Annotated in this window: 7 protein-coding genes (2 of these 7 only partly in view); all 7 read right to left on the bottom strand. The window is 73.8% G+C overall.

Annotated elements, in window-relative coordinates:
• Positions 1-14979: the 5' portion of a type I polyketide synthase gene (locus ACZ7OH_RS21345; RefSeq protein WP_470282597.1), read on the bottom strand. It extends 9447 nt beyond the left edge of the window; only the first 14979 of its 24426 coding nucleotides appear in the window; the start codon lies at positions 14977-14979; the stop codon falls past the left edge of the window.
• Between the two features lie 45 nt (positions 14980-15024).
• Positions 15025-28296 carry a type I polyketide synthase gene (locus ACZ7OH_RS21340; RefSeq protein ID WP_470282352.1) on the bottom strand — a complete coding sequence of 4424 codons (13272 nt, stop codon included), beginning with the start codon at positions 28294-28296 and terminating at the stop codon, positions 15025-15027.
• 827 nt (positions 28297-29123) lie between these two features.
• The gene (locus ACZ7OH_RS21335; RefSeq protein ID WP_470282351.1) at positions 29124-43337 is read right to left on the bottom strand and encodes a type I polyketide synthase; all 14214 of its coding nucleotides are present in this window, start codon (positions 43335-43337) and stop codon (positions 29124-29126) included.
• Position 43338: 1 nt separating this feature from the next.
• Positions 43339-55071, bottom strand: a complete 11733-nt coding sequence (locus tag ACZ7OH_RS21330; RefSeq protein WP_470282350.1) for a type I polyketide synthase — start codon at positions 55069-55071, stop codon at positions 43339-43341.
• Positions 55072-55192: 121 nt separating this feature from the next.
• Positions 55193-56392, bottom strand: a complete 1200-nt coding sequence (locus ACZ7OH_RS21325; protein ID WP_470282349.1) for a cytochrome P450 — start codon at positions 56390-56392, stop codon at positions 55193-55195.
• The gene (locus ACZ7OH_RS21320) at positions 56392-57585 is read right to left on the bottom strand and encodes a macrolide family glycosyltransferase (protein ID WP_470282348.1); all 1194 of its coding nucleotides are present in this window, start codon (positions 57583-57585) and stop codon (positions 56392-56394) included. The genes ACZ7OH_RS21325 and ACZ7OH_RS21320 overlap by 1 nt, the downstream gene beginning before the upstream one ends.
• A 9-nt stretch (positions 57586-57594) precedes the next feature.
• Positions 57595-57671 carry the final stretch of a cation:proton antiporter domain-containing protein gene (locus tag ACZ7OH_RS21315; RefSeq protein ID WP_470282347.1) on the bottom strand. 1330 nt of this gene lie beyond the right edge of the window, so only the last 77 of its 1407 coding nucleotides appear in the window; its start codon lies beyond the right edge, outside the window; the stop codon is at positions 57595-57597.

Here is a 57671-nt window from a genome sequence, read left to right as displayed (position 1 = left end):
CGCGTTCGTGCCGCTCATGCCGAACGACGAAACCCCGGCTCGGCGCGGGCCGTCGGCGAGCCACGGCCGGCTCTCGGTGAGCAGGCTGACGTCGCCCGCGTCCCACTCGACGTGCGGGGACGGGACCTCCGCGTGCAGTGTCTTCGGCAGCACGCCGTGCCGGATGGCCTGGACCATCTTGATCACGCCGCCGACGCCCGAAGCCGCCTGCGCGTGCCCGACGTTGGACTTGAACGACCCCAGGTACACCGGCCGGTCCGCGGGCCGCTCGCGGCCGTAGGTGGCGATGATGGCCTGCGCCTCGATCGGGTCGCCCAGCTTGGTGCCGGTGCCGTGCGCCTCGACGACGTCCACTTCGGACGGTGTCAACCGCGCGTTGGCCAGCGCCCGCCGGATCACCCGCTGCTGCGACGGTCCGTTCGGGGCGGTGAGGCCGTTGGACGCGCCGTCGGAGTTGATCGCGGAGCCCTTGATCACCGCGAGGACGCGGTGGCCGTTGCGCTCGGCGTCGGAAAGCCGTTCCAGCATCAGCATCCCGGCGCCTTCGGCCCAGCTGGCGCCGTCGGCGTCGGCCGAGAACGGCTTGCTGCGCCCGTCCGCGGCGAGCGCGCGCTGGCGGCTGAACTCGACCAGGGAGACCGGGGTGGACATGACCGTGACGCCGCCGGCGAGGGCCAGCGTGCAGTCGCCGTCACGCAGGGACTGGCAGGCCCAGTGGATCGCGACCAGCGAGGACGAGCACGCGGTGTCGATCGAGACCGCGGGCCCTTCCAGGCCGAAGGTGTAGGCGACGCGGCCGGAGAGCACGCTCGGTGAGTTGCCGGTGCCGAGGAAGCCTTCGAAGCTGTCGGTCGCGGCGCCGAGCAGACCGCCGTAGTCCTGGTAGGTGATGCCGGCGAAGACGCCGGTGCGGCTGCCCCGCAACGTGGCCGGGTCGATCCCGGCGCGTTCCATCGACTCCCAGGACACTTCGAGGAGCAGGCGGTGCTGCGGGTCCATCGCGACCGCCTCGCGCGGGCTGATCCCGAAGAAGCCGGGGTCGAACGCGCTCGCGTCGTGCAGGAAGCCGCCTTCGCGGGCGTAGCAGGTGCCCGGTGCGTCGGGGTCGGTGTCGTAGAGGGCTTCGAGGTCCCAGCCGCGGTCGGTGGGGAACGGCGAGATCGCGTCGCCGCCCTCGGCGACCAGCCGCCAGAGGTCGTCGGGGTCGGCGATGCCGCCGGGGTAGCGGCAGGCCATGCCGACGATCGCGATCGGCTCGTCGACCCGGGTGCCGGCCTCGGTGTGCTCTTCCTCCGCGCCGAACAGCTCGGCGTGCAGGGCCTTCGCCAGCGCCGTGGGCGTCGGGTGGTCGAAGACCGACGTCGCGGGCAGGCGCAGGCCGGTCGCCGTGTTCAGCGCGGTCCGCAGCTGGACGGCGGTCAGCGAGTCGACGCCGAGTTCCTTGAACGCGCGGTCGGCGCCGACCGCCTCGGGTCCGGCGTGGCCGAGGACGAGCGCGGCCTCGGTGCGGACGATGGCGAGCAGCGCCCGGTGCCGGTCGGTCTCGGGCAGCCGGGCGAGCCGCTGGTGCAGCGCGTTGCCCGCGTCGGCCACCTGGGTGACCACCCGGCGGGTCTTGGGCTTCGCCGGGGCGTGCTCGACGGTGCGGAGCGCGCCCCTCGTGCCCAGCAGGTCGAACGTCTCACCGGGACGGCAAGCGAGCGCACTGTGCGCGAGGGCTTCGAGCACCGCGGTCTGCGCCGCGACCAGGCCGTCGCCGCCGGCGGCGGTCAGCACGACGAGGTCGACGTCCAGCTCGGCGAGGTTGAAGGCGATGTCGGCGCGGTCGCGCAGGTCGGCCGGGCTCTCGGCGAGTCCGATGTGGACAGCGGTGGTGACGTCCGGGATGTCCCGGAGCGCCCGCGCCAGCTCGTGCCGATCGGCGGGATCGCAGACGACGGCCTCCGGCAGGTCCGCGTCCCCGAGCACGACGAGCCGCTGGACGCCCCGGTCCTCGACGAGGTGCCGCGCGACGGCGGCGCCCAGTTCGCCGGACGCGCCGGTGAGCAGCACGGTCCCCTCGGGCTTCCAGGCGTCCGGCGTGACCGCGGCGGCGCGGGGTTCGTAGCCGACGCCACCGCGGATCACGAGCCGGTCCGCGATCGGCTCGACCGGGGTGCCGTCCACGAGGGCGAACCGGCCGGGGTGCCGCGCCAGCACCGGCTCGACGGCGCCCCAGACGGCGGCTTCCACCACGTCCGGCACCTCGCCGGCGCCGACGGCGACCGCGCCACGGGTGACGAAGACGAGCCGCGAGCCGGCGAACCGCGGGTCGGCCAGCCAGGCCGTGACCAGCGCCAATGCCCGCTGCGCCGACGCCCAGACCGCCCAGGTGAGGTCCTCGGTGTCGTCGGGCCGGCAGGAGGCGAACACGACTTCCGGCACCGCCCCGGCGGCGGTCAGGTCGGCGAACTCCTGGTAGGAGGGCAAGTCCTCCAGCCCAAGGTCACCGAGCACCGCGGCCGAACCCGGGTTGGAGCCCTGTTTCTCACTCACGACCCACTCGACGCGGTGGTGTGTGACGGCCGGGACCGGCTTGGTCGCCGGGCGCAGGACCACCGACTCGGCGACGGCCACGACCTGGCCCGTCGAGTCGGCCAGGGTCAGCTGGACGGCGCTTCCCGTCCGGCGCAACCGGACCCGCAGCTCGGTCGCGCCCGTCGCGTGCAGGCTGACGCCCGACCACGAGAACGGCAGCACGTCCGTCAGGTCGGCGAACGCCAGCGCGTGCAGGGCCGCGTCCAGCAGCGCCGGGTGCAGGCCCCACTCTTCGGTGGTGGTTCCGGCGGGCAGGGCCACCTCGGCGAACACGTCGTCGCCGGAGCGGTACGCGGCGCGCAGGCCCTGGAACGTCGGCCCGTAGCCGAACCCGGCTGCCGCGCGTTGGGAGTAGAAGTCGTCGATCGGCAGCGCGCCCGGCGGCGGCCACTGCGTCAGATCGTCCGAAGTGGACAAACCATCGGCCAGGAAACCACTGGCGTGCCGGATCCAGCCGTCACCGCGGGTGTAGATGCCGAACGCGCGCCGGGTGCCGTCCGCGGCTTCGACGCGGACCTGGACCGGTACCCCGCCGTGCTCCGGCAGCACCAGCGGGGCCTCCAGGACCAGCTCCTCGACCTGGTCGCAGCCCACCTCGTCGGCCGCGCGCAGGGCCAGCTCGACGAACCCGGCGCCGGGGAACAGGATCTCGCCGTGGACCCGGTGCTCGCCCAGCCACGGCGCGGCATCGACCGACAACAACCCGGTGAGCACGACGCCGTCGGCGCCGGCCAGCTCCACGGCCGCACCCAGCAGGCCGTGCGACGCGCCGGACTGGCCGAGCGACACCGGGTCGCCGTCGACGTCCGGCACCTCCAGCCAGTACCGCTCGCGCTGGAACGCGTAGGTGGGCAGCTCGACGCGCGAGCCATCGCCGACGACCCGGGCCCAGTCGACGTCGCCGCCGTCGACCTGCAGTTCGGCCAGCGCCGAGAGCAGCGTGCGGGCTTCGGGACGGTCGGCTCGCAGCGCCGGTACAGCGATCCCGTCCACGGACTCCGCGACCATCGCGGACAGGACGCCCGCCGGGCCCAGCTCGAGGAACCGCGTCACCCCGCGGGCGGCGAGCGTGCGGACGCCGTCGGCGAACCGGACCGTGGCGCGGACCTGCCGGACCCAGTACTCCGGGTCGCCCAGGTCGGTGGCGATCTCGCCGGTGACGTTCGACAGCACCGGCACGGCAGGCTCGTGGTAGGTCAGCCCGGCCGCCACCGCGCGGAAGTCGGCGAGCATGCCGTCCATCCGGGCCGAGTGGAACGCGTGGCTCACCCGCAGCCGCCGGGTCTTCCCGAACTTCGCGGCGACCGCCAGCACGGCGTCTTCGTCACCGGACAGCACGACCGACGACGGCCCGTTGACCGCGGCCAGCGACACGCGGTCGGTCAGCAGCGGCGTGACCTCGTCCTCGGTGGCCGCGACGGCCACCATCGCCCCTCCGCCCTTGCCCCCACCGCCACCCTCAACGGAGTCGCTTCGCGACGCTGCGTCGTTCGCGGGCAGGGCCTGCATGAGCCGCGCGCGGGCCGCGACGAGCGTGCACGCGTCCTCGAGGGACAGCACGCCGGCGACGTGCGCCGCAGCGAGTTCGCCGATCGAGTGGCCGCCGACGAAGTCGGGCCGCACACCCCAGGACTCGAGCAGCCGGAACAGTGCGACCTCGACCGCGAACAGCGCGGGCTGAGTGTAAGCCGTCTCGTCGAGCCGCTCCCCCGAGGCGATCGCCGTCCGCAGCGAACCGTCGAAGTGCGCGCACACCGCGTCGAAAGCCGCAGCGAAGGCCGGGAACTCGCGGTACAGCTCGCCACCCATGCCGGCCCGCTGCGCGCCCTGGCCGGTGAACAGGAACGCCGTCCGGCCCTGCGTCGCCGTCCCGCGCACCACGCCGGCGGACTTGGTGCCCTCGGCCAGCGCGGCTAGCCCGGCCCGGAGTTCGGCGGCGTCTTCGGCCGGCACGACGGCGCGGTGCTCGAACGCCGACCGGGTCGTGGCCAACGACCAGGCCAGGTCGCCGAGGTCACCGTCCGCACGATCGAGCAGCCGCGCGGCCTGCGAGCGCAACGCCGCCTCCGACCGGCCCGACAGCGCCACCGGCACGAGCCCGGTCCGGCGCGGCCGCGGCAGCTCCGGTTCGGCCGCGGGCGCCTCTTCGAGGATGACGTGCGCGTTGGTGCCGCTCACGCCGAACGCGGATACGCCCGCCCGGCGCGGCTGCCCGTCGGCCGGCCAGGGCATCGGCTCGGCGAGGAGGGAGACGCTGCCCGTCGTCCAGTCCACTTCGGACGACGGCTGCCCGGCATACAGGGTCTTCGGGAGCAATTCGCGTTGGAGGGCGAGCACCATCTTGATCACCCCGGCGACGCCGGCCGCGGCCTGCGTGTGCCCGAGGTTGGACTTCAGCGAACCGAGCCACAACGGCCGGTCGCGGTCGCGGCCGTAGGTGGCCAGCAGGGCGTGCGCCTCGATCGGGTCGCCGAGCCGGGTGCCGGTGCCGTGGCCTTCGACGGCGTCCACATCGGACGGCCGGAGACCGGCGTCGGCGAGCGCGGCCCGGATCACCCGCTGCTGTGACGGGCCGTTCGGGGCGGTCAGGCCGTTGGACGCGCCATCGGAGTTCACCGCGGAGCCGCGCACCACCGCCAGCACGGGGTGCCCGAGCCGCTGGGCGTCGGAAAGCCTTTCCAGCACGAGCATTCCGGCGCCTTCGGACCAGCCGGTGCCGTCGGCGGCGTCGGAATACGCCTTGCAGCGGCCGTCGGGCGCGAGGCCGCGCTGCCGGCTGAACTCGACGAACGCGGCGGGGTTGGCCATCACCGCGACCCCGCCGGCCAGGGCCAGGGAGCACTCGTCCGACCGCAGGGACCGGGCCGCGAGGTGCAGCGCGACCAGTGAGGACGAGCACGCGGTGTCCAGCGTGACGGCCGGGCCCTCGACGCCGAGGTGGTAGGCGATCCGTCCGGAAAGGACACTGCCCGCGTTGCCGGTGAGCAGGTGACCGCCGAGGCCTTCGGGGGCTTCGCGCAGGCCCGCGGCGTAGCCGGAGACGCCCGCGCCGACGAACACGCCGGAGCTGGTCCCGGCGAGGGACCGCGGGTCGATGCCCGCGCGTTCCAAGGCTTCCCAGGAGCTTTCGAGCAGCAGCCGCTGCTGCGGGTCGGTGGCGAGGGCCTCGCGCGGGCTCATCTCGAAGAAGGCGGCGTCGAACTCGCCGGCGCCGGTGAGGAAGCCGCCGTCGCGGGAGTAGCTCTTGCCCTCGGCGTCCGGGTCGGGGTCGTAGAGGCCCTCGACGTCCCAGCCGCGGTCGGCAGGCCAGGCCGAGATGGCGTCGCCGCCGTCGGCCAGCAGCCGCCACAGGTCCTCCGGCGAGTCGATGCCGCCGGGTAGGCGGCAGCTCATGCCGACGATCGCGATCGGTTCGTCGACCTCCTCGACCCGCTGGACCGGGATTTCCTCGTCGCCGCCGGACAGCTCGGCGACGAGGAAGGCCGCGAGGACGGTGGCCGACGGGTGGTCGAAGACCAGCGTCGACGGCAGTTTCAGGCCGGTGACCGTGCTCAGACGGTTGCGCAGCTCGACGGCGGTCAGGGAGTCGAAGCCGAGGTCGCGGAACGGCCGGTCCACGGCGACGGACGCCGGATCGGCGTGCCCGAGCGCGGCCGCGGCCTCGCGCTGGACGAGGTCCAGCAGCTCGTCGGCGGACAGTTCGCGGCGCGGGGTTTCCTCGACCGCGACGTCGAGGGCGTCGCGGACCTCGGGCAGGTCGCCGAGCAGGGCGCTGGCACGGACCGCGTTGAAGCCGGGCGCGAACCGCGTCCAGTCGACGTCGGCCACGGTCACGGCGATGTCGTCGGCACCGAGGGCTTGGCGCAGTGCGGCGATCGCCAGGTCCGGGGCCAGGGGCCGGAGGCCGCGGCGGCGCAGGTGGTCTTCGGCGCCTTCGTCGGCGAGCATGCCGCCGCCGGCCCAGGGGCCCCAGGCCACCGAGGTCGCGGCCAGGCCCGCCGCGCGGCGCCGGTGGGCGACGCCGTCGAGGTAGGCGTTCGCGGCGGCGTAGGCGCTCTGGCCACCGCTGCCCCAGACGCCCGCGATGGAGGAGAACAGCACGAACGCGTCGAGCTCGCGGTCGCCGAGGACGGCGTCCAGGTTCTCGGCACCGGCGAGCTTGGCGGCGGTGAACCGGGCGAATTCAGCGGGAGTGAGATCGGCGAGAGGCGCGGACTGGGCAACCCCGGCGGCGTGCACGACGGCCCGCAGCCCGTCGAGACCGTCGATCAGCTCGGCGACGGCTCCGCGACCGGTGACGTCGCAGGCCGCGACGGTCACGGTGACGCCGAGAGCTGTCAGCTCGTCACGTAGTTCCGGCGCGCCGGGGGCGTCGAGGCCGCGGCGGGAGGTCAGGACAAGGTGATCGGCGCCGGCGTGGGCCAACCAGCGGGCGACCTCGGCGCCGAGCGCCCCGGTCCCGCCGGTGATCAGCACGGTCCCGCGTGGGCGCCACGCAGGTGCTCGGTCCGGCCGCGAGGCAGGGTCGGGGGCGTCGGTCCGATCCTCCATCCCACTCGACTGCCACGGACCGGCCGCACGTGCAGCGGCGGCGTCGGCGCTCTGGTCGTCGACGCCACTTGATTGCCACGAACCACCCGCGCGAGCGGCGGCGCCGGGGCCGGCGTTCTGAACTTCGACCCCACTCGACCGCCAGGAACCACCCGCGCGAGCGGGCGCGCGGTCCAGGCGTGCGCCGAAAACCGCGGCGTCGCGGACTGCGACCTGATCCTCGGTGCCGGTGAGCACGCCCGCAAGCCGGGCTACCGCGCGGTCGTCCAGGACGGCCGGTAGATCGACCAAACCGCCCCAACGGTCGGCGTGTTCGAGGGCGGCGGTGCGGCCGAAGCCCCAGAGCGCCGCCTGGGTCGCGCTGCGGACCGGGTCGGCGCCGCCGACCGAGACCGCGCCCGACGTCGCGCACCACAGCGGCGCCGTGCCATCGAGTGCCTGGACGAGTTCCAGGGTCGCCGCGAGCCCCGCCGAGATCGCGGGCGCGTCCGGTGCCGGGCGCTCGTCGAAGGCGAGCAGCGACAGCACCCCCGCGAAGTCGCCGTCAGGCAGTTCGGCCAGGCGTGCGGGAACGCAGTCGAGGCCCGAGGTCAGCGTCTCGAGGAAGTCCGGCTCGACACCGTGCTCCGGAAGCACCAGCAGCCAAGTGCCCGGCACTCCTCCTTCGGACCCGGACAGCGGCCGCCAGTTCACGGCGTACCGCCACTTGTCCACAGTGGACGACTCGCTGTGCCATCGGGCGAGCAGCGGCAACGCCGTTTCCAGGATGGCCAGTTCAGTGGCGTCCAGAGTGGACGAAAGGTCGGCGTGCTCGATCGCCGTCCAGAATTCGGTATCCGGTGCGGTCTCGTTGATGCGGGGCCAGAACCGCTCGCGCTGGAACGGGTAAGTCGGCAGCACGACGAACCTCGCCGGGGGCACCACCGCGGTCCAGTCCGGACCGCGGCCGGCGACGTGGAGGTGGCCCAACGCGGTGAGCAGCGTGCGCTCCTCGGGCCGGTCCTTGCGCAGCGTCGCCGTCGCGGGCAGGGTTTCCTGCGCCAGCGCGGCGAGCACGCCGTCCGGGCCCAGCTCGACGCAGCCGGTCACGCCGAGCCCGGCCAACGCGCCGACGGCGTCCGCGAACCGCACCGGCTCACGGACCTGACGCACCCAGTACACCGGCGTCAGGATCTCGTCGCCGGCCAGGCGACCGGACACTGTGGACACCAGCGGGATCTTCGGCGCATGGAAGGTCAGGTCGTCGGCGACCGCCGCGAACGCGTCCAGCATCGGGTCCATCAGCGCCGAGTGGAACGCATGCGACACCGGGAGCCGTCGGACCTTGCGGCCCAGCCCGGCGAAGTGCCGTTCGATCGACTCGACCGCGTCGACTTCGCCCGAGACCACCGTCGCTTGTGGACCGTTGAGAGCGGCGAGACTCGCGCCGTCACAAAGAACCGCGGCAACCTCGTCCTCGGTGGCCTGGACGGCCAGCATCGCGCCACCCGTCGGCAGGGCCTGCATCAGGCTTGCCCGGGCCACCACCAATCGGCACGCGTCCTCAAGGGACAGCACCCCGGCGACGTGCGCGGCCGCCAGCTCACCGATCGAATGACCCGCAACGTAGTCCGGCCGGACGCCCCACGACTCCAGCAGCCGGAACAACGCCACCTCGACCGCGAACAGCGCGGGCTGCGTGTACCCGGTCTCATCCAGGAGCGACGCGTCGCCGAAGACGACCTCGCGCAGCGGGCGGTCCAACGCCGAGTCCACCAGGGCGCAGATCGCGTCGAACGCGTCCGCGAACACCGGGAACCGCGCGTACAGCTCCGCGCCCATCCCGACGCGCTGCGAACCCTGGCCCGAGAACAGGAACGCCGACTTGCCGGCCGACGACACGCCGTGGACCAGGTTCGCCGCCGTCGCCCCCGCCACGAGGGCTTCCAGGCCGGTCGCCAGCTCGGCGAAGTCCGCGCCGAACACGACGGCCCGGTGTTCGAACGCGGCGCGTCCGGCCAGGCCGGCGGCCACGTCGGCGACGTCGGCGTCCGGCAGTCGCAGCAGGTCACGGGCGGCGTCCCGCAGCGCGGCTTCGGACCGGCCGGACAGCACCCACGGCACGAGACCACCCGGAGCCGCCGGAGACTCGGCCGCGGGCACGCCTTCGAGGATCACGTGGGCGTTCGTGCCGCTGACGCCGAACGACGACACGCCCGCGCGCCGCGGACCCGCGTCCTCCGGCCACGCCTGCGCTTCGGTCAGCAACGCCACCGCGCCGCTGTCCCAGTCGACGTGCCGCGACGGCCGGTCGACGTGCAGCGTCTTCGGCAGCAGGCCGTGGCCCAGCGCGAGGACCATCTTGATGATCCCGGCGACGCCCGCCGCCGCCTGCGTGTGCCCGATGTTGGACTTCAGCGAACCGAGCCACAGCGGCCGCTCGCGGTCCTGGCCGTAGGCGGCGATGAGCGCCTGCGCCTCGATCGGGTCACCCAGGGTCGTCCCGGTGCCGTGCGCCTCGACCGCGTCCACATCGGACGGTTGGAGTCCCGCGCTCGCCAGCGCCGCGCGGATCACGCGTTGCTGCGAAGGTCCGTTGGGAGCGGTCAAACCGTTCGACGCGCCGTCCTGGTTGACCGCCGAGCCGCGCACCAGCGCGAGCACCGGGTGGCCGTTGCGGCGGGCGTCGGACAAGCGCTCGACGAGGATGAGCCCGACGCCTTCGCCCCAGCCCGTGCCGTCCGCGCCGTCGGCGAACGCCTTGCAGCGGCCGTCTTCGGCCAAGCCGCCCTGCTTGCTGAACTCGAGGAACGCGCCCGGCGTCGTCATCACCGTGACGCCGCCCACGAGCGCCATCGACGACTCGCCCGAGCGCAGCGACTGCGCCGCCCAGTGCAGCGCCACCAGCGACGACGAACACGCCGTGTCGACGGTGACGGCGGGGCCTTCCAGGCCCAGCACGTAGGAGATCCGGCCGGAGACGACCGAGCCGGCGTTCCCGGTCCCGGCATGGCCTTCCGAACCGCCTTCGCCGGCCTCGCGCAGCAAAGCCGCGTAGTCCTGGCCGTTGGTTCCGATGTAGACACCCACCTGGGAACCGCGCAGCGACAAGGGATCGATGCCCGCGCGCTCGAAAGTTTCCCACGACGTCTCCAGCAGCAGCCGCTGCTGCGGGTCCATCGCCAGCGCTTCACGCGGCGAAATCCCGAAGAAGCCGGGATCGAAGTCGGCCACGCCGTCGAGGAAGCCGCCGTGGCGCGTGTAGCTGGTGCCCTCGTGGCCGCGGTCCGGGTGGTACAGGTCGGCCAGGGGCCAGCCGCGATCGTCCGGGAAGGTGGTGACGGCGTCGCGGCCGCCGGCCAGGAGGTCCCACAGGTCTTCGGGCGAACGGACCCCGCCGGGCAGGCGGCAGGCCATGGACACGATGGCGAGCGGCTCGTCCTCGACGACGGCGGACCGCGTGACGGCCGGGGCCACGGCGGTTCCGGCCAGCTCTTCGCGCAGGTAGGTGGCGACGGCGGCCGGGGTCGGGTAGTCGAACACCAGCGTCGCGGGCAGCGGGCGCCCGGTCGCGGCGCCGAGGCCGTTGCGCAGCTCGACGGCGGTCAGCGAGTCGACGCCGAGGTCCTTGAACGCCCGGTCGGGCTCGACCGCCTCCGGTCCGGGATGGCCGAGCACGGCGGCGGCCTGCGCGCGGACGACGTCCAGCAGGAGCGCGTGCTGGTCCTCTGTGGACAGATCGGCCAGCCGCGCGAGAAGGGGCTGCTCGTCGGGGGTGGTCATCGCGTCCCGCGCTTCGGGCAGGTCGCCGAGCAGCGGGCTGGGGCGGGTGGTGGTGAAGCCGGGCACGAACTTCGCCCAGTCGACGTCCGCGACGATCGGGTTCGGCTCCCCGCCGGCGATCGCGCGGCGCAACGCGGCCACGGCCAGGCGCGGCGCCATCGGCGGCACGCCGCCCCGGCGCATCCGGTCGGCGACCAGGTCGTCGGCCGCCATGCCGCTGCCGCCCCACGGGCCCCAGGCCACGGCGGTGGCGGGCAGCCCGGCGGCGCGGCGCTGCTCGGCCAGCGCGTCGAGGCCGGCGTTCGCGGCGGCGTAGGCGGCCTGCCCGACCGCGCCGAGGCTGCCCGCGAACGACGAGAACAGGACGAACGCGGACAGCTCGCGGTCGCAGGTCAGCTCGTCGAGGTGCCGGGCGGCGTCGAGCTTGGGCCGGAACACGGTGCCGAGCTGGTCGGCGGTAACGCCGTCGAGCACGGCGTCGTCGAGGACCCCGGCGGTGTGGATGACGGCGTCGAGGTCGGGCAGCGTGGCCAGGAGGCCGGCGACGGCGTCCCGGTCGCCGACGTCGCAGGCGGCAACGGTGACCTGGGTGCCGAGCGCGGCCAGCTCGTCCCGCAGCGCCGTCGCGCCCGGGGCGTCGAGGCCACGGCGGCCGGCCAGCACGAGGTGGTCGGCGCCGCCCTCGGCGAGCGTGCGCGCGACGACCGCGCCCAGCGCGCCGGTACCTCCGGTGATCAGCACGGTCCCGGCGGGCGACCACGGCTCGGCGGCCGGGCCGGTGGTCCGCCGCAATCGGCGACCGAAGACACCCGAGGCACGCAGCGCCACCTGGTCTTCGCCCGAGGTCAGGACGGCCGCCAGCCGGTCGAGGGCGCGGTCGTCCAGGTCGGCGGGCAGGTCGACCAGGCCGCCCCAGCGCTGCGGGTACTCCAGCGCGGCTACCCGGCCGAGGCCCCACAGCGGCGCCTGCTCGGGGGCGCGCAGCGGGTCGGACTGCCCGGTGGAGACCGCACCCCGGGTGGCGACCCAGACGGGGGCGGCCGCACCGCGGACCAGCTCGATGGTGCGAAGGAGAGTCGTGGAGGTCTCGCCGTCCAGAGCCAGCAGCGAAAGGACACCGTCGGCGTGCTCCGGCAGCCGGTCGAGCGTCACGGGGACGAACCCGCGGCTCACCAGTGCGTCGAGCACCGGTGACGTGAAACCCTCCGGAACGACGGCCAGCCACGTGCCGGTGAGCGGGGCCGGTGTGGTCGGCACCGGTGTCCAGCCGATCCCGTAGCGCCAGGCGTCCACAGTGGACTTCTCTTGCCGCTGGGCGCGGTAGGCCGACAGGGCGGGCAGCAGCTCGCCGACCGCGTCGGCCGGCAGGTTCAGCACGTCGGCGAGGGTGCCGGTGTCCACGGCGGACCAGAAGGCGTCGTCCCCGGCTCCGGTCGCGGGCGACGGCTCCAGCCAGTAGCGCTGCCGCTGGAAGCGGTACGTCGGCAGGTCGATCCAGCGGCCGCCGGGCAGGACGGCCGACCAGTCGGGCCCGTGACCGGACACGTGCAGCCGGGCCAGGCCGGTCAGCGCGGCCTGTGGCTCCGGACGGTCGCGGCGCAGCAGCGCGGCGACGGCGGCGCCGTCGGACAGGCATTCCTGGGCGAGCGCGGCGAGCGCGCCGTCGGGACCCACTTCGAGGAACCCGGTCACGCCCGCGTCGCGCAGCCAGCCGATGCCGTCGGCGAACCGCACGGCCTCGCGGACGTGCGAAACCCAGTAGTCCGGCGAGGTCAGCCGGTCGGCGAGGGTACCGGTGACGTTGGAAACGACCGCGATCTTCGGCGGGTGGAACGTGAGCCCATCGAGGACCCGCCGGAATTCGGCGAGCATGCCGTCCATGCGGGCGGAGTGGAACGCGTGCGAGACGTCGAGGCGCTTGGTCTTGCGGCCGAGCCCGGCGAAGTGCCCGGCCGCGGCCAGCACGACGTCCTCGTCGCCCGACAGGACCAGCGAGCCGGGGGCGTTGACGGCGGCGATCGAGAGGCCGTCGACCAGGTCGATCTCGTCTTCGGCCGCTTGGACGGCCGCCATCGCGCCGCCGGCGGGCAGCGCCTGCATGAGCCGGCCGCGGGCGGCGACCAGCGTGCACGCGTCGGCCAGCGCCAGGACCCCGGCAACGTGCGCGGCGACCAGCTCGCCGATCGAATGGCCGAGCAGGTAGTCCGGGACGTACCCCCAGGACTCGGCCAGCCGGTAGAGCGCCACCTCGACCGCGAACAACGCGGGCTGGGTGTAGGCCGTCTCGTCGAGGTGCTCGCCCGACGCGATCACCGTCCGCAGTGGACGGTCGAGGTGCCGGTCGAACTCCGCGCACACCTCGTCGAAGGCCGCGGCGAACACCGGGAACCGGGCGCGCAGCTCCGCGCCCATCCCGGCTCGCTGGGAACCTTGGCCGGTGAAGAGGAAAGCCAGCTTTCCGGGCTGGACCGTGCCGCGCACCAGGCCGGGCGCGACGCCGTCCGCGGCGAGGGCGTCGAGGCCGCGCAGCAGCTCGGCACGGTCCTCGGCGAGAATGACCGCGCGGTCGTCGAGGGCCGCCCGGCCGGTGGCCAGCGACCACGAGAGGTCCGGCAAGTGCGCACAGTCCACAACGGACTTGAGGCTTGCGGCCTGCTCCCGCAACGCAGCCGCTCCGCGCGCGGAAGCCAGGAACGGCAGCAGCCCCGTCACGACCGGCGGCTCGTCGGTCTCGTCGGCCGCGGGTGCTTCCGACAGCAGGACGTGGGCATTGGTGCCGCTGACGCCGAACGCGGACACCCCGGCCCGGCGGGGCTCGTCCCGCTCCGGCCACGGCATCGGCTCGGCCAGCAGCTCGACGGCGCCGGCCGACCAGTCCACGTGGGACGTCGGCGCGTCCAGGTGCAGGGTCCGCGGGAGGTGCCCGTGCCGCAGGGCGAGGACCATCTTGATGACGCCGGCCGCGCCGGAGGCGGCCTGGGTGTGCCCGATGGTGGACTTCACCGCGCCCACGCGCAGCGGCCGGTCCGCCGGGCGGTGCTGCCCGTAGGTGGCCAGCAGCGCCTGCGCCTCGATCGGGTCGCCGAGGGTGGTGCCGGTGCCGTGCGCTTCGACGACGTCCACATCGGACGGTGACAGCCCGGCGGCGGCCAGTGCCGCGCGGATGACGCGCTGCTGCGACGGGCCGTTCGGCGCGGTGAGGCCGTTGGACGCGCCGTCGGAGTTGACGGCCGAGCCCTCGACCACGGCGAGCACCGGGTGGTTGCGGCGCCGCGCGTCGGACAGGCGCTCCAGCAGCAGCAGGCCGACGCCCTCGCCCCAGCCGGTGCCGTCGGCGGCTTCGGCGAACGGCTTGCACCGGCCGTCGCCGGCCAGCCCACCCTGGCGGGCGAACTCGAGGAAGACGGCCGGGGTCGACATGATCGTCGCGCCGCCGGCCAGGGCAAGGGAGCACTCGCGCTTGCGCAGGGCCTGGCAGGCGAGGTGCAGCGCGACCAGCGCCGACGAGCACGCCGTGTCGACGGTGACGGCGGGACCTTCCAGGCCGTAGCTGTAGGCGAGGCGGCCGGACAGGACGCTGCCCGCGTTGCCGGTGAGCAGGTGGCCGGCGACCTCGTCGGTCTCGCTGCCGACGCCGTACCCGGACGGCGTCGAGCCGACGAAGACCCCGGCCGAAGTCCCGGCGAGCGTGCCGGGGTCGATGCCCGCGCGTTCGAAGACCTCCCACGACACTTCGAGCAGGAGCCGCTGCTGCGGGTCGGTGGCGAGCGCCTCGCGCGGGCTGATGCCGAAGAACGCCGGGTCGAACGTCGTGGCGGTGTCGACGAACCCGCCCGTGCGCGCGTAGTCGCCGCCGGTGGTGTCCCAGCCGCGGTCCGCCGGGAACGGCGTCATCGCGTCGGCGCCGCTCTCGACGAGGTCCCAAAGCTCCTCCGGGGAGGTCACGCCGCCGGGGAACCGGCAGCCCATCGCGACGATCGCGATCGGCTCCTTCTCCCCCGCCTCCAGCTCCTGGAGGCGTTGCCGGGTCTCGGCGAGGTCGGTCGTGACCCACTTCAGGTAGTCCCGGAGCTTGTCTTCGTTCACCAGCGCCCTCGCCTGTGGTCCTCGTGCGTTTTTCTCGGCGCCGCGTCGTCACGACCTGCCGAGCTCCCGGTGGATGAAGTCGAAGATCTCGTCGTCCGTCGCGGCTTCGAGCTGCTGGGCGACCCCGGGACGGCCGTCAGGCGCCCGCGCTTCCCCCAGCTTGTCCAGCATGGTGCGAAGGCGGCTGGTGATTTGACCAAAGGCGGCATCCTCTGGGGAAACCCCTGAAACCAGCGCTTCGATCCGGTCGAGCTCCGTCAAGACCGAGGCTTCTTCGCCGGCCAGCGCCGAAAGCAGGAACCCGGCCAGCGCCGACGGCGTCGGGTGGTCGAAGACGAGGGTGGCCGGCAGCTTCAGCCCGGTCGCCGCGCGCAGGCGGTTGCGCAGCTCCACCGCGGTCAGGGAGTCGAAGCCGAGCTCCTTGAACGGCCGGTGCGCGTCGACCTCGCCGGCACCGGAGTGCCCGAGGACCCGGGCGATGGCGTCGCGGACGTGATCCAGGACCACGCGCTCCTGCTCGACCGGCGGCAGGCCGGTCAGCCGGCTGGTGAACGACTCCGGTGTCGCCTCCGGTTCGGAGCGCTGGGCGTCGAGGGCCCGGCGGACCGCGGGCAGGTCGTCGAGCAGCGGCCGCGGCCGCGCGGCGGTGAAGCCCCGGACGAACCGGTCCCAGTCGACGTCGGCGACGGTGAGCACGGTTTCGTCGCGGTCGAGCGCCTGGCCCAGCGCGAGCAGCGCCCGTTCCGGGGGCATCGCACCGACGCCGCGGCGGCGCAGGTGTTCCTCGGCGTCGTTGTCGCCCGCCATGCCCGCGCCGCGCCACGCGCCCCACGCGATCGAGGTCGCGGTGCGCCCGCGGTCGCGGCGGCGCTGGGCGAGTGCGTCGAGGAACGCGTTGCCCGCCGCGTAGGCGCCCTGCCCGCCGCTGCCCCAGACGCCGGCGTTGGAGGAGAACAGGACGAACGCGTCGACGTCGTCCAGGAGCTCGTCGAGGTGCGTGGCGCCGTCGACCTTGGCCGCCACCACCTCGGCGAACTCGGCGAGGTCGGTGTCGTCCAGCGCGGTGCCCTGGACGATCCCGGCCGCGTGGAACACGGCCCGGACGGGCGTACCCGCTTCGGCCAGCTCGTCGAGCAGCGTTTTGAGGGCCGCTCGGTCGGCGACGTCGCAGGCGGCGATCGTCGTCTCGGCGCCGAGCCCGGCCAGTTCGTCGCGGAGTTCGGTCGCGCCCGGCGCCGCTTCACCACGCCTGCTGGTGAGTACCAGGCGTTGTGTCCCGCGGCCGGCTAGCCAGCGGGCGACGTGCGCGCCGACCCCGCCGGTGCCGCCGGTGATCAGCACGGTGCCGGACGGCCGCCAGTCGCGGGCCGGAGCGCCGTCGCCGAGCGGGGCGGGGACCAGGCGGCGGGTGAGCACCCCGGACGTCCGGACGGCGACCTGGTCTTCGTCTCCCGCCGCGGCGAGGAGCCCGGCCAGCCGCCGCCGGTCGCGCTCGTCCGTCGTCTCGGGCAGGTCGATCAGGCCACCCCAGCGGTCGGCGTGTTCCAGGCCGATGACCCGGCCGAGGCCCCAGACCTGGGCCTGGCCGGCGTCGGTGAGTACGTCGCCGCGGCCGGTGGCGACCGCGCCCGCCGTGGCGAGCCAGAGCGGGGCCGCGATTCCGGCATCGCCGAGCGCCTGGGTCAGGAGCAGGGTGTTCGCGACCCCGCGTTGCCCCGCCGGGTCGAGCGCCAGCAGCGAGAGCACGCCGTCCACGGGGGCGAGGTCGACCAGGCGCTTGCCGAGCGTGGCGCGGTCAGTGTCGCCGACGGCCATTGGGACGACGGTGGCGCCCGCGTCCTCGACGGTCAGCCGGGCCGCGTCGACCCAGGCGTGGTCGCTTTCCGGCGCGACGAGCAGCCAGGTGCCTTCGAGGGGCCGTTCGTCTGTCGCCAGGGGCTTCCACGTGATCCGGTAACGCCAACCATCCACAGTGGACTGTTCGAGCCGGTTGCGCCGCCAGGACGCGAGGGCGGGCAGGACGTCGCCGAGGGGTTCCGGCGCGATCGCGAGGGTGCCGGCGAGCGACGTCACGTCCTCGCGTTCCACCGCCTCCCAGAACCGCTCGTCGAGCGGGTCGCCGGCCGGCGCCGCGGGCTGCGCAGGCTTCGGCCAGTAACGCCGGTGCTGGAACGGGTAGGTGGGCAAGCTGATCGTGCGAGTCTCGGGCACGAAGGCCGTCCAGTCGACGGTGTGCCCCTGCGTCCACAGCTCGGCGACCGAGGCCAGGAAGCGGCGCGGGTCACCTTCGGCGCGACGCAGCGTTCCGACGACGACGCCGGGGGTGTCGTCGAGGGTCTCCTGGACCGCGCTGAGCAGCACCGGGTGCGCGCTGACCTCGACGAAGAACCGGTGCCCGCGCTCGATGAGCGTCCGGGTCGTGTCGAGGAAGCGGACCGGCTCGCGCAGGTTCCGGTACCAGTAGCCGCCGTCGAGGGTGGCGGTGTCGACCGGTTCGGCGGTCACCGCGGAGTAGAACGGGATGTCGCCCGTGCGCGGCCGCAGGCCCGCGAGGACCTCGCGGAGCTCGTCGCGGATGCCTTCCACATAGCTCGAGTGGGAGGCGTAGTCGACCGGGATGCGCCGGGCGCGGATGTCCTGCTCCGCGCAGTGGGCGATCAACTCATCCAAGGCCGCCGGGTCGCCGCACACCACTGTCGACGCCGGGCTGTTGTAGGCCGCGATCGCAACCCCGTCCGGCAGCAGCTCCGAGACGCGTCCGGCGTCGAGCGCGACCGAGGCCATGCCGCCGTGGCCCGCGAGGCCGGCGGCGATCGTCTTGCTGCGTAGCGCGATGACCTTCGCACCGTCCTCGAGGGACAGTCCGCCCGCGACGACCGCGGCCGCGATCTCGCCCTGCGAGTGCCCGGCGACGGCGTCGGGTTCGACGCCGGCCGAGCGCCACAACGCGGCCAGCGACACCATCACGGCCCACGACGCGGGCTGCACCACGTCGACCCGTTCCAGGGCCGCCTCGTCGCCGAGGACATCGGTCAGCGACCAGTCCACGTACGGCTCCAGCGCCGCGGCGCATTCGGCGAGCCGGTCCGCGAAGACGGGCTCGCCGAGCAGGCCGACGGCCATGCCCGCCCACTGCGCGCCCTGGCCGGGGAAGACGAACACCGTCTCCCCCGCGGCCCCGGCCGTGCCGGTGACCACGGACGACCCCGGGGCGTCGACGGCCAGCTCGCGCACCCCGTCGCGGTGGTCGGCAAGGACGACCGCCCGGTGTTCGAAAGTCGAGCGGGTGCGCACCAGCGACCACGCGATCTCCGCGACGCTCCCGGGCACCTCGGCCAGGGCGGCGGCGCGGTCACGGACCACCGCTTCGGACCGGCCCGACAGCACCCACGGCACCGGCCCCGAGCCGCTGGGCGCATCGAGCGCCACGTCGGGGCGGTCTGGCGGCTGCTCGACGATGATGTGCGCGTTCGTGCCGCTGACCCCGAACGACGAGATCCCGGCCCGGCGCGGACCTTCCCGCTCGGGCCACGGCCGCTGCTCGGTCAGCAGCGACACCGCGCCGCTGTCCCAGTCGACGTGCCGCGACGGCTCGCCGACGTGCAACGTCGCCGGCAGCACGCCGTGGCGCAGGGCCAACACCATCTTGATCACGCCGGCGACCCCGGCCGCGGCCTGCGTGTGGCCGACGTTGGACTTGATCGAGCCCAGCCACAGCGGCTCTTCGCGGTCCCGCCCGTACGTCGCCAGCAGCGCCTGCGCCTCGATCGGGTCACCCAGGGTCGTGCCGGTGCCGTGCGCCTCGACAGCGTCCACATCGGACGGTTCCACGCCGGCGTTCGCCAGCGCCGCCCGGATGACCCGCTGCTGCGACGGCCCGTTGGGCGCGGTGAGCCCGTTGGACGCGCCGTCCTGGTTGACCGCGGAACCCCGCACGATCGCCAGCACGGGGTGGCCGTGGCGGCGGGCGTCGGAGAGCCGTTCGACGAGCACGACGCCGACGCCTTCGCCCCAGCCGGTGCCGTCGGCGGTGTCGGCGAACGCCTTGCACCGCCCGTCCGGTGCCAGCCCGCGCTGCCGGCTGAACTCGACGAACAGCCCGGGCGTCGACATGATCGTCACCCCGCCGGCCAGGGCCAGCGAACACTCGCCCGCCCGCAGCGACTGGGCGGCCAGGTGCAGCGCGACCAGCGACGACGAGCACGCCGTGTCGACCGTCATCGCCGGGCCTTCGAGGCCGAGCTCGTAGGCGATCCGTCCGGAAAGGACACTGCCCGCGCTGCCGGTGGCGAGGTAGCCGTCGACGCTCTCTTCGCCGAAGTGCAGGGCGGCGGTGTAGTCCTGCCCGTTGGTCCCAGCGAACACCCCGACGGGCTCGCCGCGCACCGACAGCGGGTCGATGCCCGCCTGCTCCAGGGCCTCCCAGGACGCCTCCAGCAGGAGCCGCTGCTGCGGGTCCATGGCCAGCGCCTCGCGGGGTGAGATCCCGAAGAACTCGGCGTCGAACCGGTCGGCGGCGGCCAGGAACCCGCCTTCGCGGACGTACGTCGTCCCCGCGTGGTCGGGGTCGGGGTCGTAGAGCGCGGCGGTGTCCCAGCCGCGGTCGGCCGGGAACTCCGTGATGGCGTCGCGGCCCTCGGCGAGCAGGGCCCAGAGTTCGTCCGGGTTGCGCACCCCGCCGGGGAAGCGGCAGCTCATCCCGACGATGGCGATCGGCTCGTCGGTGTTCCGGGCGACCGACGCCGGTGCTTCGTCGACCGCGCCCAGCAGTTCGGCGCGGAGGTAGGCCGCCAGCGCGGTCGCGGTCGGGTAGTCGAACGCGAGCGTGGCCGGGAGCCGCAGCCCGGTCGCGGTGTCGAGGCGGTTGCGCAGCTCGACCGCGGTCAGCGAGTCGAACCCCAGCTCCTTGAAGGTCCGGCCGGCCGGGACGTCGTCGGCCGAGCGGTGGCCGAGCGCGAACGCCACCTGCTCGCGCACCACCTTGAGCAGCAGCTTCTCCGCGTCGCCTGAGTTGGCGAGCTTGTCCAGGAGGGAATCCGTGGGCGCCGCGGGCCGGACGTCCGGGAGGTCGGCGAGCAGCGGGCTCGGGCGGTGCGCGGTGAGCGCGGCCGCGAAGCGGTCCCAGTCGACGTCGGCGACGGTGACGGCCGCGCCGCCGCTCTCGACCGCGGCCCGCAGTGCGGTGATCGCCCGGTCGGGCCGCAGCGGGACGAGGCCGGTGCGGCTGAGGTGCTCCTCGGCGGCCGCGGCCGTGGCCATCCCGCCGTCGGCCCACGGTCCCCAGGCGACCGACGTCGCCGCCAGTCCCTGGGCCTGGCGCTGCTCGGCGAGCGCGTCGAGATAGGCGTTCGCGGCCGCGTAGTTGCCCTGCCCGGCCGCGCCGAAGGTGCCCGCGCAGGAGGAGAACAGGACGAACGCTTTTAGCGGGTGCCCGGCGGTCAGTTCGTGCAGGTTCCGGGCCGCGACGGCTTTGGCGTCGACGACCTCGGCGAGCCGCTCCGGGGTGAGGGCTTCGAGCACGCCGTCCGCCAGCACCCCGGCGGTGTGCACGACGGCGGTGAGTTCGCCGACGGTCTCCAAGGTCGCGGCGAGCGCCGCGCGGTCGGTGCCGTCGCAGGCCAGGACGTCGACCCGGGCGCCGAGCGCGGTCAGCTCTTCGCGCAGGGCGGCCGCACCGGGGGCGTCGGGGCCGCGGCGGCTGGTCAGGACGAGGTGCTCGGCGCCGGCGCCGGCCAGCCAGCGGGCGACGTGCCGGCCGAGGGCGCCGGTGCCGCCGGTGACCAGGACGGTGCCGCTCGGCTGCCACGGCGTCCCCGGACGGGCCGCGCGACGGGTGAGCCGCCGGGCCAGCACCGCGGCCCCGCGGAGGGCGACCTCGTCTTCCCCGGTCGCGCCGCCGAGGATCGCGTGGAGGCAGGCGGGCACGGACTCGTCGGCGGGCAGGTCGACGAGGCCGCCCCAGCGGTGCGGGTGTTCCAGGGCGACGGTGCGCCCGAGCCCCCAGACCATCGCCTGTGCCGGATCCGGCACGTCGCCCTCGGCCGCGGCGACCGCGCCGCGGGTGACGCACCACAGCGGCGCGTCGATCCCCGCGTCCCCGAGCGCTTGGACCAGCGCGAGCTGACCTTGGACGTCCAAAGTGGACACTACGCCGGTGACGTCCCGGCCCCGCAGGCGCGCGGCGATCGACGCCCGGTCGTCTCCGGAGGCGACCTCGAGTACGTCCTCCAGAAGGTGCGGGTCGGCGCCGGTGGGCACTACCGCCAGCCAGTTTCCGGGCAGTGTGGCCTCGCCCGGGTCGGCGATGGTCTGCCAGGTGACTTCGTACTCCCCGATCGGCGACGGCCGGTGCGACGACCGGTTCTCCAGCCAGAACCGCGTGCGCTGGAACGGGTAGGTCGGCAAGGCGACCGTGCGAGGGACGTACCCGGGGTGCGCCGCGCGCAGGACCGCGTTCCAGTCGACGGTGTGGCCGCGGGTGTGTGCGTCGGCCAGCGCGGTGAGCAGGCTCGGATACTCGGCGCGGTCCTTGCGGAGCACCGGCACCGACGGGAAGGCGGCCATGGCCGAGAGCACGCCGTCGGGGCCGAGTTCGAGCGCCCGTGTGACGCCGAGTCCGGCGAGGGTCTGCGTGGCGTCGGCGAACCGGACGGTCTCGCGCACCTGGCGCACCCAGTACTCCGGGTTCAGGACTTCGTCTCCGGCGAGGTGACCGGACACTGTGGACACCAACGGGATCTTCGGTGTGGTGTAGGTCAGCCGACCGGCCACGCGGGCGAACTCCGCCAGCATCGGGTCCATCGCCGCCGAGTGGAACGCGTGCGAGACCGTCAACCTGCGGACCTTGCGACCCAGTCCCGCGAAATGCCGTTCGACCGCGTCGACGTCGCCCGAAACCACCACGGCCTCGGGCCCGTTCACCGCGGCCAGGCTCACGCCGTCGTCCAGGACGGCGGCGACCTCGTCCTCGGTGGCCTGTACGGCCAGCATCGCCCCACTCGCGGGAAGCGCCTGCATCAAGCTCGCCCGCGCGGCGACCAGCGTGCACGCGTCCTCGAGGGACAGCACGCCGGCGACGTGCGCGGCGGCCAGCTCGCCGATCGAGTGCCCGGCCACGTGGTCCGGGAGCACGCCCCAGGACTCCAGCAGCCGGAACAACGCCACCTCGACGGCGAACAGCGCGGGCTGGGTGTAGCCGGTCTGATCAAGAAGTCCGGCATCGCCGAAGACGACCTCGCGCAACGGGCGGTCCAGCTCGGCGTCGAGGTGCACGCACACCGCGTCGAAGGCCTCGGCGAACACCGGGAACCGTTCGTACAGCTCAGCGCCCATCCCGACCCGCTGCGAACCCTGGCCGGAGAACAGGAACGCCGTCTTCCCGGGCTCGGCCGGAGCGAGCGGGGACGAGTCGAGGTCGTCGCCCACGAGCACGGCCCGGTACTCGAACGTCGAACGCGCGGCCAGCGCGAACGCGATGTCCAGACGGTCGGCGTCCACGGTCGTGAGTCGGCGGACGGTGTCGCGGACGGCCTGCTCGGTCCGTCCGGACAGGACCCACGGCACCACACCGGATTGCGGGTCATTGTGGACAGTGGGAACAGCCGGTGGTTCCTCGATGATGACGTGGGCGTTGGTGCCGCTGACCCCGAACGAGGACACGCCCGCGCGGCGCGGCCGGTCGCCGGACGGCCAGGGCCGCGCCTCGGTCAGCAGCCGGACCTCGCCCGCCGTCCAGTCGACTCGCGTCGACGGCTGGTCGACGTGCAGCGTCTTCGGCAGTGTCCCGCCCCGCATCGCCAGCACCATCTTGAGCACGCCGACGACACCGGACGCCGCCTGCGTGTGGCCCAGGTTCGACTTCACCGAGCCGAGCCAGAGCGGCTGCTCGCGGTCCCGGCCGTAGGTCTCCAGCAGCGCCTGGGCCTCGATCGGGTCGCCCAGGCTCGTGCCCGTCCCGTGCGCCTCGACGGCGTCCACATCGGACGGTGCAAGGCCCGCGTTCGCCAGCGCCGCGCGGATCACGCGTTGCTGGGACGGGCCGTTCGGGGCGCTCAGGCCGTTGGACGCGCCGTCCTGGTTCATCGCCGAGCCGCGCAGCAGCGCGAGTACCGGGTGGCCGAGCCGCTGTGCGTCCGAGAGGCGCTCGACCAGCACCAGCGCGACGCCCTCGCCCCAGCCGGTGCCGTCGGCGGCGTCGGCGAAGGCCTTGCACCGGCCGTCGCCGGCCAGGCCGCCCTGCCTGCCGAACTCCTGGAACGCGCCGGGCGTCGCCATCACCGTGACGCCACCGGCGATCGCCATCGACGACTCGCCGGAGCGGACCGACTGCGCGGCCAGGTGCAACGCCACCAGCGACGACGAGCACGCCGTGTCGACGGTGACCGCCGGGCCTTCCAGACCGAGCACGTAGGACACCCGGCCGGACACGACGGCACCGGCGTTCCCGGTGAGCAGGTGGCCCTCGACCTCTTCGGGCGCTTCGGTGTGGCCGGTCGCGTAGCCCTGGGTGCCGCAGCCGACGAACACCCCGGCGGCGCTGCCGCGCAGCGAGCGCGGGTCGAGGCCGGCGCGTTCGAAGACCTCCCAGGCGCTTTCCAGCAGCAGCCGCTGCTGCGGGTCCATGGCCAGGGCTTCCCGGGGTGAGATGCCGAAGAAGGCGGCGTCGAACTCGTCGGCGTCGTGGACGAACCCGCCCACGCCGTCGAGGTCCCAGCCGCGGTTGACCGGGAACGGTGACAGGCCCTCGGCGCCGGCCACGACCAGGTTCCACAGGTCCTCCGGCGACCGCACGTCCCCGGGCAGGCGGCAGGCCATGGACACGATGGCGATCGGGTCTTCGGTGTCCGCCCGGGACACGAGCTGCTCGGCCGCCACGGGGTCGGCGTCGATCAGCTCGTGCCCCAGCCTCGCGGCGAGCCGCCGCGGGTCCGGGTGGTCGAACAGCACGACGGCGGGCAGCTTGAGCCCGGTCGCCGCGACGAGCCGGTTGCGCACTTCGAGGGCGATCAGGGAATCGACGCCCAGGTCGCGGAAGGCCCGGTCGGGCTCGACCGAGCCGGGTCCAGGGTAGCCCAGCACGGCGGCGGTTTCGGCGCGGACGAGGTCGAGCAGCGCGTCGGCCCGCGCGGACTCGCTCAGCCCGGAAAGGTACTGCTGGGCGGGTGCGTCCGGGGCCGCGGTTTCCTCGAGGATCCGGCGGACTTCGGGCAGCTCGTCGAGCAGCGGCCGGGGGCGGGCGGCGGTGAAGGCGGGCGCGAACCGCGTCCAGTCCATGTCCGCGACGGACAGGAAGGTCTCGTCGGCCGCCAGGGCCTGCCGCAGCGCGGTGAGGGCGAGCGCGGGGTCCATCGCTCGGACACCCCGGCGGCGCAGCTGCTCGCCGGAGCCGTCACCGGTCATGCCCGGCCCGGCCCACGCGCCCCACGCCACCGACGTCGCGGGCAGGCCGCGGTCGCGGCGGTGCTGTGCGAGGGCGTCGAGGTGGGCGTTGGCGGCGGCGTACGCGGCCTGGCCGCCGCCGCCCCAGACGCCGGCGTTGGAGGAGAACAGCACGAACGCGTCGACGTCGCCGAGGAGTTCGTCCAGGTTCTTCGCGCCGTCGACCTTCGCGCGCAGCGTCTCGGCGACCTCGGCGCGGTCCAAGTCAGCCAGTGGAGCCGAGCGGCCGACCCCGGCTGCGTGCACGACGACGCGGGGTTCGACGTCGGTGAGCAGGGCGCCCAAGGCGTCGCGGTCGGCGACGTCGCACGCGGCGATGGTCACCTCGACACCGAGCGCGGTCAGCTCTTCGCGCAGCTCGGCGGCACCGTCCGCGTCGGGACCCCGACGGCTGGTCAGCACCAGGTGGTCGGCGCCGGCTTCGGCCAGCCAGCGGGCGACGTGCGCGCCGAGCGCGCCGGTGCCACCGGTGACCAGCGCGGTTCCGCTGGTCCGCCACTCCCCTCGCGGCGTGCCGAGCGGCGCGGGGACCAGGCGGCGGACCAGCACCCCCGCCGCGCAGATCGCGACCTGGTCTTCGTTCGCTCCGGCGAGTACCCGGGCCAGGCGGCCGAGCGCGCGGTCGTCGAGCGTCTCGGGCAGGTCGACGAGGCCGCCCCAGCGGTCCGGGTGTTCGAGGGCCACGACCCGGCCGAGGCCCCAGACCTGCGCCTGCTCCGGGTCGGCCAGCCGATCGGAGCGGCCGGTCGACACCGCGCCGCGGGTCAGCAGCCAGAGCGGCGCGGCCACCGTCCGGACCAGCTCGACGGTGCGGTAGAGGCCGTCGTCGGCGAAGGCGAGCAAGGACAGGACGCCGGTGACGCCCTCGGTGGGCAGCTCCGGGAGCGGGGCGCCGGGCTCGACGGTCAGCAGGATCGGCTCGGCGCCGTGCGCGGCCAGGCCGTCGACGAGGTCGGCGACCGGATGGCCGGCCGGGGCGATGACGAGCCAGCGTCCGGAGAGGTCCGCTTCGGGTGGAGTCGAAGGCCGCCAGGCGATCCGGTACCGCCAGTCGTCCACAACGGACTGTTCGTGGCGGCGCTTGCGGTACTGGGCGAGGGCGGGCAGGACGTCGGTGAGCGCCGTCGCGTCGAGGTCGAGGGAACCGGCGAGCGCTTCGGCGTCGCCACTGTCCACAGCGGACCAGAAGTCACTGTCGGCCGCGGCCGATTTATCGGCCGGGGTCAGCCAGTAGCGTTCGCGCTGGAACGGGTACGTGGGCAGGTCGACCGGCCGCGCGCCCGGGAAAAACGGGGCCCAGTCGACGACCGTGCCGCGCGTCCACAGCTCGGCCAGTGACGTCAGGAAGCGCGGCAAGCCGCCGTCGCCCCGGCGCAGCGATCCGACCACGACGGGCTCGTCCAAGGTTTCCTGGACGGCCGCGGCGAGCACGGGATGGGCGCTGACCTCGACGAACGTCGTGTACCCGGCTTCGGCGAGGCCGCGCACGGCCGTGTCGAACAAGACCGTTCGGCGCAGGTTGCGGTACCAGTACGCGGCGTCCAGGGGGCCGGCCCAGTCGCCGAGCACCGAGGAGTAGATCGGGATCTCTCCTTCGCGCGGAGTGATGGGGGCGAGCGCGGCGAGGAGGTCGTCCTCGATGGTCTCGACGTGCGCGGAGTGCGAGGCGTAGTCGACCGGGATGCGGCGGCCTCGGATGCCTTCGGCCGCGCAGGTTTCGACGAGTTCGTCGAGTGCGGCCGGCTCGCCGGACAGCACGACCGAGCCCGGGCTGTTGACCGCCGCGATGCTGATCCGTTCGTCCAGCTTTGCGGTGACCTCGGTCTCGGGCAACGCGACGGAGGCCATCCCGCCCTTGCCTGCGAGTTTCTCGGCGATGAGCTTGCTTCGCAGTGCGACTACGCGAGCACCGTCCTCAAGGGACAGTGCACCCGCTACGACGGCGGCGGCGATCTCGCCCTGGGAGTGCCCGACGACCGCGCCGGGGCGCACGCCCGCCGACTGCCAGAGCGCGGCGAGGGAGACCATCACGGCCCAGGAGGCCGGTTGCACGACGTCGACCCGTTCCAAGGCCTCGGTGTCGCCCAGAACGTCGGTCAGGTTCCAGTCCACATAGGACCATAGGGCTGTCTCGCATTCGACTAGGCGCGCGGCGAAGACCTGGGACTCCCTGAGGAGGTCGACGGCCATCCCGGCCCACTGGGCGCCTTGGCCGGGGAAGACGAAGGCGGTCTTGCCCGGCGGTGCGGCGACGCCGCGGACCACCTCGGCCGACGGCGTCGCGTCCGCGACCGCGTCCAGGCCGCGGACCAGTTCCTCGACGGTGTCGCCGACCACGGCGGCGCGGTGTTCCCAGGCGGTGCGGGTAGCGAGTGTCAGGCCGATGTCGCGTGGCTCGTCTTGGACAGTTTTGCGCAGCAGGTCGGCCTGTGCGCGTATGGCCTCGGCGGTGCGGGCGGAGAGCACCCAAGCCGTCGGGCCTTGTGGCGTTGGGGTTTCTTCCGGCGTGGGCTCGGCGGCCTCGAGGACGACGTGGGCGTTGGTGCCGCCGACGCCGAACGACGAGACGCCGGCGCGTCGGGGCCCACCGGTCTCGGGCCAGGGGGTGTGCTCGGTGAGCAGCTCGACCGAACCGCGTGTCCAGTCGACCTGTGTGGACGGCTCGGTGACGTGCAGGGTGCGCGGAAGTTCGCCGTGGCGCAGCGCGAGGACCATTTTCATCACGCCGGCGACGCCGGCGGCGGCCTGGGTGTGCCCGATGTTGGACTTGATCGAGCCGAGCCGCAGCGGGTGTTCGCGGTCGCGTCCGTAGGTGGCGAGCAGGGCTTGCGCCTCGATCGGGTCACCGAGGGTGGTGCCGGTGCCGTGGGCCTCGACAGCGTCCACTTCGGACGGTTCGAGGCCCGCGTTGGCGAGTGCGGCGCGGATGACGCGTTGCTGGGAAAGGCCGTTGGGGGCGGTGAGGCCGTTGGAGGCGCCGTCGGAGTTGACGGCGGACCCGCGCAGGACGGCGAGCACCGGGTGGCCGTTCTTGCGCGCGTCGGAAAGGCGTTCGACGAGCAGCAGGCCGGCGCCCTCGCCCCAGCCGGTGCCGTCGGCGGTGTCGGCGAAGGACCGGCACCGACCGGAGGCGGAAACCCCGCCCTGGCTGGTGAATTCGACGAAGACGGCGGGCGTGGCCATGACGGTGACGCCGCCGGCGAGCGCCATCGAGCACTCCCCCGCGCGCAGGGCCTGCACGGCGAGGTGCAGCGCGACGAGGGACGACGAGCAGGCGGTGTCGACGGTGACGGTGGGGCCTTCGAGGCCGAAGGTGTAGGCGAGCCGCCCGGAGGCGACCGAGACGGCGCTGCCGGTGAGGAGGTGGCCGCGGACTTCGTCGGGGAGGGCGTCGAGGTCGGTGGAGCCGTAGGCCTGGTTGCTGCAGCCGATGAAGACGCCGGTGCTGCTGGCCTTCAGGGCGTCTCGGTCCAGCCCGGCGCGTTCGAAGGTCTCCCAGGCGACTTCGAGCAGGAGGCGTTGTTGGGGGTCCATGGCGAGCGCTTCGCGCGGGGAGATGCCGAAGAAGCCGGGGTCGAAGCCGGCGGCGTTGTCGAGGAAGCCGCCCTCGGCGGTGTTGCTGCCGGCGAGTTCGGCGACGGTCCAGTTCCGGTCGGCGGGGAAGCCGCCGATGGCGTCGGTGCCGTTCTTCAGGAGGTCCCAGAGCTGGTCGGGATCGGCGACCCCGCCCGGAAAGCGGCACCCCATGGCGACGACGGCGATGGGTTCCCGGGCGGCTTCGGTGAGCCGGTCGTTGTGTTCGCGCAGGCGCTTGTTGTCCCGCAAGGACGCCCGGAGCGCTTCGACGACCTTGTCCTTGTCCTTATCGGCAGACAGTGCCACCAGGTACCTCCGGGTTCACGGCGTGGTCGCCTCGAGTGAACCGCATGCGGGACCGGCAAATCCCCTAAAGTCGGCGGTTGGGGGGTGGGTTGTCCCCAGGGGTGGGTGGTTGTGGATAACCGGGCTTGTGGGTTGGCTTTTCGGGGCGGTTCGTCGGGGGTGGGCGATAGGCTGGACCGGGGTCAGGCCCCCAGGGACGGGTGGGGTTCGGTTGGTGGGGCGGGGCTGCCGGCGGGCCGCACCTCGATCAGCCAGGGGCTTGGCTGGTGGGCTCTCTTCCGGCTGATGGGGCGCTGTCGGTATGCCTCGGACAGGCCGTTCTGCTGCCGACTTGCGGAGGTCGAACGTCTTGGAGTCATTCAAGACCCCGCGCCTTGAATGACTCTTTCAAGACAACCGCTGGCGAGGCCGCCGACCTGCGCCAGCCGAAACGTCCAGCCCGCCCCCGACTTTGCCGGGCCCCTGCCAGGGACCGGTCGAATTCTGTTGGTGGGGCGGGGGGTTGGCCGGCGGAGGCGGGACTTGCCCGGGCGAGTGGACTCGGTCTGCATGGCTCGGTCAGCAGGAAAACGTGATCGACGAGCGCAGCCCGAACGAACTCGACCAGCCAGCGCGAAACTCGGCCAGGCGCGCGGCCCCGACGAACGGCGCTCTGGCAGCAGGACCGACGCGACCGACCGAGCGCAGCTCGCGCAGCCCGAACGAATTCGACAGCCGGCGGAACTCGGTCGGCCGGGCGCACCTCGACCTGGCCTGCGGGGCGCTGCCTACATGCCTCGGGCAGACCCTTCTGCCACCGGCCGCCCGGATGTCGAACGGCCGCCGGGTTAGTCGAGGTCCAGTTCGTCGATCAGGGCGAACATCTCGTCGTCCGTTGCCGACTCCAGCTTCTCCTCCACCGCCGTCACCCCCGCCGAAGCGCCGTTCACCCGAGCCAACAACTCCTGCAACCGCGAACCCAACGTTGCCCGGGCTTGCGAATCCGACAGCAGCTCCGGCAACGCGAACTCCACCCGGTCCAGCTCTGCCAGCGCCGGCAGGATCGCCGCCGGGACGTGCGGGACCAGCTCTGTCCTCAAGTACTCCACCAGCACCGTCGTCGATGGGTAGTCGAACAGCAGCGTCGCCGGGAGGCGCAACCCCGTTGCCGCTCCCAGGAGGTTTCTCAGCTCCACCGCGCTCAACGAATCGAAGCCCAGCTCCAGGAACCCGCGGTCCGGCTCGATCGCGTCCGGGCCCGCGTACCCCAGGACCGTTGCCGCTTGGGTGCGGACCAGGTCCAGCAATGCTCCGTCGCGCTCGGCTTCGGACATTCCCGCCAGACGGTGGGTCAAGCTGTCCACCGGGTCGGCCGCGGCCGCGCGGACCGCTCGGCGGACCGGGGTGCGGATCAGGCTGCGCAGGATCACCGGGATCGCGTCCTCGCCCACCCGGTCGCGCATCGCCTCCACCACCAGGCGAACCGGCAGCAACACGGCCTCGTCGAGCGCGCACGCCACGTCGAACAAGTCCAGGCCCTCGTCCGACGGCATCGGCTCGACGCCGCCGCGAGCCAGGCGGGACAAGTCCGCCTCGCCGAGCTTGCCCGTCATGCCGCTGCGCTCGGCCCACAACCCCCACGCCAACGACAACGCCGGCAGCCCCTGCGCTCGGCGGACATGCGCCAATGCGTCGAGGAATGCGTTCGCCGCCGCGTAGTTCGCTTGGCCCGTGCCGCCGAACGTGCCCGCCAGCGACGAGAACACCACGAACCCGGCCAGGTTCATCCCCGCCGTCAGCTCGTGCAGGTGCCACGCCGCGTCGACCTTGGGCCGCAGCGCCGTGTCCAGCTGCCGGGTCGTCAGCGCCGATACGACGCCGTCGTCGAGGACGCCCGCCGTGTGCACCACCGCCGTCAGCGGGTGCTCCGCGGGGATCGCCGCCAGCAGCGCCGCCAGGGAATCCCGGTCGGCGACGTCGCACGCGGCCATCGTGACCTCCGCGCCCCACGCCGTCAGCTCCGAAACCAGCTCGGCAGCCCCTTCCGCCGCCGGTCCACGCCGGCTGGTCAGCACCAGCCGCCGCGCGCCGCGCGCGGTCACCAGGTGCCGGGCGACCAAAGTGCCGAGCGTCCCGGTCGCCCCGGTGATCAGCACCGTGCCTTCCGGGTCCCATGCCGCGACCGGCGCCGGGCTCGCCGCCGGGACGCGGGCGAGGCGAGGCACCTGGATCGCGCCGATCCGGACCGCGACGTGCGGCTCGCCGCAAGCCACGGCGGACGGCAAGGCCGCATACGACACTTCGCGGTCATCGAGGTCGACCAGCACGAACCGGCCGGGGTTCTCCGACTGCGCCGAGCGGACCAGGCCGACGACGGCCGCCGTCGCCAGGTCCGTGATGCCTTCGCCGACGCGGGTCGCGATCGCGCCCTTCGTCACGAACACCAGCCGCGAGCCGGCGAACAGGTCGCTCGCCAGCCACTCCTGCACCTGCTCCAGCGCGCCGTGGGTGGCGGTCCGGACCGCGCGCGTGACGTCCTCGTCGTCGTGCGGGCCGCTGGTCACCACGACCACCTCGGGCACCGGATCGCCCGCCACCACGGCCGCTTCGAGCGCGTCGAAGTCCGGATAGGACTCGACCGGGACGCCCGCGGTCCCCAGCGCCTTGGTGACGCGGACCCCGACGTCCGACCCGACGACGGCCCAGCGTTCGGCCGCCGAGTGGCTGACCGGCGTGATCGGGGCCATCACCCAGCCCACCCGGAACAGCGACTCGTGGTACGCCGACCGCGCGACGTCGAGCTGCTCGGCCGACACCGGCCGCAGCGTCAGCGAGCCGACGGTGGCCACCGGCAGCCCGTCCTGGTCGGCCACCGCCAGGGCGACCGTGTCGTCGCCCTGCCCGGTGACGCGCACCCGCAGCGCCGACGCGCCGCCGGCGTGCAGGGTCACCCCGGCCCAGGCGAACGGCAGGACCGCGCGGCTTTCGTCGCGCAGCGCGACGGTGTGCAAAGCGGCATCCAGCAGCGCGGGGTGCAGGCCGAAGCGGCCGGCTTCGGAAACCTCCGGCTCGGGCAGGCCGACTTCGGCGAAGATCTCGTCGCCGGCGCGCCACGCCCGGCGCAGCCCCTGGAAGGCGGGCCCGTAGTCGAACCCGTTTTCGGCGATGCGGTCGTAGAGCCCGTCGAGATCGATCGGCTCGGCGCCCGGCGGCGGCCACGTCCCGGTCAGGTCACCGGCGGCCGGAGCAGGCGCCGCGGCGAGGGTACCGGTCGCGTGCGTGGTCCAGGGTTCGTCCTCCATGGCGTCGCCGGCGCGGGAGTAGATGTCGATCGAGCGGCTGCCGAACCGGTCCGGGCCGCCGACGACGACCTGCAGCCGGACGCCGCCGGTCTCCGGCAGCACCAGCGGCGCCGCGAGGGTCAGCTCCTCGACGCGTTCGCAGCCGACCTTGTCCGCCGCGTGCACGGCCAGCTCCATGAACGCCGTCCCGGGCAGCAGCACGCTGCCGAGCACGACGTGCTGCGCCAGCAGCGGGTGGCTGGACGCCGACAGCAGACTCGTGAACAGCACGCCGTCCGATCCGGCCAGCGCGACCGACGCGCCCAGGAGCGGGTGCCCCGGTTCGCTGAGGCCGGCGCCGGTGACGTCGCCGGGCGCGGCCGGGGCGGCCAGCCAGTACCGCTCGCGCTGGAACGCGTACGTCGGCAGTTCGACGCGCCTCCCGTCGCCGAGCACGGCGGCCCAGTCGACGTCGGCGCCGGCGGTGTGCAGCCCGGCGAGCGCGGTCAGCAGCGACCGCTCCTCGTCGTGTCCCTTGCGCAGCAGGGATCCCACGCTCACCTCGGCCGAACCGGCGCAGTCCGGCACGAGCGCGGCGAGCACCGCGTCCGGGCCCAGCTCGACGAACCGGGTGACACCATCGGCAACCAAAGTACGGACGCCGTCGGCGAACCGGACGGCCTCCCGCACGTGCCGCACCCAGTACTCCGGCGTCGCGACGTCACCGGCCGCCACGACCGGGATCCGCGGCTGGTGGTAGGTCAGACCGCCGGCGACCGCGGCGAACTCGGCGAGCATCGGCTCCATGAGCGGTGAGTGGAACGCGTGCGAGACGTCGAGGCGTTTGGTCTTCCGGCCCAGCGCGGCGAAGTGCTCCCGCACGGCCAGCACGGCCTCGGTCTCACCCGAGACGACAACGGCTTCCGGCCCGTTCACCGCGGCCAGCGACACCCGGCCGTCCAGCAGCGGGACGACCTCGTCTTCGGTAGCGGCGATCGCCACCATGGCGCCGTCCGAAGGCAGCGCTTCCATCAGCCGGCCGCGCGCGGCGACCAGTTTCGCCGCGTCGGCCAGGGAAAGCACCCCGGCGACCTGGGCTGCGGCCAGCTCGCCGATCGAATGTCCGGCCAGGAAGTCCGCGCGGACGCCCCAGGACTCCAGGAGCCGGAACAACGCCACTTCGAGGGCGAACAACGCGGGCTGGGTGCAGCCGGTGCGGTCGAGCCGGGCGGTGTCGTCGCCGAACACGACGTCCCGCAGCGGGATGTCGAAGTGGGCGCACACCGCGTCGAAGGCGTCGGCGAAGACCGGGAACCGGCCGTACAGCTCGCGGCCCATGCCGAGCCGTTGCGAGCCCTGGCCGGTGAACAGGAACGCCGTCCGACCGGCACGCGCGGTGCGCACACTGAGCCGATCCGCGGCCAATCCGTCACGGAGCTCGCCAAGGGTCTCGCCTACTATCACCGCGCGGTACCCGAACTTCGCGCGGGCAGCAAGAGACCGGGCGACCGCAGCGGAGTCCACTTCGGACTCCGTGAACGCCAGCAGCCGCCGGGCCTGGTCGCGCAGCGCCGCTTCGGATCGGGCCGACACCGACCAGGCAGTGAACCTCTGTGCGGTAACGACTTCCACCGGATCGACCGGCGAGGGAGCCTCTTCGAGGATCGTGTGCACGTTGGTGCCGCTGACCCCGAACGAGGACACCGCCGCGCGGCGCGGGTGGCCGTTCGCCGCCCACTCGACCGGCTCCGACAGCAACTGGACCCGACCCGCGGACCAGTCGATGTGCGGTGACGGCGTCTCGGCGTGGAGCGTGCGCGGCAGGACGCCGTGCCGCAGCGCCTGCACCATCTTGATGACGCCGGCGATGCCGGACGCGGCCTGCGTGTGCCCGATGTTGGACTTCACCGAACCGAGCCACAGCGGACGGTCGCGGTCCTGGCCGTAGGTCGCGATGAGTGCCTGCGCCTCGATCGGGTCGCCCAGGGTGGTGCCCGTGCCGTGCGCTTCGACGGCGTCCACTTCGGACGGTGCGAGTGCGGCGTCGGCCAGCGCGGCACGGATGACGCGTTGCTGCGCGGGGCCACTCGGCGCGGTCATGCCGTTGGACGCGCCGTCCTGGTTGACCGCGGACCCGCGCACCACGGCGAGCACCGGGTGCCCGCGCCGCCGGGCGTCGGACAGCCGTTCCACCAGCACCATGCCGACGCCCTCGGCCCAGCCCGCGCCGTCGGCGTCCGCGGAGAACGCTCGGCACCGGCCGTCCGGCGACAGCGCGCGCTGCCTGCTGAACTCGACGAACGTGTCGAGCGCGGAGATCACCGTGACGCCGCCGGCCAGCGCGAGGTCGCACTCGCCGGACCGCAGCGCCTTGACCGCCCAGTGCAGCGCCACCAGCGACGACGAGCACGCCGTGTCGACCGTGACCGCCGGGCCTTCGAAGCCGAAGGTGTAGGCGATCCGGCCGGACGCGACGCTGCCCGCGCTGCCGGTCGCGAGGTGGCCCTCGAACTCGCCGGGCGCGTGCCGCAGCCGGCCGCCGTAGTCGTGGTAGTTCGAACCGACGAAGACGCCGGTCCGGCTGCCGCGCAACACCGCGGGGTCGATGCCGGCGCGCTCGACGGCCTCCCACGACGTCTCGAGCAGCAGCCGTTGCTGCGGGTCGATCGCGGGTGCCTCGCGGGGCGCGATCCCGAAGAACGCCGGGTCGAAGTCCGCCGCGTCGTGCAGGAAGCCGCCGCCGCGGGTGTAGAACGTGCCCGGCTTGTCCGGGTCCGGGTCGTAGTGCCGGTCGAGGTCCCAGCCGCGGTCGGCGGGGAACTCGCCGACGGCGTCGACCCCGTCGGCGACGAGCCGCCAGAGGGCGTCCGGATCGGCGACGCCGCCCGGGTAGCGGCAGGACATCGCGACGATCGCGATCGGCTCGTCGGTGCTCACGACCACCGGAGCCGCGGTCTCGGTCGCCGTGTCCCCGGCCAGTTCGCGCCGGACGTGCTCGGCGAGCGCGACGGCGGTCGGGTGGTCGAAGACCAGCGTGACCGGCAGCCGCAGGCCGGTGGCCTCGCCGAGCCGGTTGCGCAGGTCGACGGCGGTGAGCGAGTCGAAACCGAGGTCGCGGAAGGCGCGGTCGGGCTCGATCGACTCGGGCGACGGGTAGCCGAGCGCCACCGCGGCCTGGGCCTGGATCAGCTCCAGGACCAGCCGGTGCTGTTCGGCGATGTCGAGCCCGGTCAGGCGCTGGGCCCAGCCGGTTTCGACGGCTTCCGGCGCTTCGGCTTCGGCAATACCCAGGAGCGCGGCGCTCGGCCGGCCCTGGGCGAGGGTCTTGCGGTAGCGGTCCCAGCGGATGTCGGCGACGGCCAGCACGGTCTCGTCGTCGGCCAGGGCCTGCCCCAGCGCGTGGAGTGCCGGTTCGGGGTCCATCGCGGGTAGCCCCTGCTCGGCCAGGCCTTCGCCTCGGCCACCGCGCCACGCGCCCCACGCCACCGACGTCGCGGGCAGGGCCGCCGCGCGCCGCTCGCGGGCGAGCGCGTCGAGGTAGGTGTTGGCCGCCGCGTAGCTCGCCTGGCCCGGTCCGCCGAGCGTGCCCGCCAGCGAGGAGAACAGGACGAACGCCGCCAGCTCGCGGTCCGCGGTCAGCTCGTGCAGGTGCCGCGCGGCTTCGGCCTTGGGCCGCAGGACGTGCGCGATCCGGTCGGGGGTGAGGCTGTCGATGACGCCGTCGTCGAGCACGGCGGCGGCGTGCACCACGGCGGTCAGGTCCGGCAGCCCGGCCAGCAGCTCGGCCAGCTGGGCGCGGTCGGCGACGTCGCAGGCCACGACGGTCAGCTCGGTGCCGAGGTCGGCGAGTTCGGCGGTCAGCTCGGGGACGTCCCGGGCGCGCCGGCTGGTCAGCACCAGCCGCTCGGCACCGGCCCGGGCGAGCCAGCGGGCCAGGTGCTCGCCGATCCCCCCGGTGCCGCCGGTGAGCAGCACTGTTCCGGTTACCCGCCACGGCTTTTCACTGCGAGCCGGCTCCGCGCGGACGAGCCGGCGGCCGAAGACCCCGGACGAGCGGAGGGCGACCTGGTCCTCCTGGGGCGAGCCGAGCACGGCGGCGAGCCTGGCGACGGCACGGGCGTCGAGCTCGGCCGGGAGGTCGACGAGACCGCCGAAGCGCTGCGGGTACTCCATGGCCGCGATCCGGCCGAACCCCCAGGTCAGCGCCTGATCCGTGGCGCGGATCGGGTCTGCTGCGCCGGTGCTGACCGCGCCGTTCGTGGCGCACCAGAGCGGCGCGTCGATCCCGGCGTCACCGAGGGCGTGCAGCAGCGTCAGGTTGGGTTCGAGGCCGTCAACGGCCAGGAGCGACAGCACGCCTTCGTACGGCCCCGCCTCGCGAAGCAGCTCGGCGCACCGCGCACGGTCCACATCGGACGACAGTTCCAGGACGCGCGCGCCGAGCCCGTCGGCGAGGTCCTGGGCGTCGTGCCCGGCCGGAGCGACCACCAGCCAGTTGGCGACGACCGTGCCGGACGCGACGGCGAGCGGGATCCACTCGACGCGGTAGCGCCAGTCATCCACAGTGGACGACGTCCGCCGATGACCGCGAGCGTCCAGCCAGTAACGCTGGTGCTGGAAGGCGTAGGTCGGCAGCGGGACCTGGCGGGCGCCGGGGAACACCGGCGCCCAGTCGACGTCGACGCCGCGGACGTGCAGCTCGGCCAGCGACGTGCGGAACCGCGTCAAGCCGCCCTCGCCCCGGCGCAGCGTGCCGACGGCGATCGCGCCGGGCACGATCTCGGCGATCGCCGACGAGACGACAGGATGCGGGCTGACCTCGACGAACACCGCGTGCTCGAACGCCTCGATGGTCTGCGCGAACAGCACCGGCTGCCGCAGGTTGCGGTACCAGTAGCCGGCGTCCAGCGTCGCGGTGTCGAGCTGCTCGGCCGACACCGTCGAGTGGAACGGGACTTCGCCGGTGCGCGGTTCGACCGCGGCGAGCACGTCCCGCAGTTCGCTCTCGATCGCTTCGACGTGTGCCGAGTGCGAGGCGTAGTCCACCGGGATCAACCGGGACCGGACGCCGTCGGCCTGGCACTGGGCGAGCAGTTCGTCCAGCGCGGCGGGCTCGCCGCACACCACGGTCGACGACGGGCTGTTGAACGCCGCGATCGAGATCCGGCCGCCCCATTCCGCGAGCAGCTTCTCGACGCGCTCGGCGTCGAGAGCGATCGAAGCCATCCCGCCCTGGCCCGCCAGACCGGCGGCGATCGCCTTGCTGCGCAACGCGACCACCCGGGCACCGTCGACAAGGGACAGTCCACCCGCGACGACCGCCGCGGCGATCTCGCCCTGGGAGTGCCCCACCACGGCATCCGGCGTGGCGCCGTGCGACTGCCACAACGCGGCCAGCGAAACCATCACCGCCCACGACAGCGGCTGCACCACGTCGACCCGGTCCAGCGTCGATTCGCGCAAGACGGTGAAAGGCGACCAGTCGACAAAGGACTCCAATGCCGCCGCGCACTCGGCGAACCGCTCGGCGAACACCGGTGAGGAGTCCAGCAGCTCCACGGCCATCCCGGCCCATTGGGCACCTTGACCGGGAAATACGAATACCGTCCGCCCGGCCGGGGCCGCCACGCCGGTGACGACCGACGCACTCGGCGTCCCGGCGGTGAGGGCACGCAGACCGGCCAGCAATTCCGCACGGTCTTCGCCGAGGACGACGGCCCGGTGCTCGAACGCGGTCCGCGTCGTAGCGAGAGACCAGCCGACGTCGGCGATGTCCGCATCCTCGTCGAAACCCGCCAGTTTCTCCGCCTGGGCGGCCAAACCGGCCGCCGAACGCGCCGAAACGAGCCACGGCACGGGCCCCGGGACAGGCTCCCGCGAGAGGACAGGCTCTGGAGCGGGATCGTGTTCGAGGACGACGTGCGCGTTGGTGCCGCCGACGCCGAACGAGGAGACACCGACGCGGCGCGGTCCCGGCTTCTCCGGCCACGGCGTCGCCGACGTCAGCAGTTCGAGCGCCCCGGAAGACCAGTCGACGTGCGGCGACGGGCGTTCCGAGTGCAGCGACCGCGGCAGGACGCCGTGGCGCATGGCGAGGACCATCTTGATGACACCCGCGGCACCCGCGGCGGCCTGGCTGTGCCCGATGTTCGACTTGACCGAGCCGAGCCACAGCGGCGTCTCGCGGTCGCGTCCGTAGGTCGCCTGCAGCGCCTGCGCCTCGATCGGGTCGCCGAGAGTGGTGCCCGTGCCGTGCGCCTCGACGGCGTCCACATCGGACGGTTCGAGCCCGGCCGCGGCCAGCGCGGAGAGGATCACCCGTTGCTGGGACGGGCCGTTCGGCGCGGTGAGGCCGTTGGACGCGCCGTCCTGGTTGGTAGCGGTGCCGCGGACGACGGCCAGCACCCGGTGTCCGTTGCGGCGGGCGTCGGACAGCCGCTCGACGAGCAGCATGCCGACGCCCTCGGCCAGGCCCATGCCGTCGGCGTCGGCGGAGAACGGCTTGCTGCGGCCGTCGGCGGCCAGCGCGCGCTGGCGGCTGAACGCGACGAACGGCGCCGGCGTCGACATCACGGCGACCCCGCCGGCCAGCGCGAGGTCGCACTCCCCCGACCGCAGTGCCTGGCCCGCCAAGTGCAAGGCGACCAGCGACGACGAGCAGCCGGTGTCGATCGTGACCGCCGGGCCTTCGAGCCCGAAGGTGTAGGCGACGCGGCCGGAGGTGACGCTGCCGGTGCCGCCGGTCACCAGGTGCCCTTCGACGCCTTCGGGAACCTCGCTCAGCCGCGGCCCGTAGTCGTGGCCGCTGGCGCCGACGAACACGCCGGTGCGGCTGCCGCGGGCGGCGGCCTGGTTGAGCCCGGCGTCCTCGAAGGCCTCCCAGGCGGCTTCCATGACGACGCGCTGCTGCGGGTCCATCGCGAGGGCTTCGCGCGGGCTGATGCCGAAGAAGCCCGGGTCGAACTCGGCCGCGTCGTAGAGGAACCCGCCCGCGCGGGTGTAGCTGTGGCCCGCGCGGTCGGGGTCCGGGTCGTAGAGCGAGCCGGGGTGCCAGCCGCGGTCGCCGGGGAACTCGCCGATGGCGTCGGCCTCGGCCAGCATCAGCTCCCACAGCTGCTGCGGGCTGCCGACACCGCCCGCGAACCGGCAGCTCATGCCGACGATGGCCAAGGGCTCGTCGGTCGCGACCGACGAGGCGGCCACTTCGGGCGCGGGGGCGCCGAGGACCTCGGTGCGGACGTGCCGGGCGAGGGTGGTCGCGTTCGGGTAGTCGAAGACCAGGGTCGCCGACAGCTTGAGCCCGGTGGCGGCGGTGAGCCGGTTGCGCAGTTCGATGGCGGTCAGCGAGTCGAAGCCCAGCTCGCGGAACGCGCGGGCCGCGTCGACGTCGTCCGGCCCGGCGTAGCCGAGCACGGCGGCCGCGTGCTTGCGGACCAGCGCGAGCAGCTCGCGGTCCTGGTCCGGTTCGGACAGTGCGGACAGCTTGGCGCGCAACGCACCCGCCGCGCCGGTCTGCTGCTCGGTGACCTCCGAGGCGGCGGCCAGGACGGCCGCGACCTCGGGCACTTCCGACAGCAGCGGACGCGGCCGGGCGGCGGTGAAGACCGGGACGAACCGTTCCCAGTCGATGTCGGCCACGGCGAGGAACGGCTCGTCGTGGTCGAGCACCTGGCCGAGCCCGAGCAGCGCCGGTTCCGGGGCCATGAACGGGATCCCGCGCCACTTGAGCTGGTCGGCGACGACGTCGGAGACCATGCCGTCACCGGCCCAGATGCCCCAGGCGACCGACGTCCCGGCGAGCCCGCGGGCGCGGCGGTTCTCGGCGAGCGCGTCGACGAACGCGTTCGCGGCGGCATAAGCGCCGTGGTCGCCACTGCCCCACACGCCGGCGACCGAGGAGTAGAGCACGAACGCGTCGAGGTCGGCGTCGGCGAAGAGCTCGTCGAGGTGACGGGCTCCGGCGAGCTTCGCGCGGGCGCCCTCTTCGAACTCGGGCAACGTCGTCTCGGCGAGCGGCGCCAGCAGGCCGACACCAGCCGTGTGGATCACCGCACGGATCTCCGGCAGGCCGCTGACCAGCGAAGACAGTGCCTCGCGGTCGGCGACGTCGCAGGCGGCGATGGTCACCTCGACACCCAGCGCTTCGAGTTCTTCCCGCAGCTCGGCGGCGCCGGGGGCGTCCGGTCCGCGGCGGCTGGTGAGCACGAGGTGCTCGGCCCCGCGGCCGGCGAGCCAGCGGGCGACGTGCGCGCCCAGCCCGCCGGTGCCGCCGGTGATCAGCGCGGTACCGCTCGTCCGCCACTCGGGGGCGGTGCCGTCGACCGGCGCACGACGCAGGCGACGCTGGTACACGCCGGAGTCGCGGACGGCCAGCTGGTCCTCGTCGTCGATCCCGGCCAGGACAGCGCAGAGCCGGGTCGCGGCCTGCTCGTCCAGGGTCTCCGGCAGGTCGACCAGCCCACCCCAGCGGTCGGGGTGTTCGAGGGCGAGCACCCGGCCGAGGCCCCAGGTCGTGGCCTGACCCGGGCGCGGCAGCTCGTCGCCGGGCACGACGACGGCTGTCCCCTGCGTCGCGAGCCAGAGCGGCGCGGTGACCCCGGCGTCGCCGAGGGCTTGGGAGAGCAGGAGGTTAGCGGCGAGACCGGCGGGCAGCACCGGGTGCGTCGCGTGCTCGCGCTCGTCGGCGGCGAGCAGCGACAGCACGCCCGCGACCTCGGACTCGCCCCGCAGCCGCTCGGCCAGCGACGCGCGGTCGTCGGTCGCCTCGACCCGCAGAGTGCGGACGACCGCGCCGGCCTTCTCGAGAGCGTCGAGGCAGACGTCGGGGGCGTGCACGACCAGCCAGGTGCCGGACAGCACCGGCGCCGGTTCGGGGACCGGGTGCCAGGTGATCCGGTACCGCCACTGGTCCACAGTGGACAGCTCGGTGCGGCGGTGCCGCCAGTCCGCCAGCGCGGGCAGCACCTCCTGCCAGGGCGTTTCGGCGGTGACGCCCAGCTCGCCGGTGAGGGCACCGTCCTCGACGGCGGTCCAGAACCCGTCGTCCGCCGCGGTGGTTTCGACCGCGGTCTCGAGCCAGTAGCGCTGCCGCTGGAAGGGATATGTCGGCAAAGCGACCGGGCGGCCTTGCGGGTAGACAGCCGCCCAGTCGACGTCGTGACCCTGCGTCCACAGCTGCGCCACCGACGTCAAGAACCGGGTCAGGCCGCCTTCGCCGCGACGCAGGGTGCCGACGACGGCCGCCGCGCCGGGGTCGAGCGTCTCGTCGAGGGTTTCCTGGATGCCGCCGCCGAGCACCGGGTGCGGGCTGCACTCGACGAAGAACCGGTGACCTTCGGCGACGAGCGTCCGGGTCGCGTCCTGGAACCGCACGCGCTGCCGCAGGTTCCGGTACCAGTAGGCGGCGTCGAGTGTCTCGGCGGTCTCCCCGGTGACGCTGGAGACGAACGTGACCTGCGCGGCACGGGGTTCGATCCCGGCCAGGGCTTCCAGGAGTTCGGCTTCGAGGACCTCGACGACCGCGGAGTGCGAGGCGTAGTCCACCGGGACCCGGCGCACGCGCAGGCCTTCGGACTCGGCGCGGGCGAGGACCGCTTCGACGGCGGCGACCTCGCCGGAAATCACGACCGACGCGGGTCCGTTGACCGCCGCGATCGACACGCCGTCCGCGAGCAGTGTCGTGACGTGCGCTTCCGGTGCCGCGATCGACGCCATCGCGCCGAGGCCCGCGAGCCGGCCGGCGATCAGCTTGCTGCGCAGCGCGACGACCTTGGCGCCGTCGGACAGCGACAACGCCCCCGCGACGACGGCGGCCGCGATCTCGCCCTGGGAGTGCCCGACGACGGCGTCCGGCGTGACACCGTGCGCCGCCCACAGCGCGGCGAGCGACACCATGACCGCCCACGAAACCGGCTGGACGACGTCGACCCGCTCCAAGGCCGCCGCGTCGCCGAGGACGTCGGTCAGCTTCCAGTCCACGAAGGACGCCAGCGCGGCCTCGCACTCGGCCATCCGGGCGGCGAACACCGGGGACTCCCCGAGCAGGTCCACGGCCATTCCGACCCACTGGGCGCCCTGACCGGGGAAGACCAGCACGGTGCCGCCCACGGCCTGGGCCTCGCCGCCGACCGCCGCGCCCGTGCCGGATTCGGCGATCTCGCGGACGCCCGCGACCAGCGCAGACAGGTCCCGGCCGACCACCGCGGCGCGGTGCTCGAACGCCGACCGCGTGTGCGCCAGGGACCAGCCGACATCGGCGATGTTCGCGTCCGGCAGCTGAGCCAGTTCCGCCGCGCGAGCCTGCAACGCGGCTTCGGAGCGACCGGACAGCACCCACACCGCCGTGTCCACAGTGGATTTCTCTACGGCCGGGGTCTCGTCGGTGACACCCTCCAGCACGACGTGCGCGTTCGTCCCGCTGCCGCCGAAGGACGACACCCCGGCCCGGCGCGGCGCACCCGTTTCGGGCCACTCCTGCTGTTCGGTCAGCAGGGAGACCGCGCCCGCGGTCCAGTCGACGTGCGGGGTCGGCTCGCCGACGAACAACGTCTTCGGCAGGACGCCTTCGCGCAGGGCCAGGACCATCTTGATCACCCCGGCGAGCCCGGATGCCGCCTGGGTGTGGCCGATGTTCGACTTGACGGTCCCGAGCAGCAGCGGCCGCGAGCGGTCGCGGCCGTAGGTCGCCTGCAGGGCCTGCGCCTCGATCGGGTCGCCCAGCTTGGTGCCGGTGCCGTGCGCCTCGACGACGTCGACCTGCTCGGGCCCGAGCCGCGCGTTGGCCAGCGCCGCCTCGATCACGCGCTGCTGGGAAAGCCCGTTGGGGGCGGTCAGGCCGTTCGACGCGCCGTCCTGGTTGATCGCCGTGCCGCGGATGACCGCAAGCACCGGGTGGCCGTGGCGGCGCGCGTCGGACAGCCGTTCCAGCAGCACGACGCCGACGCCCTCGCCCCAGCCCGTGCCGTCGGCGTCGGCCGAGAACGCGCGGCACCGGCCGTCGGCGGACAGGCCGCGCTGGCGGCTGAACTCGATGAAGTTGCGCGGGTTGGCCATCACGGTCGCGCCGCAGGCCAGGGCCATCGAGCACTCGTCGTTGCGCAGCGCGGTGACCGCCAGGTGCAGCGCGACCAGCGACGACGAGCACATCGTATCGACGGTGACGGCCGGGCCCTCGAGCCCGAAGGTGTAGGCGAGCCGGCCGGACAGCACGGCGGCCGAGCCACCGGTGAGCAGCAGCCCTTCGAGGCCCTCGGGCGCGGTGACCATGCCGCCCGCGTAGCCCTGGTTGCTGGCGCCGACGAACACGCCGGTCTTGCTGCCGCGCAGGGCCGCCGCGTCGAGCTTCGCCCGCTCGAAGGCCTCCCAGGTGGTCTCCAGCAGGAGCCGCTGCTGCGGGTCCATCGCGGTGGCTTCGCGCGGCGAGATGCCGAAGAACGCGGGGTCGAACTGCGCGGCGTCGGTCAGGAAGCAGCCGTCGCGGACGTAGCTGCGGCCGACGCGTCCGGGGTCGGGGTCGTAGAGGTCCGGGTCCCACCCGCGGTCGGCAGGCCACGGCGAGACGGCGTCCCGGCCATCGGCCAGGAGGTCCCAGAGCTGTTCGGGCGTGGCGACGCCGCCCGGGAAGCGGCAGCTCATCGACACCACGGCGATCGGCTCGGCGCGGCGCTCGGTGACGTCGTGCAGGCGCCGGTTGGCCAGCTTCAGATCGGCCGTGACCCGCTTGAGGTAGTCACGGAGCTTGTCCTCGTTGCGCATCTGCGTCGGCTCCTGGTTTCCGGTCACGTCAAGAGATTCCGAGTTCTCGGTCGATCGCCGCGAACATCTCGTCGTCGGTCGCCGTGTCGAGTTCGAGGTCGTCCGGCTCGCCGGTGTCGTCGAGCTTCCACAGCAGCTTCCGCAGCCGGGCGGTGACCAGCTCGGCGGGAAGGGCGGCGAGCTCGGCCTCGATCCGGTCGAGCTCGTCGGCCGCGGAGTCCGCGGCGAACAGCCCTTCGAGCACGTGCCTCGCGACGGCGTCGGGCGTCGGGTGGTCGAAGACGAGCGTGGCGGGCAGTTTCAGTCCGGTCGCCGCGCTGAGCCGGTTGCGCAGGTCGAGCGCGGTCAGAGAGTCGAATCCGAGCTCCTTCAACGTCTGCGTCGGACGGACGGCGTCGCGGCCCCGGAAGCCGAGCACCGTCGCGACCTCGCCACGGACCAGGTCGAGCACGACCCGCTCGCGTTCGTTCTCCGATGCCGCCCGCAGCCGCTTCGCCAGCTCACCACCACTGTCCACAGAGGACTCTTGCTGCGCTTCGGACAGTTCGTGCAGCAGCGGACGCGGCCGTGCCGCGGTGTAGAGCGGGGCGAACTTCGCCCAGTCGATGTCGGCGACGACGCTCGTCGGACCGCCGGTGTCGACCGACGGCTGGATCGCGGTGACGGCCAGCTCGGGGCGCATCATCGGAACGCCCCGCCGTTCGAGCTGGGCGCCGACGTTCTCGTCCACCATGCCGCCGCCCGCCCAGGCGCCCCAGGCGATCGACGTCGCCGGCGCCCCGCGGTCGCGCCGCTGGTGGGCCAGCGCGTCGAGGAAGGCGTTCGCGGCGGCGTAGCCCGCCTGGCCCGCGTTGCCCCAGACGCCGGCGCCGGAGGAGAACAGGACGAACGCATCCACGTCGCCGCACAGTTCGTCGAGGTTTCGCGCGCCCCGGACCTTGGCCTCGGCCAGCTCGGCGAAGTCGGCCAGGGTCAGGGCCGTGATCGGCCGTTCGACGTCCACCGCGCCCGCGGTGTGGACCACGGCGTTCACCGGCGGCAGCTCCGTCAGCAGTTCGCGCAGCGCGTCGCGGTCCGAGACGTCGCAGGCGGCGACGGTGACCTTCACCCCGAGTGCGGACAGCTCGCCCGCGAGCTCCGCGGCACCGGGCGCACCTTCGCCCTTGCGGCTCACGAGCACCAGGTGCTCGGCACCGTTCGCGGCGAGCCAGCGGGCGACCTGCCCGCCGAGCGCGCCGGTACCGCCGGTGACCAGCGCGGTGCCGTGCGGCCGCCAGCGGACGGGCGGGGACGCCGCCGCGCGGACCAGCCGGCGGGCGAACACCCCGGACGGCCGCAGCGCGACCTGGTCTTCGCCGTCGTGGCCGGTGAGGACGGCCGCGAGCCGGCCGGCGGTCGTGGCGTCCGGTGCCGGGGGCAGGTCGACGAGGCCACCCCAGCGATCGGGCTGGTCGAGCCCGAGGATCCCGCCGAGACCCCACGTCATTGCTTGTGCCGGGCTGGTCAGGGACTCGGCGGCGTCGACCGAGACCGCGCCGCGAGTGGCGAACCACAGCGGGGCGGCGATCCCGGCGTCGGCCAGTGCCTGGGTGAGCAGGACGTTGGCGGCGAGGCCCTCGGTGAGCACGGGGTGCTCGGCGTGCGGCTCGTCGTTCAGGGCCAGCAGGGAAACCACGCCGGTGGGTGGTGCTTCGGCGGCCAGCACGAGCGCCAGCGCGGATCGGTCCTCGGTGGACACTTCGAGCACGCGGACGTCCGGCCCGAGCAGGTCCTGGACGTCCAGTCCGGCGGGGACCACGGCCAGCCAGCCCGCGTCGAGTGTGGCGGGGCGCGGGGTGGTCAACGGGCTCCACCGGACGTCGTAGCGCAGATCGTCCACAGCGGACCGGACGACCGGCGTCGCGGACCGCGGTTCGAGCCAGAACCGCTGTCGCTGGAAGGGGTAGGTCGGCAGTGGGACCGTGCGCTTCACCGGATACAGCACGGACCAGTCGACGTCGTGACCGTGCGCCCACAGCTGGGCCAGGGAGGTCAGGAACCGCCGGAGATCGCCCGCGTTGCGGCGCAGGGTGCCGACGACGGCGGCCGAGTCCGTTGCCGCGTCGAGAGTTTCCTCGATGCCGGCGCCGAGCACCGGGTGCGGGCTGACCTCGACGAAGAACCGGTGTCCGGCCTCGACGAGCGTCTTCGTGGCGTCGTGGAACCGGACGGGCTGCCGCAGGTTGCGGTACCAGTACCCGGCATCCAGCGTGCTCGTGTCGACCGGGTTGCCGGTGACACCGGAGACGTACGTGATCGTCGACGACCGGGGCCTGATCGGCGCGAGAACTTCGAGCAGCTCCGTCTCGATCGCCTCGACCGCGGCCGAATGCGAGGCGTAGTCGACCGGGATGCGGCGGACGCGCAGCTCACCGGCCTCGGCAAGCAGTGTTTCGAGGGCTTCGGCTTCGCCGGAGACGACGACCGAGCCCGGCCCGTTGACCGCGGCGAGGGAGATCCGGCCGTCGTACGGCTCCAGCAGCGGCGTGATCTCGGCTTCCGGGGCGGCGATCCACGCCATCCCGCCGCGTCCGGCGAGCCCGGCCGCGATCGCCTTGCTGCGCAGGGCGACGACCCGGGCACCGTCCTCAAGAGACAGTCCACCTACGACGACCGCGGCGGCGATCTCTCCCTGGGAATGCCCGACAACCGCGTCGGGCTCGACTCCGTGCGCCTGCCAGAGTGTGGCAAGGGACACCATCACCGCCCACGACGCCGGTTGCACGACGTCCACCCGTTCCAGGGCCTCGGCGTCGCCCAGGACGTCGGTCAGCGACCAGTCCACGTACGGGGCCAGCGCGGCCGCGCACTCCGCGATCCGCTCGGCGAAGACGGGCGACTCGGCGAGCAGGCCGACCGCCATCCCCGCCCACTGCGCGCCCTGGCCGGGGAAGACGAACACCGTCTCGCCCGAAGTCGCGGTGGTCACCGGTGCCCCGGCGGGCAGCTCGCGCAGCCCGGCCAGCAGTTCGTCCCGGTCGCCGACGACCGCGGCCCGGTACTCGAACGCCGACCGGGTACTGACCAGTGACCAGCCGACCTCCGCCACACTGTGCCCGGTCTCCGCCAACGCTGCCGCCTGCGCGCGCACCGCGGCTTCCGAACGGCCGGACAGGACCCACGTACCCACGGTGTCCGGCAATGCGTCCACAGGGGACTCTTCAGGGACCTGTTCGAGGATCACGTGCGCGTTGGTGCCGCTGATGCCGAACGCCGACACGCCCGCCCGGCGTGGCGCCCCGGTTTCCGGCCACGCCCGGTCCTCGGCCGTCAGCTCGACCACCCCGGCCGACCAGTCCACTTCCGCGGTCGGCTCGTCGAGGTGCAGTGTCCGCGGCAGCACGCCGTGACGCATCGCCTCGACGACCTTGATCACCCCGGCGACGCCGGACGCGGTTTGGGTGTGCCCGAGGTTCGCCTTCAGCGACCCGACGAGCAACGGCCGTTCGCGGTCCGGGCCGTACGCGGCGATCAGCGCCTGTGCCTCGATCGGGTCACCCAGCGGGGTCCCGGTGCCGTGCGCCTCGACGACGTCCACTTCGGACGGTCGCAGGCCGGCGTTGGCCAAGGCAGCGCGGATCACCCGCTGCTGAGAGCCGCCGTTCGGGGCGGTCAGGCCGTTCGACGCGCCGTCGGAGTTGATCGCCGACCCGCGCAGCACCGCGAGCACCGGGTGCCCGTGGCGGCGCGCGTCGGACAGCCGCTCGACCAGCAGGACGCCGACGCCCTCGGCGAGGGCGAACCCGTCCGCGGCGGCGGCGAACGGCTTGCAGCGGCCGTCGGGCGCGAGCCCGCGCTGGCGGCTGAAGCCGAGGAACTGGCTCGGCGTCGACATCACCATCGACGCGCCGGCCAGCGCCATCGAGCACTCCCCCGCGCGCAGGGACTGGGCCGCGAGGTGCAGGGCGACCAGCGACGACGAACACGCCGTGTCGACCGTGACGGCCGGGCCTTCCAGGCCGAGGACGTAGGCGATCCGGCCGGAGGCGACGCTGGACACCGCGCCGGTGACCAGGTAGTCCTCACCTTCCGAGCCGCCGCCCGAGCCGTAGGCCTGGTCGGTCAGGCCGACGAACACGCCGGCCGGGGTGCCGGACAGGGTGGCCGGGTCGATGCCGGCGCGCTCGAACACCTCCCAGCAGACCTCCAGGAGCAGCCGCTGCTGCGGGTCCATGGCCAGGGCTTCGCGGGGGGAAATCCCGAAGAACGCCGGGTCGAAGCGGGTGGCGCCGTCCAGGAACCCGCCGTGGCGGGCGTAGGTGGTGCCCGGCCGGCTCGCGTCGGCGTCGTAGAGCGCGCCGAGGTCCCAGCCGCGGTCGGCGGGCAGGCCGGAGATCGCGTCGACGCCGTCGGTCAGCAGTGTCCACAGCTCTTCGGGAGAGGTGACGCCGCCGGGGAAGCGGCAGCCCATCGCGACGATGGCGATCGGGTCGTCCGCGGCGGCCGCGATCTCGTCCACTGTGGACTGCGGTGTGGTTTCGGCCAGCAGGAATTTGGTCAGCTTCGCAACCGTGGGGTGGTCGAACACCAACGTGCTCGGCAGCTTCAGGCCGGTCGCCGCGTTGAGCCGGTTGCGCAGCTCGACGGCGGTGAGCGAGTCGAAACCGAGGTCCTTGAACGCGCGCCGGACGTCGACGGCCTCCGGGCTCGCGTGCCCGAGCGCGGCCGCGACCTGCTGGCGGACCACAGTGGACACCAGCTTCTCGCGCTCCGGGCCCGAGTGAGCCGCGAGCCAGCCGGCCGCTTCGGCGGGCTCGTCGTGCCCTTCGGACCGCTCGGCGAGCAGCGGGCTCGGCCGGACAGCGGTGAAGACCTCGGCGAACACCGGCCAGTCGATCTCGGCCAGGGCGACGAACGTCTCGTCGTGGTCGAGTGCCTGGCCGAGGCCCGCGAGGGCGGGTTCGGGCTCGATGACGGGAACACCGCGGCGGGCGAGGACGTCGTGCAGGCTTTCGGCGATCATGCCGCCGCCGGCCCACGGGCCCCACGCGACCGACAGCGCGGTCCGGCCGAGCGCCCGGCGGCGCAGCGCGAGGGCGTCGAGGTAGGCGTTCGACGCGGCGTAGGCGGCGTGGTCGGCCACGCCCCAGACCCCGGAGATCGAGGAGAACAGCACGAACGCGTCCAGCTCGCGGTCGCCGAGCACCTCGTCGAGGTGCTGCGCGCCGAGCGCCTTCGCCCGCAGGACGTCGGCGATCGCGTCGGGGTCGGTGTCGGCGATCGCCGCGAGCGTCCCGACGCCCGCCGCATGGACGACCGTGCGGAGGTCTTCGATGCCGCCGACCAGTTCACGGACAGCGTGCGCGTCGGCGACGTCGCAGGCCACAACGCTCAGCCGGGTGCCCAGCTCGGCCCGCAGTTCGGGGACATCGGCGCCGCGGCGGCCGGCCAGGACGACGTGCTCGGCCCCGTGGGCGACGAGCCAGCGGGCGAGGTGGCGGCCCAGTGCGCCGGTGCCGCCGGTGACCAGGGCGGTGCCGCTCGTCTTCCAGGTCCGAGCCGGGGCTTTGCCGCCCAGGGCAGCGGGGACCAGGCGGCGGGCGAACACCCCGGACGGCCGGATCGCGACTTGGTCTTCGTCGCCGACGAGCACGGCGGCCAAGTGCTTCGGAGTGTCGGCGGTCCAGGTTGCCGGCAGGTCGACGAGGCCGCCCCAACGGCTGGAGTGCTCGAGGGCGGCCACGCGACCGACGCCCCAGACCGCGGCTTGCGCCGGGTTCGGTGCCGGGTCGGTGTCGAGCGGGGCGACCGCGCCGCTGGTCAGGCACCAGAGGGGGACGTCGATGCCGGCGTCGCCGAGGGCCTGGACCAGGGTCGTGACGCGGGTGACCGCGCTGATCGGGTCCTCGTCCGGGGCGGGCAGGGCGAGGACGCCGGTTGCGGTGAGGCCGGTCAGCCGCTCAGCGAGGGTTGCGCGATCGACGGTCGTGGGCACCTCGATGGCGCTGGTCGGGCCGCCGGCGACCAGGTCGGCCAGCCGCTCGGTGAAAGCTGCGCGGTCGCCGGTGCCGGGTACCTCGACGATGTCCGCGCCGAAGCCGCCGAGAGCGCCGGGCGTCACCACGAGCCAGGTTCCGGCCGGCGGTGCGGCCGGCGACTCCGGCAAGGCGCGCCAAGCAATGCGATGGCGCCAACTGTCCACATCGGCCTGCCGCCGCCAGCGGGTCAGCGCTCGCCGGGCCTCGCGCCACGGGGTGTCCTCCGCGACGCCGAGCGTGTCCTCCTCCAGCGCCGTCCAGAACTCACTGTCAGCCGTCTTCGTCGTCGGCTCGAGCCAGAAACGCTGCCGCTGGAAGGGGTACGTGGGCAGGCTCACCGTGCGTCGGTGCGGGTACAGGGCCGACCAGTCGACGTCGTGACCGTGCGCCCACAGCTGGGCGGCCGACAGGAGGAACCGGCGGAGACCGCCATCGTTTCGCCGCAGCGTCCCGACGACAGCCGCGTCGACGGTGTCCTGGAGCGCGCTGCCGAGGACCGGGTGCGGGCTCACCTCGACGAAGAACCGGTGCCCGTGCTCGGCGAGCGCGTCGGCGGTCTCGTGGAACAGCACCGGCTGCCGCAAGTTGCGGTACCAGTACCCGGCGTCGAGCGTCGCGGTGTCGATGGGCTCGGCGGTCACGGTCGAGTAGAACGGGATGTCCCCGGTCCGCGGCCGGATCGGGGCCAGCACCTCGCGCAGTTCGGCTTCGATCGCCTCCACGTGCGCCGAGTGCGACGCGTAGTCCACGGGGATCAGCCGGGCGCGGAGCCCCTCGCTTTCGCAGCGGGCGACCAGTTCCTGCAACGCAGCGGGATCACCGGCCACGACCGTCGACGACGGGCTGTTGAACGCCGCGAGCGAAATCCGGTCGTCGAGCAAGGCTTCCACGCGCTCGGCGTCCGCCGCGATCGACGCCATGCCACCCTGACCGGCCAAGCCCGCCGCGATCGCCTTGCTGCGCAGGGCGACCACGCGGGCACCGTCCTCAAGCGACAGTCCACCTGCGACGACAGCCGCGGCGATCTCGCCCTGGGAGTGGCCGACGACCGCGTCCGGCGTGACGCCGTAGGACTGCCAGAGCGCGGCCAGCGAGACCATCACCGCCCACGACAGCGGCTGTACCACGTCGACCTGGTCCAGGTCCCCGTCGCGTACCGGACAGTCCATAAAGGACCCCAAAGCGGCCTCGCACTCGGCGAACCGCGCGGCGAAGACCGGTGCCTCGTCGAGCAGGCCGGCGGCCATGTCGGCCCACTGCGCGCCCTGGCCCGGGAACACGAAGACCGTGCGTCCGACGGGACCGGTCACCCCGGTGACCACGGCCGCGCCCGGGGTTCCGGCGGCGATCTCGCGCAGGCCGGTCCGCAGTTCGGCGCGGTCGCCGACCACCGCGGCGCGGTGCTCGAAGGCGGTCCGCGTCGCCGCGAGGGACCAGCCGACCTCGGCGACGCCGTGCTCGGTCCCGGTCAACGCCGACGCCCGGTCGGCCATCGCGCTTTCGGAGCGGCCGGACAGCACCCACACACCCAGGGAATCCTCCGCGGCGGGAGCCGGGGCGGGTTCGGGAACCTGCTCGACGATGACGTGCGCGTTGGTCCCGCTGATCCCGAACGAGGACACCCCCGCCCGGCGGGGCGCGCCGGTTTCCGGCCACGGCTGCTCGGTGGAAGCGAGCGTCACCGCACCGGCGGACCAGTCGATCCGGGGGCTCGGTTCGTCGGCGTGCAGGGTCCGCGGGACGACGCCGTGGCGCAGCGCCTGCACCATCTTGATCACGCCGCCGATGCCCGCCGCGGCTTGCGTGTGCCCGAGGTTCGACTTCAGCGAGCCGAGCAGCAGCGGCCGGTCGCGGTCCTGCCCGTAGGTGGCGATGAGCGCCTGGGCTTCGATCGGGTCGCCCAGCGGCGTGCCGGTGCCGTGCGCCTCGACGACGTCCACTTCGGACGGTGCCAGTCCGGCGTCGGCGAGCGCGGCGCGGATCACGCGTTGCTGGGACGGGCCGTTGGGGGCGGTCAGGCCGTTGGACGCGCCGTCGGAGTTGACCGCCGTGCCGCGCACGACGGCGAGCACCGGGTGGCCGTGGCGGCGGGCGTCGGACAGCCGTTCGACGACCACGACACCGGCGCCCTCGGCCCAGCCCGTGCCGTCGGCGTCGGCCGAGAACGCCCGGCAGCGGCCGTCGCGGGAGAGTCCGCGCTGGCGGCTGAACTCGACGAGCATGCCGGGACTGGCCATCACCGCCGCACCGCCGGCGAGCGCGAGGGTGCACTCCCCCGCCAGCAGCGCGCGCACGGCGAGGTGCAGTGCGACCAGGGACGACGAGCACGCGGTGTCGACGGTCAGCGCCGGGCCCTCCAGCCCGAGGACGTAGGCCAGCCGGCCCGACGCGACGCTGCCGGTGGTGCCGGTGAGCAGGTGCCCGCCTTCGCCGCCTTCGGACAGGCGCGGGCCGTACTCGGAGTTCGTGGCGCCGACGTAGACGCCGGTGCGGCTGCCCTTCAGGGACATCGGGTCGATGCCCGCGTGCTCGAACGCCTCCCAGGCGGTCTCGAGCAGCAGCCGTTGCTGCGGGTCCATGGCCAGGGCTTCGCGCGGGGAGATTCCGAAGAAGTCCGCGTCGAAGTCGGCGACGTCGGTGAGGAAGCCGCCGTGACGTGCGTAGGACGTGCCCGCCTTGGCCGGGTCGGCGTCGTAGAGCGCGTCGAGGTCCCAGCCGCGGTCGGTGGGCAGGCCGCCGATGACGTCGCGGCCGTCGGCGACGAGGTTCCACAGGTCGTCGGCCGAGCGCACGCCACCCGGGTAGCGGCAGCTCATCGCGACGATGGCGATCGGCTCGTCGGCGCGGACCGGCTCGGCGTGGATGGTCTCGGCCGGTTCGGCGCGCAGCATCGCGGCGAGCCGGGCCGGGGTCGGGTGGTCGAACACCGAGGTGGCGGGGACCTTCTGGCCCGTCGCGGTGGACAGGCGCTCGCAGAGTTCGACGCCGATGATCGAGTCGAAGCCGAGGTCCTTGAACGACGCCGCGGGGTCGATCGCGGCCGGGCCGGGGTGGCCGAGGACCAGCGCGGTGTGGGCGCGGACGAGCTCGAGGAGGTCTTGGGCCGGCTGTGTGCCTGCGCCTGGGCGGGCCTCCGCCCCCCGGTCTCCAGTGTATCGGGGGGTACTGACAGTTTCGGCACTGTCGAGCCAGAAGCGCTCGCGTTGGAAGGCGTACGGCGGGAGGTCGACGCGGTGACCGCCGGGGAACGTCCACTCGACGGCGCCGCCGCGGGTCCACAGCTCGGCGACCGACTTCGCGAACCGGGCCGGGCCGCCCTCGCCGCGGCGGAGCGTACCGACCGCGGCGGCCGGGCGGTCGTGGTCGGCCGCCGTCGCCACGATGCCGCCGACCAGCACCGGGTGGGGGCTGACCTCGGCGAACACGCCCATCCCGGCGTCGAGTGCGGCGCGCACGGCCGGGTCGAACAGCACCGGCTGCCGCAGGTTCGCGAACCAGTGGTCCGCGTCGAGCCGTTCGGTGTCGAGGCGGCCGCCCGCGGTCGACGAGTAGAACGGGACGGCCGACGGTCGCGGCCGGATCCCGGCGATCAGCCGCAGCAGCTCGTCCTTCAGCGGCTCGGCCTGCGCGGAGTGGGACGCGTAGGCGATCGCGATCCGGCGCGAGCGAACCTCACGCGTGGTCAGCTCGGCCTGCAGTTCGTCGATGGCGTCGAGGTCGCCGGAGACCGCCGTGGTCGCGGGGCCGTTGACCGCGCCGATCGACAGCCGGCCGGAGTAGGCGGCGAGCAGGTCAGTCACGGAGTCGACCGGCAGGTCGACCGACAGCATGCCGCCGTTGCCGGCCATGCGTTCGGCGAGCAGCTTGGCCCGGAGCGCGACGATCCGCGCCGCGTCTTCCAGCGACAGCGCATCGGCGACGACGGCGGCCGCCAGCTCGCCCTGGCTGTGCCCGAGGACGGCCGCGGGCTCGACTCCGCGTGCCCGCCACTCGGCGGCCAGCGACACCGCGACCGACCAGAACACCGGCTGCAGCACGTCGGTGCGATCAAGCGACGGCGTCCCCTGCCGGAGGACGTCGACGACGTCCCAGTCGAGGTGCGGTGCGAGCGCGGCGGCGCACTCGGCCAGCCGCGTGGCGAACACCGGTGACGCGTCGAGCAGCTCGGCGGCCATTCCGGCCCACTGCCCGCCCTGGCCGGGGAAGACGAAGACCACGCGGTCGTCGCTCGTCGCCACGACGCCTTGGGTGACGCCGAGTCCGTCCGCGACCGCGCGCAGCCCGTCCCGGCTGTCGACGACCGCGCGGTGCGCGAACACCGTGCGGCGGGTCGCCAGCGTCCAGCCGATGTCCACAGGGGACTGTTCCGGGTGGTCGTCCACATGCGACAGCAGCCGGGCCGCCTGGGCCCGCAGGGCCGCGGCGGTGCGGGCCGAGAGCAGCCACGGCGCCGTCGCGTCCGTAGCCGTCCGAAGTGCGACGGGGTCGGCCGCTTCGAGGACGACGTGGGCGTTGGTCCCGCCCATGCCGAACGAGCTGACCCCGGCGATCCGGCGCCCGGCCCAATCCGTCGGCTCGGCCACCACCCGCAACTTCAGGTCGTCCAGGGGGATCGCCGGGTTCGGCGTCGTGAAGTTGAGGCTCGCGGGCAGCGTCGCGTGCCGCACCGCGAGGACGGTCTTGAGCAGCCCGGCGATCCCCGCCGCGCCCTCCAGGTGGCCGATGTTCGTCTTGACCGACCCGACCGGCAGCGGCTCCGCCCGCCCGGCGGCGAAGACCGCGCCGAGGGCGGCCGCTTCGATCGGGTCGCCGACCTTGGTGCCGGTGCCGTGCAGCTCGACGTACCCCACCGCGGACGGCTCGATCCCGGCGTCGGCGTGGGCGCCCCGGACCGCGGCGGCCTGGGCGTCGGCGTCCGGGACGGTCAGGCCGTCACCGGCGCCGTCGTGGTTCACCGCGGTCCCGCGGAGGACGCAGAGGATCTCGTCGCCGTCGGCTTGAGCGCGCGACAACGTCTTGAGGACGACGAGCCCGCCGCCCTCCCCGCGCACGAACCCGTTGGCGCGGGCGTCGAAGGTGAAGCACTGCCCGTCCGGGGACAGTCCGCCGAAGCGCGCCGTCGTGACGGCGTTGTCCGGCGCGAAGATCAGGTTGACGCCGCCGGTGAGGGCGACCGGGCACTCGCCGCGGCGCAGGCTCTGCACCGCCAGGTGGACGGCGACGAGCGACGACGACTGTCCGGAGTCGACGGTGAAGCTCGGGCCGTGCGCGCCGAGGAAGTGGGAGACGCGGTTGCCGAGCAGGCTGCGGTGGACCCCGGTGATGGTGTGGTGGCTGATCCCTTCGGGGTCGCTCGCGTGCACGAGCGCGGCGTAGTCGTCCCACATCGCGCCGACGAACACGCCCGCGGCGCTCCCGCCGAGAGTCGCGGGCACGATTCCCGCGTGCTCCAGGGCTTCCCACGCCAGTTCCAGCACCAGCCGCTGCTGCGGGTCCATCGCGGCGGCCTCGCGGGGCGAGATGCCGAAGAACGCGGCGTCGAAGCGGTCGACCTCGTCGAGGAACCCACCGTGCCGGACCCCGGTTTCCCCGGCGTCCCAGCGGTCGGCGGGCACCTCCGTGATGGCGCTGCGGCCGTCGGTCAGCAAGCGCCAGAACGCCTCGGGGCCGTCCGCGCCCGGAAGGCGGCAGGACAGCCCGACCACGGCGATCGGCTCGCCCGGAGTGCTCGCAAAACCCGTCATCTCACGCTCCATCGGCGGGCGGCTTCCTTCCTGTGACGGCTGCTCGACGTCCACGGCAACACAGGCGCGGCAACGCTGTCCACGACGGACAGGTGAGGTCTAGTGCGGTGCCTAAAGGACTTCAGCGCGCCCAGGTGACGGGCAGGGCGTGGACTCCGTAGTGGAGCATGTCGTCGCGCAGCGGGACCTGGTCCGCCGGCACCGCGAGCCGGAGGACGGGGAAGCGCTCGAACAGCGCCCGGAAGCCCACCTGCATCGTGAACCGGGCCAGGTGCTGGCCGACGCACTGGTGCACGCCGTGGCCGAACGCGACGTGGCCCTGGGTCACGCGGCCGACGTCGAGCCGGCCGGGGTCCGGGAAGCGCTCGGGGTCGCGGTTGGCCGCCGGGAGCGCGACGACCACGGTCTCGCCCTCGCGGATCACGTGCTCCCCCAGCTCGACGTCCGCCAGCGCCGCCCGGCTCGCGCCCAGGTGCGACACGGTCAGGTAGCGCAGCAGCTCCTCGACGGCGTTGGGCCACAGCTCCGGCTCGGCTTGCACCCGCGTCAACTGCGAACGGTGCTCGAACAGCGCGAACGCGCCGAGGGCCAGCATGTTCGTCGTGGTGTCGAAGCCGCCGCCGACGAGCGCCCACGCGAGGTTGACCAGCTCCGGCCGGTCGAGTTCGCCAGTGCTCGCCAGCTCGCCGAGCAGGTTTTCGCCGGGGTCGTCGAAGGCCGCGCCGACCAGTCGTTCCAGGGTGCCGCCGACGACCGTGATCGCGGCGATCAGCTCCTCCAGGGAGTACCGCATGCGGGCCACGACGTTCAGGTGCCGCAACAGCTCTTCGCGATCGGACTCCGGGACGCCGACCAGCTCGCACATCAGCCGGGTCGCCAGCGGCTCGGCGTAGGCGGTGACCAGCTCGGCTTCCGTACCGCGCGCGGCCATCGCGTCGAGCAGCTCACCGGCGATGCGTTCGGCGGCCGGGACCAGTTCGCGGGTGCGCCGGACGGTGAAGTACTTCGCGGTCAGCTTCCGGTAGCGCGCGTGGTCGGCGCCGTCCATTTTCGGGAACGCGCCGGGCGCGGCCGGCTCCGGCTCGTAGGTGTCCATCGGGAACGGCGGCGGCACGGCGAGCGCGACGAGGTCGTTGCGGTGGCTGAACCGGGCGTCCGAGAGCACCGCGCGGACGTCGGACAGCTTGGTCACCAGCCAGCCCGTGGCCGGCCCGGGACTGGCCTCGAACGCGAGGCGGCTGATCCCCGGCCGCGCCCGGTACTCGTCGGGCGGGTCGAACGGGCAGCTGCGCTTGACGGGCAGCGAAAACGGCTCGGTCACTACCGGCTCCCTCCGGCCAGGGGCGCGACCCGCGCCTCGATTTCGGCGGCGGCGCGGACCGCCCCGCCCGCGGCGTGCACCTCGCGCCGCATCAGGTCGACGCGCCGGCGTACGGCATCGTCACGGTCGACCGCGAGCACGGCGTCCCGGATGCCCGCGACAGTCACCGTCTCCTTGTCCAGGGAGGCGCCGAGGCCGAGCCGCCGGATCTGCCGGGCGTTGATGTGCTGCTCCGGATGGTGCGGCACGGCGATCACCGGGACGCCGAAGTACAGGGCCTCCATCAGGCTGCCCATCCCGCCCTGGCACAGGAACACCGAGCAGTGCGGCAGGACGTCGGGGTGCGAGACCCAGCGGTGGGCCTCCACATTGGACGGAAGCGGCCCGAGCACGCCGGGATCGACTCGCTTCCCGAGCGTGAGCACCACCTGCCACGGCAGGCCCGCGAACGCCTCGGCGCACGTGCGGAAGAACTCCGGGCGGTCGTTGACCGTCGTGCCCAAGGTGACCAGCACGACCGGCCGGCCGTCGGCGGGCGGCGCCCACGAACCGGCGGACGCGCCGACCGAGGGCCCGACGAAGGCGAACCGCTCGTCGAACGTCGGCCCGGCCGGCTGGAACGCGCGAGGCAGGAACACCAGCGTGAACTCGTCACCACCGGTGAAGAACTCTTCCAGCGGCAACGTTCCGAGGCCGTGCTCGGCCAGGTAGTCGCCGAGCCGCGTGACGAACCGGGCGATCGCAGGGTGCGCTGGGTCGACCGCCTCGCCGAAGGTCTGGTTCTCCTTGGTCAGCGAGAAGTGCTCGTTCGACGCGACCGTGGCCGAGAGCTGCACGGCCGGCACCTGCGCCTTCCGGGCCAGCAACCGGCCGGGCGCCCACAACGTCGTGTCGTAGACGAGCAAGTCCGGTGTGGACGATCGTGCCACGGCGGGCAGCACGGCCATGCTCTGCTCGAGCAGGTCCAGCGGCGCCCGGGCGGCCTCGTCGGCGTTCGTGATGTCCGGCTGCGCGGTGGACAGGTCGCAGCCGTAGTCCACGGCGCGGGCGCCGGTCGCGGCGACCCGGTCCGCGAACTCGCCGGAGGTGAAGCAGGTGACCCGGTGACCGCGCCGGACGAGCTCGGCGACCACCGGCAGCGCCGGCGTCATGTGGCCGTAGGCGGGGTAGGGCAGGAAGGTGATGTCGGGCAAGACCGGCTCCTAGCGCCGCTTGTACCGCTCGATCAGCGAAAGCGCGGGGGAGGTGGCCACTGTGGTCACCAAGGTCATGACGACCA

The sequence above is a fragment of the Amycolatopsis sp. NPDC114478 genome (assembly GCF_055633805.1).
The sequence above is the reverse complement of the archived record's forward strand: the minus strand, read 5'-3'. Positions and strand labels throughout refer to the sequence as shown.

Excerpts from the sequence above, each read along its gene's own strand:
- ACZ7OH_RS21330 (WP_470282350.1), bottom strand. The coding sequence starts at position 55,071 with ATGACGGGTTTTGCGAGCACTCCGGGCGAGCCGATCGCCGTGGTCGGG.